Raw genomic sequence first — 56189 nt, forward strand, 5'->3', positions numbered from 1 at the left:
CCCGCACGACCTGGTGCGCGACTCCGGCGGGCGCGACCTTGCGCAGTGCGTCGGCGATCGGATCGCCCTTCGGCTGAGCGATCAGGTAGGACGGCGTGCGCTGCAGCATCGTCACGTGGCTCGCGGTGCCGGCCATCGCGGGGACGACCGTCACGGCCGTGGCGCCGCTGCCGATCACGACGACCTTCTTCCCCGAGTAGTCGAGGTCCTCGGGCCAGAACTGCGGGTGCACGACGGTGCCGCCGAAATCCTCGATCCCGGCGAAGCCCGGGTCGTACGGCTGGTCGTAGTCGTAGTAGCCGGTGCACGCGACCACGAAGCGCGCGGTCCACTCCTCGGGGCCGTCGGGCCCGGTCGTGTGGACGGTCCAGCGGGCGTCGGTGGACGACCAGTCGGCCGACTCCACGAGGCGACCGAAGTGGATGCGCCGGTCGATGCCGGCCTCGCGTGCGGTGTCCTCGAGATAGCTGCGGATCTGCTCGCCGTCGACGATCGCGTCCTTCCCGCGCCACGGCCGGAACGGGTACGAGAGCGTGAAGAAGTCCGAGTCCGAGCGCACGCCCGGGTATCGGAACAGGTCCCACGTGCCGCCGATGCGCTCGCGGCGCTCGACGATCGCGTAGGTGAGTCCGGGATTGGCCTGCTGGATGCGGTAGGCCATGTTGATGCCGGAGAGCCCGGCTCCGACGATGAGGACGTCGACGTTCTGCGCAGTCATGCCACGATTGTGACGCGCGACACGTGGGCGACGTGCCACGACGCGAGAATCAGGGCGAGCTCAGCCGATCGTGACGGTGCGCCGGGCCAGCACGCGTGCCGATCCACGGCTGTGCGGGGCGTCGAGGGCGACGACCACGACCGTGGCCTTGCCGGGGCGCAGTCGGGGCACCGTGAACCGGTGCGAGAACGCGTAGCGGCTGGGATTCCTGGCGGTGACGACGACCGTGCGCCGCCCCTGCGTGACCTTGATCCGGATGCGCGTGCCGATGGCGGGCCGATCGGTGTCTGCGGCCCGACCCGTGACCGTGACGGAGCGACGCGTCGCGGTGACCGACGAGACGACGCCCACGGGGCTCCCGCCGGCGCGGGTGAAGCGCAGGAAGGCGCGGGGCTGGGAGGCGCCCGAGTAGCGCACGGTGCGGAACGTCCCGTGGGACGTCACCTCGGAGACGAGGACGGAGGAGTGGTCCTTGGCGACGCTCTCGACGATCGCGAGGTGACCGCTCGTGCCGCCGACGCCGGCGGGCGCCTGACCCCACCACGCGACGTCGCCGGCGACCGGCTGCGACGTCTGCACGGCCGTGCCGGCCGCGAGGGTCTCGCGACGCCAACCGCTCGCGGTCGAGGTGACGAGGATCGGGGTGACGGCACGGCCCGACGTCGTCAGCCGGTGCGCCGCGTAGTGCCGATTGGTGCGGACGGGAGCGCCCCAGATCCTCCGGGTGACCTTGCCGTAGCCATACGTCCTGGCGCCGGAGGCACGGCACGCCGCGAGACCGCTGCAGCGCACGAGGGCACCGGAGGCGACCCGGCCGTGGCTCGTGCCGCGCGACCGGATCGCGGTGGTCATGTCGGACGCCCGCATGGCCCACGTCGCGAGGGTCTTCGCGCCGGCGGCGGTCGGATGCACTCCGTCGAAGGTGTGCGCGGCGGTGAGCGAGGGGAGCGGGATCCACGTGAACCCGTGTGCGCGCGCGAGGTCCTCGTAGGTGGCCGTGACGGCGATGTTGCCGGTGCCGTTGGTCGAGCCCCACGGAGTCATCACGTAGACGTTCGACGGGTCGACACCTTGCAGGTCGGTGGCGCGGGCCAGGTCCTCGAAGTAGGCGGTCGCGATGCTGCGGCGCTCGGCGGCACTCACGGCGATGCGCTGGTGGCTCTCGCACTTCCAGATGTCGTTGCGGCCCACTTCCAGGAGGATCACGTCCGGGTCGTTGGCGGCGATCGCACCGAGGCGCTGGCCGAACGTGGTGCCGGTGCACGTTGCGGCGCCGGTCCTGCCACGTGCGACGAGTCCGCTGCCGGCCTCGGCGCTGACCATGACGTCGGCCGGGTCAACGCCGGCGGACTGCGCCACCCAGGCCCACCAGGCCTTCGCGCGGCCGTCCGTGCCGGTGGCGTTGTAGCGCGATCCCGACGAGATCGAGTCGCCGAACACCAGGACGCGGGGGTCACCGGAGTCAGGGGCGTCGGGGTCGGGGGTCACGACGTCGCCGTCGTTCGCGGCCCGGCTCGCGGCCGACACGGTCGCCCGGATCGTCCCGTCGGGGCCCGTCTGGACCGCCTCGGCACCCGGTGCCACACACAAGGAGACCGCTGCCAGGGCGGCAGCGGTCCACAGCAGCACGGGGCGGGGCACGGGAGGATTCTACGGGAATCTCCAGTCCCACCAGTCACAACCGCCTGAAAAGCTGCCCGTAGAGTGCGCGCGTGAGCATCCTGCCCCCTGACCTGGTCCGCATCGCCGACGCCGTCCGCGGGTTCCTGCCCGACGACGAGGCGGCCGCCCTGCGCGAAGCCGCCGCCACCCACGCGTCGGCAGGTGGGGTGCTCGTCGAGATCGGCACGTACTGCGGCAAGTCGACAGTCCACCTCGGCCACGTGGCGCGCGAGGCCGGGGCGACGCTCGTGACGGTCGACCACCATCGGGGCTCCGAGGAGCACCAGGTCGGGTGGGAGTACCACGACGCCTCGCTCGTCGACCCGGAGACGGGAGCCTTCGACACACTGCCGGTCTTCCGTCGGGCGATGTGGGAGGCCGGGCTCGAGGACGTCGTCGTCCCGATCGTCGGCCGGTCGGGGACGGTCTCGGCGTTCTGGGGCACGCCCGTGGACCTCGTCTTCGTCGACGGCGGCCACACCGAGGAGGCAGCGCAGACCGACTACGCCGGCTGGGCACCGCACGTCCGACCCGGTGGCGCCCTCGTGATCCACGACGTCTTCCCCGACCCGAACGACGGCGGACAGGCCCCGTTCCACATCTATGAACGCGCCCTCGCCGACGGCTTCGTCGAGGTCGCCCACACCGGCAGCCTGCGCGTGCTCGAACGCCCCTGACCCGGTTCAGCCCAGCGGTGGCGCCAGCGGCGGCGGCACCCGGCGCGGGCGCGCCGCCTCGAACGCGGCCGCGAACGCGAGGAGCCGGTTGTCGTCCCAGCCGCGGCCGGCGAAGGTCAGGCCCGCGGGCATCCGGGTGTCGGCCATGAGGCCCATCGTCACGGTGACGGTCGGGATGCCCAGGTGCCGGATGGCGAGGTTCCCGTTAGCGACCCACGTGCCGTTGCGCCACGCGAGGTCGGCCGAGGCGGGGTTCACGTCGGCGTCCGCCGGTGCCACGTCGGCCATCGTCGGGAACGTCACGGCATCCAGCCCCAGGTCGTCCATCCAGTCCTCGAGCAGTTCGTGTCGGGCCCGTTCGAGCCCGCGCAGGCCGGCCTCGATCCCGGCGACCTCCCACCAGCGCGGCACGCCCGCCCGGGCGTACTCGACGTACTGCGCGAGGTCGATCGCGTCGTCGGTGTAGCGCGGCGGCAGGTACGGCGAGTCGTAGCGGTCCGGCAGGGCGCCGGCCGGGTGCGGGAAGATCCGCGATCCGTCGACGTCGACCAGTCGTCGCAGGTGCGGGTCGTCGTTCGCGGCGAGGAAGTCGTCCCATGCCCCGACCGCGAGGTCCCACAGTTCGGCGTCGAGGAACTCCTGCGGCACCCAGCCGAGCTCGACCAGCGCCCCGGCCTCGTAGCGCTGCACCGCCGGGAAGTCGGTCTCGACGATCTCGGCCCCGAGGGCCCGCAGGTCGTCGGCCGCCGCCTGCCACAGGTCGATCACGCTGGGCCGGGTCGCCACGGGGAACGGTCCGCGGTCGTCGCCGACGTACATCCGCGGCACCCCGATGCGGGTACCGCTCAGCACCTCGGGGTCGCGCAGGTCGGCGTAGTGCTCGGGCCGGATGGCGGGACCCGGTATCGGCACCCACTCCTGCATCCGCCACAGGTCGCCCCGCCGGTCGGTGTCGGGCGCGACCAGCACGTCGAGCACCTCCAGCAGGTCGGCCACGCTGCGGGTGTGCGGAACGACGACGTCCATCGTCGGTACGAGCGGCCAGTTGCCACGCACCGAGATCACCCCGCGCGAGGGCGTGTACGCGACGAGGCCGTTGTGGCTCGCCGGGGCGCGACCGCTGGACCAGGTCTCCTCGCCGAGGCCGAAGGCGCACAGGCTCGCCGCGACCGCCGTGCCGGAGCCGTTCGACGAGCCGGACCCGAACGCCGAGGTGAGGTGGTCGCGCGAGTACGGGCTCTCGGCCCGGCCGTGCAGGCCGCGCTGCATGCCGCCGTTCGCCATCGGGGGCATCGTCGTGCGGCCGAGCAGGATCGCTCCCGCCGCGCGCAGGCGCTCGACGCTGAACGCGTCGCGGGTGGCGACGAGGTCTGCGAAGGCGGGTGAGCCGCAGGCGGCCGGCAGTCCGCGGGTCAGGAAGCTGTCCTTGACGGTGTACGCGATCCCGTCGAGCGGGCCGCGCGTCGCGCCGCGAGCCCGGCGCGCGTCGCTCTCGCGGGCCTCGTCGAGCGCGTCGGGCGCCAGGACCGGGACGGCGTTCAGGTCGGGGTACGCCGCGATGCGTGCGAGGTGCGCCTCCACGAGCTCGACGGCGGTCGTCCGGCCGTCCGCCAGCGCCGCGCGCTGGTCGCCGATCGAGGCCTCCGCCACCTCGAAGCGACTCATGGTCGGGCGGCGCTCATGGGGTGACCCGTGGCTGCTGCTGCGTGATGCAGTGGATGCCGCCACCGCGCGTGAGGATCGGTCGGGCGTCGACCGTGACGACCTCGCGGCCATAGGCCTCGGCGAGGATCGCGGCGGCCCGCCGGTCGGTCACCGGATCGTCGTACCCGCACGCGACGACCCCGCCGTTGACCACGAGGTGGTTGGCGTAGTTCCAGTCGACGAAGCCCTCGTCGTCGGTCAGGGTCGTGGGCGCGGGCAGCTCGATCACCTCGAGCGTCCGACCGGCCGCGTCGACCGCCGACTCGAGGACGCTCCGGACCTGCCGGCACACCGCGTGGTCGGGGTGGTTCGCCGCGTCCTGCCAGTGCAGGAGGACGACACCGGGCTCTGCGAACGCGGCCACCATGTCGACATGGCCGCGGGTGCCGCCGGGCTGGTAGTCGCGGGTCAGCCCGCGGGGCAGCCAGATCGCTGTCGTGGCGCCGATCGTGCGGGCCAGCTCGCGCTCGACTTGGGCCTTCGTCGCCCACGGGTTGCGGCCGGGGTCGAGCTGCAACGTCTCGGTCAGCAGCACCGTGCCCTCGCCGTCGACGTGGATCGCGCCGCCCTCGTTCACGAGCATCGAGCCGATCACCTCGGCGCCGGCCGCCGTACCCACGACCGTGCCGATCTCGCGGTCGCGGGTCCACGTCGACCACGGCGTCGCGCCCCAGCCGTTGAACACCCAGTCGACCGCGCCGAGGCGCTCGCCGTCGGTCACGAACGTCGGGCCGATGTCGCGCATCCAGAAGTCGTCGAGTGGGGCCTCGAGGACCTCGATCTCGGCGGAGAGCCGGCGCCGCGCCTCGGGCAGTGCGGCCGGGTCGACGACCATCGTGACCGGCGCGAAGCCGAGCACCGCGTGGGCCACCGCGGTCCAGGCGTCGTAGGCCTCGGCCGCCGACTCCGCATCGTCGCCCAGGGTCTGTCCCGGACGGGGGAAGGCCATCCAGACCCGCTCCTGCGGGGCCGTCTCGGCCGGCATGCGCCATGTCATGGCTCGATCCTCTCAAGTGACGTGCGACACGCGTAATGTCCACCGTTAGACAAAAGACCCTCTCGGAGCGATAGCCTCGCCTCAGTTGGTCGAACCGGCAAGGGGGCGGGATCGATGAGTCTGGCCGATGCACTGTCTGAGGACGCCGTCGCCGTGGAGGTCGCCGCGGCCGACTGGCGCGCGGCGATCGAGCGCGCGGGCGAGCTGCTCACGCGCACCGACGTCACCACCGACGAGTACACGCGGGAGATGATCGCGGCCGTCGAGAAGCTGGGTCCCTACATGGTGCTCGCACCCGGCATCGCGCTCGCGCACTCGCGACCCTCCCCGGCCGTCCTCAAGCCCGGCATCAGCTGGGTCCAGCTCGCCGAGCCCGTCGAGTTCGGGCACGCCAAGAACGATCCGGTGTGGCTCGTGGTCGGGCTCGCCGCGAAGGACCACGACGGCCACATCGCCCTGATGGCCTCGCTCGCCGGGGTCCTCGCCGATGCCGATCTGCTCGCCTCGCTGCGCGGGGCGGGGTCCCCGGCCGCGGTGCTCGACATCCTCTCCTCCCATTGAAAGGTCACTCCATGATCAAGATCGTCGCTGTCTGCGGGATGGGCATCGGAACCTCCGTCCTGCTGAAGATGAACGCCGAGAAGGTGCTGCGCCAGCTCGGTGTCGATGCCGATGTCGAAGCCGCCGACATTGGGGTCGCCCGTGGTGCGGCCCGCTCCGCCGACGTCGTGCTGACGTCGGCCGAACTCGTGGACGAGATCGGTGACGTGCCCGCGAAGGTCGTCGTCATCGACAACTTCATGAGCCTGCCCGAGATCACCGAGAAGCTCACCCCGCTCGTTTCCTGACGCGCGACCACCGGCAAGGAGAAAAGTCATGGACTGGTTCGTCGACATACTCGACTTCATCGGGCAAGAGATCCTCAACGTGCCCGCCTACCTCATCGGCATCATCACGGCCATCGGCCTGATCGCCCTCAAGCGCAACGCCGGCCAGGTCATCGGCGGTGGCCTCAAGGCGACGATGGGCTTCCTGATCCTCGGCGCCGGCGCGGGGGTCGTCGTCGCGGCGCTGACCCCGCTCGGCGACCTGATCCTCGAGGTCACGGGTGCCCAGGGCGTGATCCCGACGAACGAGGTCATCACCGCGATCGCCTCGGAGAAGTACGGAGCCCGCAGCGCCTACGTCCTCGTGCTCGGCTTCATCGTGATGCTCGCGCTCGCCCGCTTCACGCCGCTGCGCTACATCTTCCTGACCGGTCACCACATGGTGTTCATGTCGCTCATGCTCACCGTCGTGCTCTCGGTCGGGCTCGGCACGGGCGGCTCGTGGCTCACCGTGGTGCTCGGCGCGATCCTGCTCGGCGTGATCATGGTCGTGATGCCGGCGTTCGCGCATCCGTGGATGAAGAAGATCACCGGCGACGACACGATCGCGATCGGTCACTTCGGCACCCTGGGCTACATCGCCGCCGGCGCATCGGGCCAGGCGTTCGGCAAGAAGAGCAAGTCGACCGAGGAGATCGACTTCCCGCAGAACCTGCGCTTCCTGCGTGACTCGATGGTCGCCACGGCGATGTCGATGGTGCTCATCTACATGGTGTTCGCGGTGTGGGGCCTGATCGTGGAGCCCGCCAAGACGAAGGAGCTGCTCGGCGCCGCCGACATCGGCTCGGTCATCATGGCGGCCTTCGGCCAGGCGCTGCAGTTCGGCGTCGGCGTCGCGATCATCCTCTACGGCGTGCGCACCGTGCTGGGCGAGCTGGTCCCGGCCTTCCAGGGCATCTCGGAGAAGGTCGTGCCCGACGCCAAGCCCGCGCTCGACATCCCGATCGTGTTCCCGTACGGCGCCAACGCCGTGCTGATCGGCTTCATCTCGTCGTTCGTCGGCGGCCTGGCGATGCTGAGCCTGCTGGCGCTGTGGCTGCACCCCGCGTTCGGCCTGGCGCTGATCCTGCCCGGCATGGTGCCGCACTTCTTCACTGGTGGTGGCGCAGGCGTGTTCGGCAACGCGACCGGAGGCCGCATCGGTGCCGTCGTCGGCGGCTTCGTGAACGGTGTCGTCATCACGATCCTGCCGGCGCTGCTGCTGCAGGTGCTCGGCGAGTTCGGCTTCTCGAACTCGACGTTCGGCGATGCCGACTTCGGCTGGTTCGGCACCCTGATCGGCGTGAGCCTGCTGGGTCCGTCGGCACTCGGGATCTTCCTGGTCCTGCTGATCGCGGTCGTGCTCGTCGTGGCCGCCTCGATCTGGCAGGTGCGCGTCGTCGACACGGGCTGGATCCCCGGCGGCCCCCGCGAGGAGTACCTCGCCGCGGAGGCCGAGGCCGAGAAGGCGGCCGGCAACTCGCCGTGACCCACTGTGGCCGCTGGCAGTGACGTTCGAGGGGTGGATTCGCCGGAATCGCCCCTCGAACGTCACTCCCAGCGGGGCCGAACTTTTTCAGAGTTGAGCGGAATGGACTCAACTTTGGCCGCGTTGAATCTGGCATGGACCTGAACCACCTCACCACGCGAAGCCAACAGGCCCTCGCTGCCGCGATGCAGCAGGCCGCTGCCGCCGGCAACCCCACCGTGGAGCCGGCACACCTCCTCACCGCGCTGCTCACGCAGGAGGGCGGCACCGCCGCACCGCTGCTGACGGCGGCCGGCGCCGATCCGCAGGCCGTCCTGACCGGCCTCGCCTCCGAGATCGCCGCCCTGCCCAGTGCCAGCGGCGCGACGGTCGGCAACCCCTCTCTCGCACGCGCCACCCACGAGGCGCTGCAGCGCGCGATCGACCTCGCGACCGAGCTCGGCGACGAGTTCGTGTCGAGCGAGCACCTCGTCGTCGGCGTCGCCACCGTCGCCGGACCGGCCCAGCGCGTCCTGCAGGCGCAGGGCGCGTCCCCGGACACCCTCACGGCCGCCTTCGAGGCCGTCCGCGGCACCGCCCGCGTGACCAGCCAGGACGCCGAGGACCAGTACCAGGCGCTCGAGAAGTACGGCATCGACCTCACGCAGCTGGCCCGCGAGGGCAAGCTCGATCCCGTCATCGGCCGCGACGCCGAGATCCGTCGGGTCGTGCAGGTGCTGAGCCGCCGCACCAAGAACAACCCCGTGCTCATCGGCGAGCCCGGCGTCGGCAAGACCGCCGTCGTCGAGGGCCTCGCCCAGCGCATCATCGACGGTGACGTCCCCGAGTCGCTGCGCGGCCGCCGCCTGGTCAGCCTCGATCTCGGCGCGATGGTCGCCGGGGCGAAGTACCGCGGCGAGTTCGAGGAGCGGCTCAAGGCCGTCCTCGCGGAGATCAAGGAGAGCGCCGGCCAGATCGTCACGTTCATCGACGAGCTGCACACCGTCGTCGGGGCGGGCGCGACCGGCGACTCCGCGATGGACGCGGGCAACATGCTCAAGCCGATGCTGGCCCGCGGCGAGCTGCGGATGATCGGCGCCACGACGCTCGACGAGTACCGCGAGTCGATCGAGAAGGACGCCGCCCTCGAGCGCCGCTTCCAGCAGGTCTACGTGGGCGAGCCCAGTGTCGAGGACACGATCGCGATCCTGCGTGGCCTCAAGGAGAAGTACGAGGCCCACCACAAGGTCGAGATCGCCGACTCCGCGCTCGTCGCGGCCGCGACCCTCTCGCACCGCTACATCCCCGGCCGTCAGCTGCCCGACAAGGCGATCGACCTCATCGACGAGGCCTCCAGCCGCCTGCGCATGGAGATCGACTCCAGCCCCGTCGAGATCGACGTGCTCCGCCGGTCCGTCGACCGGCTCCGGATGGAGGAGCTGCACCTCGAGAACGAGAAGGACGAGGCGAGCCAGGAGCGGCTGGCCAAGCTGCGCCAGGAGATGGCCGACAAGCAGGAGTCGCTGCGCGCCCTCGAGCAGCGGTGGGAGGCCGAGAAGCTCAGCCTCAACGCCGTCGGCGAGATCAAGGAGCGCATCGACGAGGCCCGCATCGCCGCCGAGCGTGCCCAGCGCGAGGGCGACATGGCCACCGCGAGTCGCCTCCTCTACGGCGACATCCCCGCGATGGAGCAGCAGCTGGAGGACGCGCAGGCCGCCGAGGCCAGTGCCGCCACCGGCGACCGCATGGTGCACGAGGAGGTCGGCACGGACGACGTCGCCGAGGTCGTGGCCTCGTGGACCGGCATCCCGACCGGCCGCCTGCTCGAGGGCGAGACCGAGAAGCTCCTGCACATGGAGGACGAGCTCGGCCGTCGCCTGATCGGCCAGCGCGAGGCCGTGCCCGCGGTGTCCGATGCCGTGCGCCGCGCCCGCGCGGGCATCTCCGATCCCGACCGGCCCACCGGCTCGTTCCTGTTCCTCGGACCGACCGGCGTCGGCAAGACCGAGCTGGCCAAGTCGCTCGCGGACTTCCTGTTCGACGACGAGCGCGCGATCGTGCGCATCGACATGAGCGAGTACGCCGAGAAGCACTCCGTCGCACGCCTCGTCGGTGCCCCTCCGGGCTACGTCGGCTACGACGAGGGCGGTCAGCTGACCGAGGCCGTGCGGCGCCGCCCGTACTCGGTCGTGCTGCTCGACGAGGTCGAGAAGGCCCATCCCGAGGTCTTCGACATCCTGCTGCAGGTGCTCGACGACGGTCGGCTCACCGACGGGCAGGGCCGCACGGTCGACTTCCGCAACGTCATCCTGATCCTCACGTCGAACCTCGGCTCGGCGTTCCTGGTCGACCCGGCGCTGGCCGAGCAGGAGAAGCGCGACCGGGTCATGGACGTCGTCCGGATGGCGTTCAAGCCGGAGTTCCTGAACCGGCTCGACGAGGTCGTCATGTTCGACGCCCTCGGGGTCGAGGACCTGACCCGCATCGTCGACCTGCAGCTCGGCTCGCTGGGCCGGCGGCTCGAGGCGCGGCGGATCTCGATCGAGGTCACCGACGCCGCGAAGGAGTGGCTGGCGCTCACCGGGTTCGACCCGGCCTACGGCGCCCGCCCGCTGCGCCGCCTCGTCCAGCAGGCGATCGGCGACCGCCTCGCCCGGGAGCTGCTCTCCGGCGAGGTCCGCGACGGCGACACCGTCCTCGTCGACCGCGAGCCCGACGCCGACGAGCTGACGGTCCGCCGGGCCTGACGGTTTACCACGGTCCCACGGTTCGTTGGTTCCTCCCTCGGCAAACTCACCGAGGGAGGAACCAAGGTGCCCCGGGGTGACGTAGGGAAACCGAGGGACCGTGGTAAACCGACGGCCCCACCTCAGGGCGGGTCTGGTTGGATCGGACACATGTCCGAGACAGCCCCCAGGCCGCGGTCGGTGACGCTGGGCTGCGTGTACGGCGGCCTCGGCGGAGTGCTGACGGCTGTGGTCCTCGCCCAGACGCTCTCGGGCTGGGGCTCCCTCGAGATGCAGGACGCGTTGCGGTCCTCTTTCGAGCAGTTGGGGGCGTCGGTCGACCTCGACACGATCCTGCCGGTGCTGCGCTGGGTCGTCATGGCGATGCTCGTCGGCGCGATCGCCGCAGCCGTGTTCGCGGTGTACGCGGCGCGCGGGCACCAGGCGTCGCGGATCGGGCTGAGCGTGCTGACCGCGCTGGCGGCCGTCACGTTCATGTTCGCGGGCCTCACGGGCGTGCTTCCGGCGGTGCTGGCGGCCCTCGTCCTCTACCTGCTGTGGAACGCCCCGGCGCGGCACTGGTTCGCGATCGTCAACGGCCGGACGCCGCTGTCGCTCGGCGCGGCCCCCTCGGTCGGCGCGCCCACGCCGCCGCCCGCCAACGTCGCCCCGCTGGGCTCGCAGCCGCCGCCCTACGACCCAGCCCAGCACGGCGGACTCCCTGCGTCGCCGGTCGCCCCGGGCCGCCCCCGCTCACTGAGGCTCGCCCTCGGGATCGCCGGCCTCGGATCGCTGTTCGGCGCCGGGGTGTCGGGTCTGCTGCTGCTCGCGGTCGTGCTCCTGCGCGACCAGGTCGTGGCGCAGTACGCCGACTCCGAGCTGCTGAGCAAGGAGCTCGACTCCGCGGGCATGACCGCCGAGCAGCTCGTCACCCTCGGCACCTGGATCTTCGCGGTGTGGTTCGTCGTGTCGCTGTGCGGGATCGTGGCGACGATGCTGGCCGCCACGGGTCACCGGTCGGGCTGGTGGGCCCTGCTGGCCGCCAGCGTCCTGACGGCGGCCGTCGCGGCGCTGGGCCTGCCGATCGGCGCGGTCTGGATCGTCGGGGCGATCATCGTCGTCGTGCAGTTGTCCCGCGTGGAGACGAAGGCGTGGTTCCGCCGGGCATGATGCTGCTCACACCCCCCGGTCGCCCGTGTGGCTTGGGGGAAATCGCTCGTTAGGGTGGACATATGGCCGTCGTCCCGAGTTCCAGTCGTCCGCACGTCGTCGTCGTCGGAGGTGGCTTCGGGGGACTCGCGGTGGTGCGCAAGCTCAAGCGCGCGAACGTCGACATCACCCTGATCGACCGCCACACGTACAACACCTTCCAGCCGCTGCTCTACCAGGTCGCGACCGCCAGCCTGAACCCCGGCGACATCACGTGGTTCCTGCGCGCGATCCGCTCGAAGCAGGACAACGTGCGCTTCCTCAAGGGCACCGTCATCGAGATGGACCACACCGAGAAGACGGTCCTGCTCGACGGCAACATCACGGTCACGTACGACTACCTCGTGCTCGCCAACGGCGTCACGGCGAACTTCTTCGGCATCCCCGGCGCCGCCGAGAACGCGATGCCGCTGTACCGCCGCTCGCAGGCGCTCGCGCTGCGCGACCTGCTGTTCGCGAACCTCGAGGACGCCGCGATCAACGGGCAGGACCGCGAGCTGCGCGTCGTCGTGGTCGGCGGCGGTGCGACCGGTGTCGAGACGGCCGGCGCGCTCGCCGAGATGCGCAATCTCGACATGCCCACGACCTATCCCGAGCTGGACCGCAACCGCATCTACATCACCCTCGTCGAGATGGGTGAGGTCGTGCTGGCGCCGTTCCACCCGAAGCTGCGCGAGTACGCCGAGAAGGAGCTGCTCAAGCGCGAGGTCGACCTGAGGCTCCGCACCGCGGTCAAGGAGGTCCGGTCCGACGGCGTCCTCATCGAGCACGACGGCACGCAGGAGTTCCTGCCCGCGGGCATCGTCGTGTGGGCGTCCGGCGTGACGGCGCACGACGTCGTGAAGAGCTGGGGCGTGCCGCAGGGCCGCGGCGGTCGCATCGAGGTCGACGAGCACCAGGAGGTGCGCGGCCTGCCGAACGTGTTCGCGATCGGCGACGTCTCGGTCAACCCCGATTCGCCGCTGCCGCAGCTGGGCCAGCCGGCGATCCAGGGCGGCAAGCACGTCGCCAAGGTCATCAAGGCGCGCGAGACGGGCTCGAAGGAGCCCAAGCCGTTCAAGTACTTCGACAAGGGCACGATGGCCACGATCGGTCGCGCGTCGGCGATCGCGCAGGTCCGTGGTCTGCCGCGGCTCAAGGGCTTCGTCGCGTGGTTCATCTGGGTGACCGTCCACGTCGCCCTGCTGCTGGGCAACCGGAACCGGTTCGCGACGATGACCAACCTGTCGCTGAAGTACTTCTCGTGGCACACCCACAACGCGATCGTCGGCGAGACGCCGTACGTCATCGCGCACGAGCCGCTCGTGCTCGGCGCGGGCACCGACTCGGAGCAGCCGGCCAAGAAGTCGGCGCGCAAGGCCGCGAAGAAGGCCGCGGCGGCGGAGTCGAAGAAGACCGCCGTGCGGAAGGCCGCCACGCAGGAGGCGCGCGCCAAGGCGTCGGCCAAGGTCACGTCGGAGTACGACGAGTCCTGATCAGCCCAGCAGGGCCGCGAGCTCCGCGCGGGCCGTCAGCAATGACGGCCCGTACCAGGTGAGCGCCCGGCCGCTGCACAGCGCGGTCGGTACGCGCTCGAATGCCTCCGGTCCGTCGTCGGGCGTGAAGACGTAGGGCTCGTCGGGCAGGACGACGAGGTCGAGTTCCGACGTGTCCAGCCGATCCAGGTCGATGTGCGGGTAGCGGTCGTCGGCCTGCGCGAACGCGTGCACGAGACCGAGCCGGCCGAGCAGGTCGCCGGTGAACGTGTCGCGGCCGACCACCATCCACGGGTCGCGCCAGATCGCTACGGCGACGCGCCTGCGGGCCGGCGGAGGCGGTGCGGCCCAGACCTCCTGCGCCTCGACGAGCCAGTCCGGGACGCCCCACGCGAGGGCCTCGGCGAACAGTCGGCGCATCGACGCGAGGGCCCCATCGACCGTCTCGATGTCGGTGACCCACACGGGCACGCCGGCCTGCCGCAGTCGCGCGACGTCGAGCTCGCGGTTCTCCTCCTTGTTCGCCACGACGAGGTCGGGAGCCAGCGCCGTGATGGCCGCACGGTCGGGATTCTTGGTGCCGCGCACGCGTGCCACGTCGAGGTCGGCCGGGTGCGTGCACCAGTCGGTCGCGCCGACGAGAGCCGCGGGCCGGGTCGCGGCGATCGCCTCCGTGAGCGACGGGACGAGCGAGACCACCCGGCGGGCGGGGGCGGGAACGGCCACGTCGAAGCCGAGGTCATCGTGCATCGAGGGCCAGCCTAAGGTGAGCAGCATGACTGAGTGGACCGCCGCCGGCGACTGGACCGACATCCGTTACGAGACCACGGAGGACGGGATCGCCAAGATCACGATCTGTCGCCCCGAGGTCCACAACGCCTTCCGGCCGCAGACGATCCGGGAGATCTCGCGAGCGCTGACGTGGGCCCGTGACGACGAGTCGGTCGGCGTCATCGTGCTCACCGGCGAGGGCGACAAGGCGTTCTGCTCCGGCGGTGACCAGCGGGTGCGCGGCGACTCCGGGTACAAGTCCGACGAGGGCGCCACGGGCCGCTTCGACGTCACGGACCTGCACGTGCAGATGCGCCGCACCCCCAAGCCGATCATCGCCATGGTCGCCGGCTGGGCGATCGGGGGCGGCCACGTGCTGCACCTCGTGTGCGACCTGACGATCGCCGCCGACAACGCCCGCTTCGGCCAGGTCGGACCCAAGGTCGGCTCGTTCGACGGCGGCTACGGCTCGAGCATCCTGTCGGACCTCGTCGGGCCCAAGAAGGCCAAGGAGATCTGGATGCTGTGCCGTCAGTACGACGCGCCGGAGGCGATGCGGATGGGCCTGGTCAACACGGTCGTCCCGCTCGCCGACCTCGAGGCCGAGACGCTGAAGTGGTGCCGCGAGATCCTCGCCCTCTCGCCGTGGGCGGTGCGGTTGTCCAAGCTCAGCTTCCACGCGCACGAGGACGGCTACGCCGGCATCCAGCAGCTCGCCCACGACGCCAACCTGCTCTTCTACGGCCAGGCCGAGGCCCACGAGGGCCGCGACGCCTACAAGCAGAAGCGCACCCCGGACTTCAGCAGCTTCCCGCGCCGGCCCTGACCTCTCGGCGGTGCCTCACGTCCGCACGTGGTGGCGGCCGAGGGGCAGGATCATGGGGCGGCCGCTCGTGGGGTCCTGCACGACGCGGGCGTCGAGGCCGAAGACGATCTTGACCGTCTCCTCGGTCAGCACCTCCTCGGCGGTGCCCTGCGCGTGGATCTGACCGTGGTGCACGGCCACGAGGTGGTCCGCGTAGCGCGCGGCGAGGTTGAGGTCGTGCAGCACCATCGCCACCGTCGTGCCGCGGTCGCGGTTCAGGTCGGTCAGCAGGTCCAGCACCTCGACCTGGTGGCACACGTCGAGGAACGTCGTGGGCTCGTCGAGCAGCAGCACCTCGGTCTGCTGGGCGAGCGCGAGCGCGATCCAGACGCGCTGACGCTGGCCACCGGAGAGCTCGTCGACGACCCGGCCGGCGAGATCCAGCACGCCGGTCGCCTCGAGGGCCGACGCGATGATCGCGTCCTCGTTGGCCGTCCACCGGCTGAAGGCGCGACGGTGCGGATGACGACCCTGGGCGACCAGCTCGGCCACCGTGATGCCCTCGGGCGCGATCGGCGTCTGGGGGAGCAGGCCGAGCGTGCGCGCGACCTGCTTCGTCGAGACGGCGTGGATGTCCTTGCCGTCGAGCAGGACCCGACCGGACTCTGGGGACAGCAGGCGGGCCATCCCGCGCAGCATTGTGGACTTGCCGCACGCGTTCGCGCCGACGATCGCGGTGATGACGCCGGTGGGCAGCTCGAGGTCGAGCTCGTCGACGATCGTGCGGTCCCCGTACCCGAGGGTGAGCGACTGGGTGGACAGGGTGGCGGTCACAGGGAACCTCCCGTGCGGTTCGAACGGATCAGCAGGTAGACGAGGAACGGCGCGCCGAGGGCTCCGGTGACGACGCCGACGGGGTAGCGGTTCTCGAAGAGGAACTGCCCCGCGAGGTCCGAGGCCAGCACGATCGCCGCGCCGACGAGGGCCGAGGGCACGACGAGCGCGCCCCGCGGACCGACGAGGCGGGTCGCGATCGGCCCCGCCATGAACGAGACGAACGCGATCGGGCCGGTCGCGGCGGTCGCGAACGCGGCCAGGCCCACGGCCGAGACCACGAGCAGGCGGCGGCTCCGCTCGACGGGCACGCCGAGTCCGGCGGCCGCGTCGTCGCCCAGCCGCAGCAGGCTCAGGTCGCGGCCCAGGGCGGCCACGACGGGCGTGAGCAGCGCGAAGGCGAGCGCGAGCAGGGCCACGTCGTCCCACGAGGCGAGGTTCAGGCTGCCGGTCAGCCAGCGCATGGCCGCGGCGAGGTCCCACTGGTTCGCCCCGACGAGCAGGTACCACGTGACGCTGTTGAGCATCGCCGCGACGCCGATGCCGATCAGGATCAGTCGCGTCCCGACGACGGCGCCCCGGGCCGCGAGGAGGTAGATCGCGAACGCCGTGCCGACGCCGGCGACGACGGCGGCCAGCGACACGACCAGCCCGGAGGCGCCGACGACGAGGATGAGGAACAGCGCCGCGACGTTGGCGCCGTTCGTGATCCCGATGATGTCGGGGCTCGCCAACGGATTGCGCAGCATCGTCTGGAACGTCACGCCGGCCATGCCGAACGCGGCACCGGCCAGGACGGCCAGGACAGCGCGTGGAAGCCGCAGCTCGCCGACCGTGAAGCTGGCGCCGGGGACCTGCTGACCGGCGATGACGCGCACGACGTCGCCGAACGAATAGGGATGCTCGCCGTACATGAGCGCGAACAGGAACAGGCCCGCGAGCAGGACGGTCAGCCCGGCGACGACGAGGGCGACGCGGCGACCCGCGCGGTCGCGGGCGCGCCGCACGAGGGCGACGCCGTCGGCGGTCATGGGGGCCTGGGAGTCGGTGACGGTCATCGGCTCGCTCCCGTCTTCGTGAGCACGACCCAGATGAACACGGGCGCGCCGATCAGGGCGGTGATGATGCCGACCTCGATCTCCTCGGGTCGGGCGATGACCCGCCCGACGACGTCGGCGAGCGTCAGCAGGGCCGCTCCGGCGAACGCCGAGACGGGCAGCAGCCAGCGATGGTCCGCCCCGATCACGATGCGGACGAGGTGCGGGATGACGAGGCCGACGAAGCCGATCGGTCCCGCGAGCGCCGTGGCGGCGCCGGCGAGGATGATGCCGGCGGCCGTGCCGACGAGCCGTACGCGCACGACCGGCACGCCGAGCCCGGCGGCGGCTTCGTCGCCGAGCCCGAGCAGGTTGAGCGACCTCGCGGTCGCGATGCACAGCACCGTCCCGAGGGCGAGGAAGGGCAGGACGGTGAGGGTGTCCGCGTTCTCGGCGCGGCCGACGCCGCCCACGGACCAGAACCGGAAGACGTTCATGACGTCCGTGCGCGGCAGCAGGATCGCGCTCGTCAGCGAGCTCAGCGCGGCCGTCGTGATGGCTCCGGCGAGCGCCAGCTTGAGCGGGGTCGGACCACCGCGGCCGAGGGACCCGACGGTGTAGACGAAGACCGCCGAGAGGGTCGCGCCGGCCAGCGAGAACCAGATGTAGCCCTGCATCGAGTGGATCGCGAAGAACGCGATGCCGATCACGACCATGAGGGACGCGCCGGAGTTGATGCCCAGGATGTAGGGGTCGGCGAGCGGGTTGCGGGTGACGCCCTGCAGCATGACTCCGGCCATCGCGAGCGAGGCCCCGACGAGCAGCGCCAGGATCGTGCGCGGCACGCGGCTGCGCACGGCCGCCGAGGCGACGTCCTCGCCGCCGACCGTGACGGCGTGCCACACGTCGGGCAGGCTCACGACCCGCGAGCCGAACGCGACGGACGCGCACGCGGCCACGAGGGCGGCCGCGATGGCCACCGCCAGCCACCACCGGGGACGCCGCGCGGTCGCGGAGCCCCCGGAGGTGGTCTGTACGACGGTCTGGGTCACTGCACCTTCGCCGCCGCATCGCCGAGCAGCTTCGTGTACTCCGGCAGCATCCACGGGATCGACAGGGCCGACGGCGAGACGGCGCCCGCGAGCGGGGAGTTGTCCTCGAGCAGGGCGACCGAGCCACGCTCGATCGCCGGGATCTTGCCGATCAGGGAGTCGGCCTGGGCCTTCTTGAGGGCCGCGTCGTCGCCGTAGCCGACGAACACGTCGGCGTCGTCGAGGGTGTCGGCCTTCTCGGCGCTCACCTCGATGAAGAACGACTCGGCGCCCTGCGACGCCTTCTCGACCGAAGGCGGCGTCGCGAAGCCGAGATCGTTGAGGAACGCCGCGCGGGTGTCCTGCGACGTGTAGAAGCCGACCTTCGACAGGTCCGAGGGGTCGATCCAGCTCATGACGGCCGTGGTGCCCTTGATCTGCGGGTACTTGGCGGCCTCCTCGGCGATCTGCGCGTCGAGGTCGGCGACCAAGGCCTCGGCCTCGTCGGACTTGCCGAGGGCCTTGCCGGTGATCGTCAGCGCGTCACGCCACGGAGTGGTCCACGCGGTGCCCTTGGGGTACGCGACGGTCGGCGCGATCTTGCTGAGCGTCGTGTACTCCTCCTCGGTGACGCCCGAGACGGGCGCGAGGATCAGGTCGGGCTCGGTGGCCGCGATCGCGTCGAAGTCGATGCCGTCGGTCTCGTCGAACAGGGCCGGGGTCTCGGCGCCGAGCTCGTCGATCTTGTCCTTGACGTACACGGCGATGCCGTCGGAGTCGTCGTCGCCATACGTGATCTTGGGCATGCCGACCGGCACGACACCGAGCGCGAGCGCGTTGTCCTGGTTGGACCATGCGACGGTCGCGACCCGCTCGGGCTGCTTCTCAATCGTCGTCTCGCCCCACTGGTGCTCGATCGTGACCGGGAAGGCGTCTCCCGAGGCGGCCGGGTCCGAGCCGGAGTCGGTGTCGTCGGAGGAGCCACAGGCGGTGAGACCGAACGCGAGGGTCGCGGCGGCGAGGATTCGTGCGAGACGCAACGGAATGCCTTTCGTACGCAGGGGTAGGTAAGCCTAGGCTAACCGCCCGGTGCCGGGACTGTCATCCGGGGGTACGTCACACCGGCGACTTCCGGTGGCGTGGCGCCCGGCCCGCGCACCCCGGATCGCCGCGCCCGCGCCGGTACGGTGGGGTCCATGCCCGGACTGGACTTCGACCCACTCGAGCGCGCCGGCGAGCTGTGGGAGGAGCGGATCGGCGACGCGACCTCGATGCGTCTGGCGACCTCGATCATGCGGGTCCACCAGATCCTCAGCGCGCGGCTCGACGGCACGCTCAAGCCCTTCGGCATCACGTTCGCCCGCTTCGAGGTGCTGCGCCTGCTGTCGTTCAGCACGGCGGGCCATCTGCCGTTGTCGAAGATCGGTGAGCGGCTCATGGTCCATCCGACGTCCGTCACCAACCTCATCGACCGGCTCGTCGCCGACGGTCTCGTCGACCGCAAGGTGGACGAGAGCGACCGCCGCCGCGCCCTGGCCTCCCTCACGCCCGAGGGCGAGGTCGTGCTGGAGCAGGCCACCGCGGCGCTGACCGGCATCGAGTTCGGACTGACGGCCCTGCCGCCGGACCAGCAGCGCTCGATCCACGAGCTGCTCACGGTCCTGCGCCGCGACGACTGGGCCGACTCGACCTCCTGAGACGACGAAGCGCCGGCCCGCCCGAAGGCGGACCGGCGCTCTCGCGCGAGGTGCGTCAGATCTTGCGCGACGCGCCCGTCGCGTAGGTCACGATCGTGCTCGAGCCGGGGTGGACGAGCCGGTACTTGAACTTCTTCTTCTGCTTGAACACGATCTTGCCGTTGCCGGACGCGTTGACCTTGATGTTCTTGAAGTTGCGCCACTTGCCCTTGTAGTGACGCTGGAGCTTGATCTTGCGCAGCGACTTCTTCGAGCCGTTCGCCTCGTAGGTGCGCCAGCCCTTCGCCTTGATCGTCAGCTTCTTGCCGCTCTTGACGAGCGAGCCGTAGCCGTAGTCGATCCCGCGCTTGACCGGGACGACGTTGCTGGCGGCCAGCGGCGTGTCGGTGAAGGCGTAGTCCGCGTCGTAGGCCTCGACGTGGACGTCCCGCAGCTGGACCGTGCCGTAACCGGCGGACCGGGGCCAGGAGACGCTGCTCGACGGGTACTTGTACGACGCGATGTACTGGTCGGCGGCGGCGAGGCGGCCGTTGACGTAGACGTCGCCCTTGACGAACCAGCTGGAGCCGGCCGACGCGGCGACGCTCGCCTGGGTCTGGGCGTACACGTAGGTGCTGCTCGTGATCGTCCCGCCGGACGTGAGGCGGGCGGAGCCCGAGGTCACGACGGCCGGGGTCACGGCGGCCGAGGCGACCGTGCCGGAGGTGGCGGAGCGGCTCAGCGTCGACGACTCGTCCGCGTGGGCGGCGATCGGCGTGGCGAGCGAGATGGTGAGGGCGGCGGCGGCAGCGAGCGCGGCCGAGGACAGGCGTCGGTTCATGATCTCCCCGAGTAGATGTGGCAGCAGTAGAGCACGAGCAGTCTGACACGGCGACTACCGTTTTCCGGCGTGCGTGACCCGGTTTCGGACACCATCCCCCCGTTTCCGGGGGTGGGTCACCCCAGCAGGGCGGCGTCCAGCGTCTCGGCGGGCACGCCGAGCCCCTCGACGAGGGTCAGCGCGTGCGGGCGCAACCGGTCCAGGAGGGCGTTGATCTCGCGCGAGACGGCCTTGGCGCGGTCGTCGGAGAGGCGGTTGTGCTCCATGAACCACGCCTTGTCCCGCTCGATCACGGTGAGCGCGTACAGCGAGCACACGTCGCGCAGCAGGTCGGCGGCCTGCTCGTCCTCGCAGCGGGCGATGCCGGCCGTGAACGCCTCGAGCACGACGCGGTCGATGTGCGCCTGACCGATCTTGAGGACGTGGTCCTGCGCCGCGTTGAAGACCGCGAACGCCTTCGCCCGGTCCTTCCCGGCCCGGCGCAGCCGGCGGGCGGCGGTCTCGATGACGTGCTGCTCGCGGTCCTCGAAGAGGTTGAGCTGGGTGCCGCGGTGCAGCAGGTCGTGCTCGTCGGCGTCGCCGGAGCGCGCGTCGATGAGGCGCTGGATCAGCTGGGCGGCGGCGGTGCGCTCCTTGACCGTGTCCGCGACCGTGCCCGCGGCGAACCGCACCATGGCCACGGGGTCGAGACCCTGCACGTCCTTCGCGTACGACGTCAGCAGCTCCTTCGCGACGAGCTGCAGCAGGACGACGTTGTCGCCCTCGAACGTCGTGAACACGTCGCTGTCGGCCTTGAGCGTCGTGAGCCGGTTCTCCGCGAGGTAGCCGGCACCGCCGCACGCCTCGCGGCACTCCTGGATCGACCGCGTCGCGAACGCCGTCTGGATCGCCTTGAGGCCGGCGGCGCGGCCCTCCAGCTCCCGCTGGGCGTGCGGCTCGGGCTCGGACTCGGTCTGCAGGCGGTCCATGCGGGCGACGAGCTGGTTCTGGGCGAACCGATATGCGTACGCCTCGGCGAGCAGGGGGAGCAGCCGGCGCTGGTGCACGCGGTAGTCCAGGAGCACCGTCTCCTCGCCCGGCGCGCCCTCGAACTGACGTCGCTCGAGCGCGTATCTCGTGGCGATGCTGAGCGCGACCTCGGCCGCGGCGCGGGCCGACCCGCCGACGCTGACCCGGCCGCGGATCAACGTGCCGAGCATCGTGAAGAACCGGGCGTTGCCGCTCTCGATGGGCGAGGTGTAGGTGCCGTCCTCGGCGACGTTGCCGTACCGGTTCAGCAGGTTCGCGCGCGGGATCCGGACCTCGTCGAACATGATCCGGCCGTTGTCGACACCGCCGAGGCCGCCCTTGTACCCGCAGTCGCTCGTGGTGACGCCCGGCAGGTCGGCCCCGTCCTCGTCGCGGATCGGGACGACGAAGCAGTGCACGCCGTGGTCCTCGCCGAGCGTGACCAGGCGCGCGAACACGGCGGCGACGCGGGCGTGCTGCGCGGCGCCCCCGATGTAGTCCTTGCGGGACGACGGCGTGGGGGAGTGGACGACGAACTCGAGCGTGGCCGGGTCGTACGTGGCCGTGGTCTCGAGGCTCTGGACGTCGCTGCCGTGGCCCGTCTCGGTCATCGCGAAGCAGCCGAGCAGGTCCAGGGAGATGAGCGGAGGAATGTAGGCCTCGTGGTGTCGCTGCGTGCCGAGGTTCTCGATCGCACCGCCGAAGAGCCCCCACTGGACTCCGGCCTTCACCATGAGCGAGAGGTCGAACTGGGCCAGCATCTCGATCCCCGTGACGGCCATGCCGGGATCGCCCGTGCCGCCGTTCTCGGTGCGGAAGCCGGCGGCCGGGATGCCGGTCGGCACGAGCCCGCGCATCTGCCCGAGCACCCGGTCGCGCGCCTCGTCGAGGGACAGCGAGTGGTCGTACGCCAGGTCCATCGTGGCGAGCTCGGCCCGGCTCTGCTCCCGCACGTGCCGCCACTTGCCGTCGATCGCCCGCCGCACTTCGTCACCGAGAGTCATGGCGGCCACGCTACTGGCGCGGGCCCGCCACAGGGGGACGGATCTTGATGCGTTGCGGTGGCCCTGGTCACCGCAATGCCGAAGGATCCGTCCTCGCCGCGTGGCCGCGGGTCGGTCGTTGTTACAGTTCACGTGCTCACAACTCAACAAATTCCCGCAGTGTCAGGGGAAGCCGGTGCGAATCCGGCGCTGACCCGCAACCGTGATCCCCTTCGGGGGCAGCCGGAAGACCTGCCTGACGGGACCGACCACGCGCTGTCGAGGAACACAGCGGGACGGACTCCGGCCCACCGGCGTTCCACCTCCCGCCTTTGCAGCGGGAAGGACCCCCCATGAAGTTGCGCACCCGTGCGCTGACCGCCACCACTCTCGGTGCGGTCGCCCTCTCGACGGCCGTCGCCGTCAGCCCCGCCGCCACGGCGGCGCCCAACACCTACAGCTACTCGGCCGCCCGGTGGCTCGAGGACCAGCTGGTCGACGACGTCATCGTCTACCCGGACTGGTCGACCGGCCTGCCGGCCCCCGACTACGGCACGAGCCTCGACGTGGTCTTCACGCTGGCGGATCTCGGCACGAAGGAGCCGCTGCAGGGGCGCATGGTCGACGCCGTCGTCGCCCACGGCGACGACTTCCTGACGACGCCGGGACGCAAGGCGAAGCTCGCCCTCGCCGTGGACCTCACGGGCGGCGACCCGCACGCGGTGGACGGCCGCGACCTGATCGGCGACGTCGAGACCGCGACCGACGCCACGAGCGGGATCACCACGGGGGCCGAGGGCGGCCTCAACCACGTCTACGTCACGCGCGCCCTCGTCGATGCCGACAGCGCCAAGGCGAACGCCTCCATCACGTCGCTGCTGGGACAGCAGTGCGCCGACGGCTCGTTCCGGGACTACACGGGAAGCTGCCCGGCGATCATCGACGTCGACACGACCGCCGCCGCGCTGCGGGCCCTCGTCGAGGCGGACGAGGCCGGTCACGCGAACCTGCAGGACGACGTCGACGCCGCCACCGGGGCACTGCTCGCGGCGCAGCAGGCGGACGGCTCGTTCGGCTCCGAGTGGGGCTCGAACTCCAACTCCACCGGGCTCGCGGCGAGCGCGCTGGCGCTCGTCGGCCAGCAGGGCGCAGCAGGTTCGGCCGCTGCCTGGCTGCTCGCGCACCAGGTCACCGAGTCGGTCGCGGACGGGTCCGCCCACCTCGCGACCCAGGCCGGTGCGATCGCGTACGACGACTACGGCCTGTCCTCCGCGAAGTCCTCGGGGATCGGCTCGACCGACCTCGGCTCGTGGATCCTCGCGACGAGCCAGGCGGCCGCGGGCCTGCAGGCGCTGTTGCCGGCCGGCTCGGTGACCGTGAAGCAGCCCGCGACCTTCACGACCGCGGGCGGCACCGTCAGGGCGACCGCGACCGGACTCGCCGCGGGTGAGAAGTACACGGCGCGGATCTCCGGCGGGACGAGTGTGAGCGGCACGGTCCCGGCGGGCGGAACCGTCTCCGTCGCGCTGAAGGCGCCCGCGGGAACGGCCACCCGGACCGTCACCGTGACCGGCTCGCGGAGCAACCGCGCCGGCTCGACCACGGCGACCGTCCTGGCCGCGAAGTCCGTCGGGGTCAAGCTCGCCGCCGCCAAGGTCAAGCGCACCAAGGTCCAGACGGTCAAGGTCTCCGGCCTCGCCGCGAGGGAGCCCGTGCGTATCTTCGTGCGCGGCTCGCTCGTGAAGTCGGGCGTGGCCTCGCCCGGCGGCACCTACACGTACCGCTTCAAGGTCGGCACGAAGCTCGGCAAGGCCAAGGTCGTCGTGAAGGGCGCCTTCGCCAACCGCACCGGCACGAAGACCTTCACGGTGGTGAAGTGACCCTTCGCATGAGTCGCCTGCTGGCGGCGGCCCTCCTCGGGGTCGCCGCCGGCGGCGTGGGCATCGCGGCCCCGGCGGAGGCGGCCGCGTGCTCCGGGGGCACCGGGGTGACGGTCGTCGTCAACGCGTCGGTCGGCTGTGACGCCGATGGCGGCGGTGTCGCCGCGAACAACTTCGTCGACGCCGGGCACGCGCTGACCTATGCCGCGCTCGCGAGCGGGTTCGTGTGTCGGATCGACGGCTCACCGGCCTCGGATCCGTGCACGGAGACGCCACCGGCCGACGCCTACTGGGGCCTGTTCTGGTCGGACGGCACCTCCGGCCGCTGGTCGTACTCGAGCCGAGGCGTGACCTCGCTCAAGGTGCCCAAGGGCGGCTGGGTCGCCTTCGTGTTCCAGACCTCCAGTTCGCGGACGTGGCCCACGATGACGCCGCGCACCGCGACGCCCACGTCGGCGGCACCGACCGGCGGCTCGGGCGGCTCCGGCGGCTCCGGCACCTCCGGCGGCAGCGCGAAGGGCTCGTCCGGCACCACGAAGGGGAAGCCCGCCGCCGCGGGCACCACCGCGACCACCGCTCCGACCTCCGGCGCCACCACGGTGCCGAGCACCACGCCCACGACCCCGACCACGGCCACCCCGTCGACCGGGGCGCCGACCGCGACCGGCTCCGAGGCGGCGAGCGCCGCGGACGGCGCCGCGCAGACGGCCGACGCGACCCCCGCCTCGGCCGAGGAGTCGACCTCGAACGTGGGGATCGTGCTCGTGGCAGGCTTGGTGCTGGCCGTCCTGGCGGCCGCGGGAGGCGTCGTCTGGCGGCGCCGGCGAGGAGCCTGAACCTTCCATGCAGCAGATGCGTAGCGACGTCCACCCGAATCGGGGCCAGCCCTCCGGTTCGGGGTGGATTCCGCTACACATCTCGGGCAGGGAGGCCCGCGAGCTGCATCCCGGAGCGTGGTGGCTCTGGGGACTCGGGTTGGCTGCGGGGGCCTCGTTCACGCTCAACCCCGTCCTGCTCGTCCTGACGATCGCGATCGCAGCGCTCGTGGTCGCGGCCTGTCGCGGGGACGCGCCCTGGGCCCTGTCGTTCCGCTACTACCTGTACTTCGGCGCGCTCGTCGTCGTGACCCGCGTCGTCTTCCGGATCCTGCTCGGCGGCGGCGCCGTCCCCGGTGACGCGATCCTGTTCCCGCTGCCGGAGATCCCGCTGCCCGAGGTCGCGCGCGGCGTCCAGCTGCTCGGCGACGTCACGGTCAACGAGGTCCTGCTGGGGCTGTACGACGGGCTGAGACTCGCCACCCTCATCATCTGCATCGGTGCGGTGAACTCGCTCGCGAACCCGAAGCGCCTGCTCGCCTCCGTGCCGCCCGCCCTGTACGAGGTCGGCGCGGCGCTCGTCGTCGCCGTGTCGGTGTTCCCCCAACTCGCCGAGAGCGTCCGCCGTGTCAACCGCGCCCGCAAGCTGCGCGGCGACGCGAGCCGGGGCACCGGCGCGATGCACCGCATCGTGATCCCCGTCCTCGAGGACGCGCTCGACCGGTCGATGACCCTCGCGGCCGGGATGGACGCCCGGGGCTACGGCCGCACCGGATCGGCCCTGCCGCGCGAGCGGTTCACGACGGGTGCGCTCATGCTGCTCGGCCTGTTCGGGCTGAGCGTCGGCTCGTACGGCTACCTCGACGGCACGGCGCCCGGGGTGCTCTCGTGGCCCATGCTGGTCGCCGGGCTCGTGTTCGCGGCGCTGGCGCTGCGCTCGGCCGGACGCCGGGTCCACCGCACCCGCTACCGGCCCACGCCCTGGCGGGTGGCCGAGTACGTCGTCGCCGGCTCGGGCATCGCCGTGGCGGTCGGCCTCAAGGTGCTGTCGGGCGAGCAGCCGCTCGTGCTCTATCCCGTGGTCCCGGGCTGGCCCGAGGTCAGCATCGCGACCCTCGTGGTCGTGGCGATCGGCATCGTGCCGGTGTTCGCCGCGCCCGCGCCGCCGTCGGCCCACGAGCCCGCGGGAGGTGCGCCGTGATCCGGCTCGAGGACGTGACGTTCTGGTACGACGGCGCCGAGCAGCCCACGCTCTCGCACGTCGACCTCGAGTGCGACGAGGGCGAGCTCGTGCTCGTCGCCGGACGCACCGGCTCGGGCAAGTCCACCCTGCTGGGGATGCTCAACGGCCTCGTCCCGCACTTCACGGGCGGCACGCTCGCGGGTGACGTGGTCCTCGACGGCGCCTCGATCCTGGGTCGACCGCCTCGCGACCTCGCCCACCTCGTCGGCTACGTCGCGCAGGACCCGCTGTCGGGCTTCGTCACCGACACGGTGGAGGAGGAGCTCGCGTACGGCATGGAGCAGCTGGGCCTCGACCCGCAGACGATGCGCCGGCGCGTCGAGGAGACCCTCGACCTGCTCGGCATCGCCGACCTGCGCCGCCGGTCCGTGCGCTCGCTCTCGGGCGGTCAGCAGCAGCGGGTCGCGATCGGCGCCGTGCTCACGATGCACCCGCGCGTGCTCGTGCTCGACGAGCCGACCTCGGCGCTGGACCCCACGGCGGCCGAGGACGTGCTCGCCACGATCGCCCGACTCGTCGACGACCTCGCGCTCACCGTCGTGCTGGCCGAGCACCGCATGGAGCGCGTCGTCCCGTTCACCGACCAGCTCGTCGTGGTCGAGGGCGGTCGGGTGCGCAGTGGCGCCCCCGCGGCACTGCTCGTCGACGCTCCCGTGGCGCCGCCCCTCGTGCAACTGGGTCGGCTCGCCGGCTGGTCGCCGCTGCCGCTCTCGGTGCGCGAGGCGCGGCGCCGGGCCAAGGAGCTGACTCCGCGCCTGGCCGCGCCGCCCGAGCGGGGGCGGACGCGACCGCCCGCCGCCCTGCGGGCCGAAGGCGTCACGGTCCGCTACGGATCCTTCACGGCGGTCGCCGGCGTCGATCTCGTCGTGGGGGCCGGCGAGGTCGTGGCCCTCATGGGGCGCAACGGCTCGGGCAAGTCGTCGCTGCTGTGGGCCGTGCAGGGCACGGGCGACCGCACGTCGGGGGTCGTCGACGTCGACGGAGTCGATCCGGGCGACGTGCGCCCGGCCGAGGCGCGCATGCTCGTGGGCCTCGTGCCGCAGACCGCGGCCGACCTGCTCTACCTCGAGACGGTCGCCCGCGAGTGCGCGGCCGCCGACGACCAGGCCGGCGCCGACCGCGGCACGTGCCGCGGACTGCTCGACCGCCTCGCACCGGGCATCCCCGACGACCGGCACCCGCGCGACCTGTCCGAGGGGCAGCGGCTCGCGCTCGTGCTGGCCGTCGTGCTCACGGCCCAGCCGCTCGTCGTCGCACTCGACGAGCCGACCCGAGGCCTGGACTACCCGGGCAAGGCGGCACTCGCGCAGATCCTGCGCGACCTCGCCGCCGACGGTCGCGGGATCGTCGTGTCGAGTCACGACGTCGAGTTCGTCGCCGGCATCGCCGACACGGTCGTCGTGATGGCCGAGGGCGAGGTCGTCTCGTCGGGCCCGGCCGCGACGGTCCTGGCCGAGTCGCCCGCCTTCGCGCCGCAGGTAGCCAAGGTGCTTGGCGCGCAGTGGCTCACGGTCGACGAGGTCGCCGCCGCCCTGCCGCGCGAGGTCGTCCGGTGAGCGCGGTCGGACCCTCGGTCGCCGTCCCGCTGACCCGGCGATCGGTGCTCGTCCTCGCGGGGGCCTCCGTCGCCGGCCTCGTGATGTTCCTGTGGCCGCTCATCCTCACCCCGGCGGGCGACCAGACGCGCGTCGACCAGCCCTTCATCTTCATGGCGCTCATGCCCGTCATCGTGCTGGTCGTCGTCGCCGAGCTCTCCGAGGGCGGACTCGACTCGAAGGCGCTGGCGATGCTGGGCGTCCTCAGCGCGATCAACGCCGCCGTCCGGCCGCTCGGGGCGGGCGTCGCGGGCATCGAGCTGGTCTTCTTCCTGCTGATCCTCGGCGGGCGTGTGTTCGGTGCCGGCTTCGGCTTCGTCCTGGGCTGCACGAGCCTGTTCGCCTCGGCCCTCCTGACGTCGGGTGTCGGCCCGTGGCTGCCGTTCCAGATGCTGTGCTGCGCGTGGATCGGCATGGGCGCCGGCCTGCTGCCGCGTCGCGTCACGGGCCGGGCCGAGATCGCGATGCTCGTCGTCTACGGCGTCGCCGTCTCGTACGCGTACGGGCTGCTGATGAACCTGTCGTCGTGGCCGTTCACGCTCGGCATCGCCGTCCCCGGCGCCGCCGACTCGCTCGCGATGGTGCCGGGCGATGCCGTCCTGGACAACTTGCACCGGTTCTTCGTCTTCACCCTGCTCACGTCCACGTGGGGCTGGGACACCGGCCGCGCGATCACGAACGCCATCCTCATCGTCGTGCTCGGCCCGGCCGTCCTGGCCACCCTGCGTCGCGCCGCCCGGCGTGCCCGCTACCTCCCGAAGGAGTCCGCATGAACAGCCTGATCGCCCGCCTCGTCGGCGCGACCCTCCTCGCGGCCGGCGTCATCGCCGTGCCGGCGGCGGCCACCGCGCACGAGACCTGCGAGACGGCGCAGGACGTGCCGATCGTGGTCGAGTTCGGCAGCCTCGAGGGTGACGACGAGGTGCTGTGCGCGACGCACGCCGCGGACACCACGGCGCTCGAGGCGATGCACGAGGCGGGCCTGGAGACGGACATGACCTCCGCCGCGATGCCGATGGTGTGCCGCATCGACGGTCAGCCGACGGCGGAGCAGGAGACGTGCGGGGACCCGATGAGCGGCGCCGGCTACTGGGCCTTCCTCGTCGCCAAGGAGGGCCAGGACTGGGGCTATGCGTCCACCGGCCTGGGCGAGTACCAGCTCGAGGACGGTGACTTCGTCGCCCTCGTCTACCACCTGCTCGCCGACGGCGAGGACGTCCCGGTCGCGCACGACGCGAACGCCGAGACGCGTGCCGCCGCGGTCGTCCCCGCCGCCGAGGAGACGTCCCACGCCGACCACGAGGACGCGGAGGACTCCGAGGACTCTGGACTGCCGATCGGCCTCATCGTCGCCGTCCTGGCCGCCGCCGCGGTCGCCGGCGCCGCGTTCGTCGTCGCCCGCCGCCGCACCTGAGCGGCGCTAGGCTTCGACCGTGAGGACCCTCATCACCGGTGGTGTCCGTTCGGGCAAGTCGTTCCAGGCCGAGTCGCTCGTCGTCGCGTCACCGGACGTCACGTACGTCGCACCGGGACCGGAACCGGACCCCGACTTCGATCCCGACTGGGCCGCGCGGGTCCGGACCCACCGTGAGCGCCGCCCCGCCCACTGGCACACCGTCGAGACGGCCGATCTCGAGCGGGCGATCGCGATGGCGGACGGCACGGTGATCGTCGACTGCCTCGGCACGTGGGTCACGTCATTGATCAGCGAGCTCGACGGATGGGACAAGACGCTCGACGACTGGGAGCCGGAGTTCTGGAGCCGTGTCGAGCTGGCCATCGGGGCCATGTCGGCGCACGTCGCCGATGTCGTCCTGGTGACCAACGAGGTCGGCTGGGGCGTCGTCCCGGAGCACCGCTCCGGCCGGCTCTTCCGCGACCTGCTCGGCCGGGTCAACCAGCGGTTCGCCGACGAGTGCGACCAGGTCCTGCTCGTCGTCGCCGGTCGCGTGCTGAAGCTCTGAGCCTCAGGCGGCGGTGGCCAGGCCGAGCAGCAGGACCGCGAGACACACCTCGACGCAGGCGCCGACGGCGTCGCCGATGATCCCGCCGAGCCGGCGGACGACGTGGCGCACCAGCAGCGCGAGCACGAGCAGTGCCGTGAGCCCGGCGAGGACTCCCGGAACGCCTGTCGAGCCGAGCGTGAGGGACAGCCCGGCGAGTGCCGCCCCGGTCACGAGCCACGCCACGGCGACGGCGGGGATCGGCACGCTGCCCGCGAACGTCGCGCCCATCCCGTCCGCGCGGGCGGCCGGCACGCCGCGGCACAGGCCGACGGTGGCCCCGGCACGCGCGAGGCACCACGCGGCGCCGACAGCCACGGGTCCCCAGGCGGCACCCGAGAGCGCCCCCGCCGCACTGCACTGCAGCAGTACGACAAGCACGAGCGCGGCCGCGCCGGCCGGACCCACGTCGCCCGTTCGGGCGATCGCCAGCGACCGCTCGCGGTCGTAGGAGGCGGCCAGCGCGTCGACCGTGTCCGCGAGGCCGTCGAGGTGGAACGCGCGGGTGCCGAGCACGCCGAGACCGATCGCCAGGGCGCCGGTCGCGAGCGACGGCAGCGCCAGTTCGCGCCCCGCCCACGCGGCGCACGCGACGAGGACTCCGACCGGCACGACGGCGAGCGGCGCGAGGGACACGGCCAGCCCCGCGGTGGGCCGGTCGACCGTGCGCGGCGCCGGGACAGGCACGGCACTGAACGTGCCCACGGAAAGCCGCACCGCGTCGACGACCCGGATCACGGCTTCCGCCGTCCTTCCGCGCTCCGGGGCGACCTCACAGCACCTCGTCGAGCCGCGCGATCTGGGCGAGCAGCAGGGCGGCCGAGCGCACGAGCGGCACGGCCGCGACGGCACCCGAGCCCTCGCCCAGTCGCAGGTCGAGGTCGAGCAGCGGCTTGAGGCCGAGCTTGTCGAGCGCGCGCCACTGAGCCTGCTCGGTCGACCGGTGGCCGGCCGCGAGCCACGGGGCGACGCCCGGGGTCATCCGCTCGGCCACCACGGCGGCGGCGGCGGAGATCAAGCCGTCGAGCAGCACGGGGACGCCCGCCTGCGCGGCCGCGACGATGAATCCGGTCTGCGCGGCGAGGTCGGGGCTGCCGAGGGCCGTGAGCCGGTCGACGGGGTCGACGACACGCGAACCGGCGCGGGCGAGGGCCGTCGCGATCACCGCGGTCTTGGCGTCGAGCGCGTCGTCGTCGATCCCCGTGCCCCGGCCGACGACGTCCTCCGCGGCAAGACCGAGCGACGCCGCGATCAGGGCCGCTGCCGTCGTCGTGTTGCCGATGCCCATGTCGCCGCCGATCAGCAGGTCGGCTCCCGCCGCGATCTCCTCGGCGGCGATCCGGGCGCCGGCGTCGAGGGCCCGGCTGGTCTCCTCGGCGGTCATCGCGTCCTGCAGGTGGATCGGCTCGGAGCCGCGGTTGACCTTGAACGCACTGACCTCGGGACCGAGGTCGGGGAAGTCGGCGTCGACCGAGATGTCGGCCACCCGCAGGTGCACGTCGTGCTGCCGCGCCAGGACGGACACGCCCGCGACACCGGACGAGAAGGCGCGCACCATCGCCGGCGTCACGGCCGCCGGATAGGCCGAGACGCCGTGCCCCGCGACGCCGTGGTCGCCGGCGAACACGACGGCGCGCACGTTGACCGGCGGAGCGGGGAGCACCTCGTCCCGGGTCGATGCCCACCACACCGCCAGGTCGCCGAGCCGGCCGAGGGCACCGGCGGGGATCGCGAGGGCGGACAGTCGTTCGCGGGCCGCGTCACGCGCGGTGGTCGAGGGTGGGGTGATCATGCCGCCATTCTCGCGGCCAGGTCGACGACCCGGGACTCGAGGGTGAGCAGTCGCGCCGTGGCCTCACGGTCGAGGCCGGCGGCGACGACGCGGTCCGTGGCGTCCTCCACCTGCTGGCGGGCCGCGCGCCCGGTGTCGGTCGCGGCGCCGTCGGTCGTGAGCCAGCCGCGGGTCGCGAGCCGCTCGATCGCCGCCTGCCACTCGTCGGTCGTCCAGCCCCGCAGCTCGCGCTGGTTGTCGAACTTCGCCCAGCCGGTCGCCACCGCGAACGCGTTCGCCTCGGCCCCGTCGAGGCCGGCGGCCGTGAGCACCGCCAGGTGGCAGTCGCCCCGGTACTCGCGCAGCGCCGTGACGGACTGCCACAGGTCGACGACGGGGTCGTCGTGTGCCGGCAGCGCCGCATGCGCCGCTCCCAGCGGCTTGCCCGCCCAGTCGACGCCCTCCAGCACGGCGCGCACGGGCCCGGCCAGGGCGGTCGCCTCGGTCGCCGCCGGGGTCAGGACGTCGCGGGCGAGGCCGTACCGGGCCTCGAGCACAGCGTCGCGATCGGCCAACCGCCACGCGTCCGGCAGGGCCCGATGGACCCAGCGTGGGGCGAAGCCGTGGAACGTCGCGATGACGAGCTCGGCCGGTGGGGTGCCGAGGGCCGCGGACCGGCTCGCGAAGTACCCCATCCAGTACCCCTTGAGGCCGACGGCGGCGTAGCGTGCCGTCACGTCGGGGACGAAGTAGACGCCCGTGTGCACGGTCTCGACGGCCTTCCAGAGCTCGCGTGAAGTCATGGCCCGAGCGTAGTGAGCCCCGCGATTCCCGCCGAAGCCGTGACGAATCCACGATTTCGGATACCATCGGTATGCGAAAGCTGGAGGAAACCACCGTGTCAGAGCCCAAGGTCACGCGCGCCGAGCGTCAACAGCAGACTCGCGAACGCCTCATCGAGGTCGCGGGCCAGATGTTCATGGACGTCGGCTACTCCGGCACGTCACTGGACAAGGTCGCCGTCGAGGCGGGCTTCTCCAAGGGCGCGGTCTACTCCAACTTCGCCGGCAAGGAGGAGCTCTGCCTCGCGGTGCTCGACGCGATCCACGCGGAGAAGATCCGCCGCGTGCTCGAGGTCTTCTCCGAGGACACGCCGATCGAGTCGCGGCTCAAGATGTTCGTCGAGTGGTCGCGGTCGGGCCTGGGCGATCCGCAGTGGACGACGCTCGAGGTCGAGTTCGCCGCCGTCGCGCGCCAGAACCCGTGGGTCGCGACCGAGCTCGTGAAGCGCCACCGCGAGATCCACCGCCTGATCGCCCAGCTGATCGACTCGACGGTCGACCAGGCCGGACTCGAGACGACCCTGCCGGTCGAGCAGGTCGCCACGGCGATGCTCGCGCTCGGCGTGGGTCTGGGCGGCATGAAGGCGCTCGACCCCAAGATCGAGATGGACGTGTTCGGCGACCTGCTGGCCGCCGTCGTCAGGCCGAAGCGGACCGACGACCAGTGAGCCCCTCGCTCTCAGCCCGCTGAGGATCAGTGCTCGCCGAAGCGCCCGATGCTCGCGGCGATCTCGGCCTCGGCCGCCTCGCGACCGACCCAGCTGGTGTTGTCCTCGACGTACTTGCCCGGCTCGAGGTCCTTGTAGTGCAGGAAGAAGTGCTGGATCTCGTCGCGCGTGAACTGCGGGATGTCGGCCAGGTCCTGGATGTGGTCGAAGCGCGGGTCGTTCGGGACCACGAGGACCTTGTCGTCGCCGCCGGCGTCGTCGGTCATCGTGAACATCGCGACGGCCCGGCACTCGATGAGGCAGCCGGGGAACGTCGGCGAGGGCAGCAGCACGAGCGCGTCGAGCGGGTCGCCGTCCAGTCCGAGGGTGCCCTCGATGTACCCGTAGTCGGTCGGGTAGGCCATCGAGGTGAACAGAAACCGGTCGAGACGCACGCGGTGCGTCTCGTGGTCGACTTCGTACTTGTTGCGGTCTCCCTTGGGGATCTCCACGGTGACGTCGAAAAACACGGTTCCTCCGGACTGTTGCACTTCGGCTCTCTATAGTCTGACGCACGTGACGGCCAGGGCTGCCCGCAGGGGGGACCGAGTGCATGCGGCGTGGGTGCTGCCGCTGCTCGTCGTCGTCACCCTCGCCGCCATCGTCCTGCTGTACGTGCGCGGCGACCTGAATCCGGTGCTGTGCGAAGGTGCGTGCGCTGCCGAGTTCGTGACGCCGCCGGAGGGTCTCGTCACGGCGACCCCCGTTCCCGACGACCCCGCCTCGGTCGGCGAGGGCGCGATCGACGCGGCCCAGCTCGCGAAGGCCGTCGCCGGATCGATGGACTCGAGCTCGCTCGGCGGCCATGCGGGGCTCGTGGCACTCGACGCGCGCGACGGCTCGGTCCTCGTCGAGGACGCCTCGGGGGCGTTCGTGCCGGCGTCGACCACAAAGCTCCTGACCGCGTTCGCGGCACTGACCGAGCGGGGTCCCGATGCGAGGTTCACGACGAGCGTCGTGCGGGAGGGCAACCGGGTGGTGCTCGTCGGCGGCGGCGATCCGTACCTGACCGAGCGACCCGTGAAGGGTTCTTCGGTCGAGCGGGCCGACCTCGCCACGCTCGCGGCGACGACGGCGAAGCGGGTCGGTTCCGGTCCCGTGGAGGTCGGCTACGACGACTCGCTGTTCACGGGACCGTCGGTCAGCCCGGGCTGGGAGTCGACGTACGTCAGCGGCGGCGTGGTCGCCCCGGTGAGTGCGCTGTGGATCGATCGCGGCCGCGTCGGTCAGGGTCGCTCGGCCGATCCGTCCGGCGATGCCGCCCGGGCGTTCGCGGCGCTGCTGCGCGCCCGGGGTGTGCAGGTCACGGGCGACCCGAGGCACGTCGTGGCCGCCGCCGGAGCGACGGCCGTCGCGAGCGTCCGCAGCGCTCGGCTCGCCCGCATCGTCGAGGCCTTCCTCGGCTCGTCCGACAACGAGGTCGCCGAGGTGCTGCTGCGCCAGGCGGCGATCGGCGCCGGCCGACCCGCCTCGTTCGACGGCGGCACGAAGACCGTCAAGCAGGACCTGACGGCGGCCGGTGTCGATGCCGCGGGTCTCGTCCTGCAGGACGGCAGCGGCCTCTCGCGCGGGAACCGGATCAGCCCGACGACGCTCGCGCAGACGCTCGTCGAGGCGAGCGGTGCGCCGCCCCTCGGCTCGCTCGTCAGCGGCCTGCCGGTCGGCGGCTTCAGCGGGACGCTCCAGGACCGCTACGCGATGCTCGGCGACGCACGGGGTCTGGTCCGCGCGAAGACCGGCACGCTCACCGGCGTCCACACCCTCGCGGGCATCGGCACCCTCGCGGGCGGTCGGCCCGTCGCGTTCGCCGTGATGGCCGACGACACGGAGTCGGTGAACCCGTTCGTGACCCAGGCCGCGCTCGACCGCGTCGCCGCCGACCTCGTCGGTTGCGCCTGCGGCTGAAGGGCCGGTCCGGCGCTGGCCCCTCCCGTAGGTTGGACGCCATGATCGACTGGAACGTCGCCCGCGGCACGGTCCGACGGCTCGTGCGTCCCGGGCCCGACCTGACGGACGCGGAGGTCTCCGAGGTCGTCGCCGAGCTGCGCGAGGCCTCGCGCGACGCCGAGGCGCCGGTGCGCGAGTTCACGGGGCTCGTGCCCGCGCACCCGACTCCGGTCCTCGTTGTCGACCGACCGCGGTGGGCGGACGCGAACCTCGCCTCGTTCCAGATGATCCTGCGGCCACTCGACGCGAAGCTGGAGGCCGCGGGGAAGATGCCGACCGGTCTGCCGCTCGCCGTGGGCAGCCGGGTCAGCGGTGCCGAGCTCGGTGCCGTCGTGTCGTTCCTCGCCGGCAAGGTGCTGGGCCAGTTCGACCCGTTCGCCGAGGGCGACTCCGGTCCCGGCCGACTGCTGCTCGTCGCGCCCAACATCGTCCAGGTCGAGCGCGACCTCGAGGTCGACCCGTCCGACTTCCGCCGCTGGGTGTGCCTGCACGAGGAGACCCATCGCGCCCAGTTCACGGCCGTGCCGTGGATGCGCGACCACCTGCTCGGCCAGGTCGGTGCGCTCATGGACGCCACCGACATCGGCGGGAACGCCGTCGGCGAGGCCCTGGCGGAGGCGTTGCCCGAGCTCGTGCGGATCGTGCGTGGCGAGTCCGAGAAGTCGCTGTCGGACCTGTTCCAGAACGAGCGCCAGCGCGAGGTCGTCGACGGACTCACCGGCATGATGTCGCTGCTCGAGGGCCATGCCGACGTCGTGATGGACGACGTCGGTCCCGAGATCGTCCCGTCCGTCGCGCAGATCCGTCGCAAGTTCACGGCCCGCCGCGGCTCGGGCTCGGCACTGTCGAAGGTGCTCCGCCGGTTGCTCGGGTTCGAGGCGAAGATGCGCCAGTACAGCCAGGGCGCCGCGTTCGTGCGTCAGGTCACCGACCAGGTCGGCAAGGACGGCTTCGACGCGGTCTGGGCGCAGGCCGAGAACCTGCCCTCCAAGGCCGAGATCACCGACCCCAAGTCGTGGGTCGCCCGCGTCCACGGGTGACGCCATGGAGCCCGGGAGGCCGCGCATGAGCCGTCTCGACCCGCTCGTCGCCCGCGCGCGCCACCTCGTGCGACCGCACCTCGGGGACGGTGCCGTCGTGGCGGTGTCGGGCGGGGCCGACTCGCTCGCCCTCGCGGCGTGCGTCGCCTTCTTCGTCCGTCGCGGTGACGCCCGCGCCCGCGCGGTCGTGATCGACCACGGCCTGCAGGACGGCTCGCACGACGTGGCCGCCCGGGCCGCCGCGCAGTGCGAGGAGCTGGGGCTGCCCGCCCGGGTCCACCCCGTCGAGGTCGTCGACGTCGGCACGGGCCCCGAGGACGCCGCGCGGGTCGCGCGGTACCGAGCGCTGCACGAGGAGGCCGGACCGGCGCCGATCCTGCTCGCGCACACCCTCGACGACCAGGCCGAGACCGTGCTGCTCGGACTCGGCCGCGGGTCGGGACCGCGGGCGATCCAGGGGATGCGTCCCGCGAACGACCGGTTGCGCCGGCCGTTCCTCACGCTGCGCCGGGCCGAGACCGAACGGATCTGCACCCTGCACGACCTCGACTGGTGGGACGACCCGCACAACGTCGACCCCGGGTTCCGGCGCGTCCGCGTGCGCCACGAGCTGCTGCCCCTGCTCGAGGACGTGCTCGGCGGGGGCGTGGCCGAGGCCCTCGCCCGCACCGCCGACCTCGTCCGCGCGGACGCCGACGCGCTCGACCACGTCGCCGCCGGGGCCGTCCCGCACTCCGGTGAGATCGACGACGTGTGGACGTTCGCCGACCTCGACGCAGCCGTCCGTTCGCGGGTCTGGCGGCGCCTCGCGATCGGCGCGGGCGCGGTCGCCGGTGAGCTCACGTTCGCGCACACGCGCGCCCTCGACGGACTGCTGTCGGCGCCCGGTGGGTCCCGGATCGAGTTGCCCGGCGGTGTCAGCGCGGTCCGAGACGGGGATCGCGTGCGATTCGTGACAACGCCTGTGGCACGCTGACACCGTGGACATCGCGCGCGTCGAGGCCGATCTCGACCTCACCGAGACCCTCTTCACCGAGGAGCAGATCCAGACCCGGCTCGCCGAGCTGGCCCGTCGGATCGAGGTGGACTACGAGGGTCGCGACCTGCTCCTGGTCGGCGTCCTCAAGGGCGCCATCATGGTCATGGCCGACCTCTCGCGGGCGCTCGACCGCCACGTCGAGATCGACTGGATGGCGATCTCGTCGTACGCCGGCACGAAGTCGTCGGGCGTCGTGCGGATCCTCAAGGACCTCGACACCGACCTCGCCGGCCGCCACGTGCTCGTCGTCGAGGACATCATCGACACCGGCCTGACGCTCTCGTGGCTCATCGCGAACCTGCGGTCCCGCGGACCGGCCTCCGTCGAGATCGCGACGCTGCTGCGCAAGCCCGAGGCGCTCGAGATGCCCGTCGACGTCAAGTACGTCGGATTCGACATCCCCAACGCCTTCGTCGTCGGCTACGGTCTGGACTTCAGTGAGAAGTACCGGAACTTGCGCAGCATCGGCACACTGGCAACACACATGTACTCCTGAACAACGGGACGGGAACCCCACCTGAATGAGCGTCGAGACCGCATGAACCTCAAGAACCTGTTCAAGGGACCGTGGCTGTGGATCATCCTGATCGCCGCGGTGGTCATCGGCGTGCTGTCGTTCTCCGGCTCGGCCGACGGGTACAAAGAGGTCAAGACCGCCACGATGGTCGGCTACTTCGACGACGCGAAGATCAAGGAGGTCACCTTCGTCGAGGGTGACCAGGAGATCCGCGCGACGCTCAAGGGCGATGACGAGAAGAAGGTCAAGGCCACGTGGCTCGGTGACCAGAGCAACACCCTCGTCACGCAGGCTCAGGACCTCTTCGACGCCAAGAAGATGGACTCGTACAACGTCAAGGTGCCGCCGGCGAACACGCTGTGGTCGGTGCTGCTGAGCTTCCTGCCGTTCCTGATCTTCATCGGCATCTTCCTGTGGCTCATGAACTCGATGCAGGGCGGCGGCGGCCGGGTCATGCAGTTCGCCAAGTCCAAGGCGAAGCTCATGAACAAGGACACGCCGCAGACCACGTTCGCCGACGTCGCCGGCTGCGACGAGGCGATCGAGGAGCTCGGCGAGATCAAGGAGTTCCTGCAGGAGCCCGCCAAGTTCCAGGCCGTCGGCGCCAAGATCCCCAAGGGCGTGCTGCTGTACGGGCCGCCCGGCACCGGCAAGACGCTGCTCGCCCGCGCCGTCGCCGGCGAGGCCGGCGTGCCGTTCTACTCGATCTCCGGCTCGGACTTCGTCGAGATGTTCGTGGGCGTCGGCGCGAGCCGCGTCCGCGACCTGTTCGAGCAAGCCAAGGAGAACGCCCCGGCGATCGTCTTCATCGACGAGATCGACGCCGTCGGCCGGCACCGCGGCACCGGCATGGGCGGCGGTCACGACGAGCGCGAGCAGACCCTCAACCAGCTGCTCGTCGAGATGGACGGCTTCGACGTGCGCGGCGGCGTCATCCTGATCGCGGCCACCAACCGGCCGGACGTGCTCGACCCGGCGCTGCTGCGTCCCGGTCGCTTCGACCGCCAGATCGCCGTCGAGGCGCCCGACCTGGCCGGTCGCACCCAGATCCTCAAGGTGCACGCGCGCGGCAAGCCGATCGCCCCGGGCGTCGACCTCGAGGCCGTCGCGCGGCGCACCCCGGGCTTCAGCGGCGCCGACCTGGCCAACGTGCTCAACGAGGCCGCGCTGCTCACCGCCCGCAGCAGTGCCACGACGATCGACGACGCGGCACTCGATGAGGCGATCGACCGCGTCATCTCGGGCCCGCAGAAGCGCACGCGCCTCATGAACGAGCACGAGCGGCTCGTCACGGCCTACCACGAGGGCGGCCACGCGCTCGTCGCCGCGGCGCTGCCGCAGAGCGATCCCGTGCACAAGATCACGATCCTGCCGCGCGGTCGCGCGCTCGGCTACACGATGGTGCTGCCCGACGAGGACAAGTACAGCCAGACCCGGGCCGAGCTGCTCGACAAGCTGGCCTACATGCTCGGTGGCCGCGCTGCCGAGGAGCTCGTCTTCCACAACCCGACCACGGGTGCGGGCAACGACATCGAGAAGGCCACGAGCCTGGCCCGCGCGATGGTCACGCAGTACGGCATGAGCGAGCGGATCGGCGCCGTGCGGTTCGGCGAGGACAACAGCCAGCCGTTCCTCGGCCGCGACTTCGGGCACACGCGCAACTACTCCGAGGAGGTTGCCGCGACGATCGACGAGGAGATCTCGACGCTCATCGCGAAGGCCCACCAGGAGGCGTTCGACATCCTCGTCGAGAACCGCGACGTGCTCGACTCGCTCGTCGTCGAGCTCATGGAGAAGGAGACGCTCGACAAGGCCCAGGTCGCCCGGATCTTCGAGCCGCTGCGTCGCCGCGACCTGCGTCCGGCGTGGACCGGGTCGGACTCGCGCACGCCGTCCGAGCTGCCGCCCGTCGTGGTGCCGCACCGCAACGGCGCGAGCGCCGGTGCCGGGGCCACCGAGGAGGGCATCGTCGTCGCGCCCGACTCCGGGCCCGATGCGCCGCCCACCGACCAGCCCCAGCCGGGCGAGTCGCCGACCGTCTGAGAGGTCCGCCTTGACCGTCGACCAGCCCCGTGCCGAGGCCGCCGTCCGTGAACTGCTCGCGGCGATCGGCGAGGACCCCACGCGCGACGGTCTGCAGGAGACACCCGCGCGCGTCGCCCGCGCGTACGCCGAGCTGCTCGGCGGCTACGACCAGGACGCTCGCGAGGTCCTCTCGGCCGTGTTCGAGGTCGGCCACCGCGAGCTCGTCCTGGTGAAGGACATCGAGCTGTGGAGCCTGTGCGAGCACCACATGGTGCCGTTCTTCGGCGTCGCGCACATCGGCTACATCCCCAGTGAGCACGGTCATGTGACGGGCCTGTCGAAGCTGGCGCGGCTCGTGGACGTGTTCGCGCGCCGGCTGCAGGTGCAGGAGCGGCTGACGACCCAGATCGCGGAGGCCCTCGTCGAGGTGCTCGAGCCCCAGGGCGTCATCGTCGTCGTCGAGGCCGAACACCTGTGCATGACGATGCGCGGCGTCCAGAAGGCCGGCGCGCGCACGATCACGAGCGCGGTCCGCGGCCAGCTGCTCGACCCGGCGACGCGGGCCGAGGCCATGAACCTCATCGCCGGCTGACCCGATGGTGCCGCTCCGGACGCCCGGCCTGCCGCAGGACCGCTGCGTCGTGATGGGCGTCGTCAACGTCACGCCCGACTCGTTCTCCGACGGCGGGCGCTGGTTCGATCCCGGCCAGGCGGCCGAGCACGGCCTCGAGCTCGTGCGTCACGGCGCCGACCTCGTCGACGTCGGCGGGGAGTCCACGCGCCCCGGCGCGCTGCCGGTCGACCGCGACGAGGAGCTGCGCCGGGTCGTTCCCGTCGTCCGCCGACTCGCCCAGGCCGGCGTCGTCGTCTCGGTAGACACGATGTGGGCACGCACGGCGGAGCAGGCCCTCGAGGCCGGTGCCGCGATCGTCAACGACGTCTCCGGCGGCCGGGCCGACCCTGCGATGGTGCCGCTCGTGGCGCGTGCCGACGTCCCGTTCGTCGTGATGCACTGGCGCGCGCACTCGGCACGGATGCAGCAGCACACCGAGTACGACGACGTCGTCGAGGACGTCCTCGACGAGCTGACCGCGCAGCGCGACGCCGTGCTCGCGGCGGGCCTCGATCCGGCTCGGGTCGTGCTGGATCCGGGCCTGGGCTTCAGCAAGACCGGGGACCAGAACTGGACCCTGCTCGCGCATCTCGACCGCTTCGTCGGTCTCGGCCACCCGCTGCTGGTCGCGGCCAGTCGCAAGGGCTTCCTGGGGTCCCTGCTGGCCGACGGCGTGGGACCGCGGCCGGTCGACGACCGCGAGGCGGCGACCGCGGCCCTCACGACGCTCGCAGCGACCGCGGGGGCCTGGGGCGTGCGCGTGCACCACCCCGCACCCAGCGCCGATGCGATCCGGGTCGTCTCTCGACTGCGACGGGAGGTCGTCGATGGCTGACGTGCTGGCGGTCCACCGGGCCTTCTACGACGCAGTCGAGAGCGGCGACGCCGACCTCATGGCGTCGCTGTGGGTCGACGACGTGGCCACCGCGTGCGTCCACCCCGGCGCGAAGCCGCTGTACGGCACGGGACCGATCCTGCGCTCGTGGACGGTGCTCATGGCCGGTGTCGGCTACATCCAGTTCTTCCTGACCGACGTCGAGGTCACGCTGCTGCCGGCGAACGATCCGCAGACCGCGATCGTCGTGTGCACCGAGAACATCCTGTCCGACGCCGGCTCGGTCGAGTCCTTCAGCGGCGGCACGGCCGTCTGCACGAGCATCCTGGTCAAGCACGGCGGCAGTTGGCGATTCTGGGCGCGACACGCGTCCCCGATCATGGAGGCGCAGGACTGATGAGCGTGCACGACGGCGACCGGATCGAGCTCAAGGGCCTGTCCGCGATCGGGTACCACGGCGTCTTCGAGCACGAGCGCCGCGAGGGCCAGACCTTCGTCGTCGACATCGTGCTCTCGGTCGACCTCGAACCGGCCGCGGCAAGCGACGACCTGACCCGTACCGTTCACTACGGCGAACTGGCCGAACAGGTCCACGCCGTCATCACGGGGGACCCCGTCGATCTCATCGAGACCTTGGCCCTCCGTATAGTGAACGTGTGTCTGGGTCATGAGCCCGTCCGCTGGGTCAGCGTGACGGTGCACAAGCCCGAGGCGCCAATCGAAGTGGCGTTTTCGGACGTCGCCGTGACGATGGAGCGGAGGAAGCAGTGACCGAATCACCCACGCCCTACGAGCTCGACGCGGACACGATGACCGGGGGGATGCGACCGATTCGACAGGCAGTGCTGTCGATCGGGTCGAACCTCGGCGATCGTGCCGGCCGACTGCAGGGAGCCGTGTCGGCCCTCGAGGACACCCCCGAGGTCACGGTGGTTGCTGTCTCATCGGTCTACGAGACCGAGCCGCTGGAGACGCCCGCGGGTTCCGACCAGTTCCTGAACGCCGTGATCCTCATCGACACGACGCTCACGGTGCACACGCTGCTCGACCGGGCGATGGCGATCGAGGACGCGTTCGAGCGCGAGCGCAGCGTCCCGGGCGCGCCCCGGACCCTCGACGTCGACGTGATCGTCGTGGGCGACCGGATCGCCGATGACGACACGCTGACCCTGCCCCATCCGCGCGCCCACGAGCGCGGCTTCGTGCTGGTCCCGTGGCTCGAGATCGATCCCGAGGGCGAGATCCCCGGGCACGGTTTTGTCGCGGACCTGATCTCCGGCGTGGACACGTCCGGAGTCGTCAAGCGCGAGGACATCGAGATCATCCTGTGACCCACTGATGAGGCGCGCCCGCCGCACATCACCGTTCTTCGTCGCGGTCATCGTGGCGACGGGACTCGTGGTCGGTCGACTCCTGCCGCCGCTCACGGTGCGGCTCGACGGGGTCTCGCCGCCGGTCCCCGGCTGGGGTGCGGCGGTCGTGCTGTTCTCCGGGGCCCTCGCCGTCGGCGCGCTCGCGTGGGGCACGTGGCGCAGCCTCCACCGCGACAAGCGCATCATCGCCACGGACCACGCGATCCGGCTGCTGGCCCTCGCGAAGGCCTCGATCACGGTCGGCGGCGTCTTCGCGGGCGGCTACGCGGGTTACGCGCTGGCGTACCTCGGCTCGACCACCGACCTGGGCCACGACCGCTTCTGGCGCTCGCTCGCCGCGTCCGGAGCAGCCGTCGCGCTGCTGGCGGCCGGCCTCCTGCTCGAGTGGGCGTGCAAACTGCCGTCCGACGGCGAGGACGAGAAGAAGACCTCCGCCGACACCGGCCCCTCCCCGGCCTGACCCTCGTGAGCGGTGAGTGGCGTACCTGTGGCGTTGCTCAGCGGTTCGTAGGTCACCGCTCGTGCGGGTGGGCGGTGAGTGGCGTACCTGTGGCGTTGCTCAGCGGTTCGTAGGTCACCGCTCGTGCGGGTGGGCGGTGAGTGGCGTACCTGTGGCGTCGCTTAGCGGTTCGTAGGTCACCGCTCGTGCGGGTGGGCGGTGAGTGGCGTACCTGTGGCGGCGTTCAGGGGTTCGTAGGTCACCGCTCGCGCGTGTGGGCGGTGAGTGGCGTACCTGTGGTGGCGTTCGGGGGTTCGTAGGTCACCGCCCGTGCGGGTGGGCGGTGAGTGGCGTACCCGTGGCAGCGATCAGAGGTACGTAAGTCACCGCCCCCACAGCCAGCCCGCCCCGCCCAACGCGGGGCGCGTCAGCGCCGGAACCAGCGACGCGGAGGCAGCTCCTGCTGCCACGTCGCGTTGTGCCACGTCAGCAGCAACCGCTCCCGCCCGCCGCGGGGGAAGGGCCGCGCGCGCACGGTCCACTCCGCGCCGTCGCGGGTCACGGCGTCGGTCAGATCGGTCGGCGCGTCGTCGCCGTCGTGCCAGCCCTGCCATCGGAGGACCACCTCGTCGGGGTCGCCGTCGCCGTCGACGCGCACCCGGGCGACCCGGCCGGAGATCCGTGCCGAGACCTCGCCGAGGTGAACGCGCGAGGCCTTGCGGGCCAGCGACTCGGCGCCGACCTGCGCCCACGCGCCGAGGAACGAGTCGTAGCCGTGGGCGACCGCGCCGGCCCGCGCGGGCGCCCGCATCGCCTCGAGGCGGGGACGGTCGGCCAGCAGGTCGAGCGTCGCCTCGGCCAGCGCGGCCGCATCGCCGGCCGGGACGAGGACGCCGTCGACGCCGGAGTCGATCTGCTCGGCCGGGCCGTACGGGACGTCGAACGCGAGCACGGGACACTCGCGCATCCGGGCCTCGATGACGAACAGGCCGAAGCCCTCGAACCGACTCGTGAGCCAGGCCAGGTCGGCACTCCACAGCTGGTCGGCCGCCTGCGGATCATGGCCGTGGAAGACGACGCGATCGGCGACGCCGCGGGCATCGGCGAGTGCGCGCAGGGCGTCCTCATCGTCGCCGTCGCCGTAGATCTCCAGGGTCGCGGTCGCGTGTCGCGGCGCCAGCAGCGCGAAGGCCTCGATCGCGCGGTCGAGCTGCTTCTGCGGATGCAGGCGCGCGATCACGACGATCCGCCCGGGGACCCGCTCGGGGCGTGGTTCGGGCGGTGCGACGGGCTCGGCGGGGTTGGTCACGACGTGGAACTGGTCGAGGTCGCCGAAGCGCAGCCGCAGGTCGCGCCGCTGACGCTCGGTCAAGGTGTTCAGGGCGTCCAGCCGGTCCACGTGCGCCAGCGAGTCGGCGTAGGACGGCTCGATCGGCGAGTCCCAGCGCCGCCGGCCACGCACGTGCGGGTTGTGCACCTGGTGCATGAGCACGATCCGCGGGTCGTCGAGCAGGCCGAGCTCCTCGGCGACGAAGCGGCTGTCGCTGACCAGGAACACGGGACCGTCGGCGGGCACGACCAGCCGGGTCCACCAGCGCCACAGGTCGCCGAGTCCGTCGCCGGCCAGCACCGTCCTGCCGTCCCGGTCGAGCACGCGGGTCGGACCGCTCATCTCGTCGGCGGGCGTGATCGCGTAGGTCGAACCGTCGCGGCGCAGGTACTCCCAGGCGACCTCGGTGCCGTCCTCGTCGAGCAGCCGTCGCCGCCACGCGTACCCGGCGTCGACGTCGTCAGCCGAGGACGCAGCCTCGCGCAAGATTCCGGGGTCGGGGGCGGCCGCCAGCGCGGAGAGGTCGCGGTCGCGGAGGTCCTCGTGCAGGTTGAGCAGTCGGGACTCCGGCAGCAGCAGGCCCTCGGCGCGCAGGCCCTCACGGATCGGCTCGTACGACGGGACGGGGTTGTAGGTCAGGATCGGGAAGTCGAGGCCGGCGGCGAGGAACAGGCGGTGCCGCAGCAGGACCATGCGGGTCTGCCCGCCAGCACCCAGCCGGACGTTGCCCACGACCGAGAACCAGGCTCGCGCGGGGAACCGGGGGTCCGGCTCGCCCGGTGCAGCAGCGGTTCCCGACACGCGGCGAGCGTATAGCATCGACGCCGTCCGGGACGTACGGAGAAGGTGCGGGTGGCATGGGCAGGTGGCAGTCGCTGACGCGGCGTGTGCTGGGTCTGACGACCGGCCCCGCCGAGCCGCTCGACGTGCTCTCCCGGGACCTGCCGAAACTGGTCCGGCAGTTGCCGAAGGACCTCGACGGCAGCATCGAGGCCGAGTTGACGGCACGCCTGCCGGGGCTCCTCGCCGAGGTCGACCGCGCCGAGCTCACGCGCCGGGTCCCGTCGTGGGCCAAGGTCGCCTTCCACCACCTCGAGCACGGTGACGCCGACGCCCTCCACGCCGCGATCAACCGGGGCCTGCTCGACGTCCGGCAGCACGACGCGTCGGTCCATGACGGCGAGCCCGTCGTGCACCTGCCGGGCTGGGACGACGCGACGATCCCGCGCACGGCGTTCGTGCTCGCCGACTCCGAGACGCGGTTCGCCGGGGAGATCGTGCGGGCCCGGGTCGTCGACGACCGGTTCGAGGCCGTCGTGCGGGCGGGATTCGCCCACATCGACAGCGCCGAGCGGCCGGAGCTCACGGTCCGCACCGCCGGGGTGACCACGACGTACTCCGGCGAGACCTCGGGGCACCGCGGTGGCGAGGCCTCGTGGCGCGAGACGTACGACCACAGCACGTGGCACCTCGAGGTGTCGCTCGCCCGGCTCGGCCCCGAGCAGGCGATCGAGGTCGAGCTCGAGGTCGCCCTCGCGGGGCGCACGGCCCGAGGCCGGATCGATCTCGTCGCCCCACCGGACCCGCCGGGCCCGGCCGTCGATCGGATCTCCCTCGAACGCGGCACGATCGTCGTCGAGGGCCGTGGCCTGCAGCGGGCTCCGACGCTCGAGTCGGCCGCGGTGTCGCTCACGGCCACGGAGTTCACGCACCTCGGCTCGCGCTTCCGGGCGGAGTTCCCCGCCACCGCCGACCGCTGGGGGAGAGGGCCGTTGCCGCTGCCGACCGGCGAGTACGTCGTCGTCGCGGCGGACGAGCCGCTCCCGCTGGCCGCCGAGCTCGCGGAGTGGCCCACCGACGTCGACGACGGACCCCTCGTCGGACACACGACCGACGTCGGACTGCGGCTGATCAAGCCGCGACGCCAGGACGAGAACACGATGTGGGGCCAGCGGGCCCTGCGCGCCGCGTACGCCGAGGCGCAGACGGCCGCCAACCAGGAGGCCGCGCTGTTCCAGTGCTACTGGGCCGAGGTCGCCACCGACAGCCAGGCCGCGATCCACCGCGTGCTGCGCCGTCGGCGGCCCGACCTGCGGCTCTACTGGGGAGTCGTCGACCACTCGGTCGCCCTGCCCGAGGGCGCGACGGCGATCGTGGCCGGGACACGCGAGTGGTACGCCGCGCTCGGCAGCGTCCGCTACCTCGTCAAGAACACCGAGGTCGGCGCGTACACGCGGCTGCGGCCCGGACAGGTCTACCTGCAGACCTTCCACGGCCAGCCGTTCAAGCAGATGGGCCGCGCCGACTTCGCCCGCCGGATGGCCCCCTGGCGAGCCGAGTACGAGGCCACCGAGCGCCGTTCGGCGTTCTGGGACGTGATCGGCCTGCCGTACCCCGAGGCGGCGGAGTTCTACCGCGAGGCGTACGGCTGGGACGGACCGGCGTTCGACAACGGACTGCCGCGCACCGACGGACTGCTCGCCGAGGATGCGGAGCAGGTGCGTGCGGCGACGCGCCGGCTGCTGGGGATCCGTGACGACCAGGTCGCGGTCCTGCACGCGACGACGTGGCGCGACGACCTCTCGCAGGGCGGCAACACGTCGCAGGACCCCGGCCTGCTCGACGTCCGCGCCCTCGCTCGAGCCCTCGGCGACCGCTTCGTCCTGCTGCAGCGCAGTCACCACTCCGTCGCCCGGTCCGAGCAGCGTCATGGCAGTGGCGGCGGGGTCATCGACGTCACCGACCACCCCGAGATCAACGACCTCGTGCTGGCGTCCGACGCGGCCGTCCTCGACTACTCGTCGCTGCGGTTCGACTACGCGATCACGGGCAAGCCGATGGTGTTCTTCGTGCCCGACCTCGACCGCTACTCCGGCGAGGTGCGCGGGTTCCTGTTCGACTTCGCCGAGTCGGCACCCGGTCCGCTCGTGGAGGACGCGCGCGCCCTGCCGGACCTCCTGCGCGACACGGCGTGGACGGTCGACCACGCCGACGCCTACGCCGCGTTCAACGAGCGCTTCAACCGCTTCCACGACGGTCACGCCGCCGAGCGCGTCGTCGACGGCCTGCTCGGGTGGGATGCATGAGCCTGTTCCGACGCCGGCAGGCCCCCGCGCCGGAGTTGAGCATCGTCGTGCCGGTGTACGACGTCGAGCAGTACCTCGCCGCGTGCCTGGACTCGGTGCTGGCCGTCGAGGAGACGGACATCGAGGTGATCGTCGTCGACGACGGCTCCACCGACGGCAGCGCCGCGATCGCCCGCCAGTACGCCCGGCGCGACCCGCGCGTGCGGCTGGTGACCCGTCCCAACGGCGGTCTCAGCGCGGCGCGCAACACCGGGATCGCCGAGGCGCGAGCGCCGTACCTGACGTTCGTCGACTCCGATGACGTCGTCGCGGCCGACGGGCTCGAGCTCGCCGTCCTGTCGCTGGAGCGCAGCGGCGCGGACTACGCGCTGCTGCCGTACCGGCAGTTCCGTGGCGATGCTCGCTACGACGCCGTGCCGCCCTGGGTGGCCGAATTTTACGGCTACGACGTCACGACCGTCACCGCGCACGATCACCCCGAGGTGCTGGCGCAGGCGACCGCATGGTCGAAGGTCTACCGTCGCTCGTTCTGGGACGGCGCAGGGCTCAGCTTCCGCGAGGGCGTGCTCTACGAGGACCAGGAGGTCACGGCACGGGCCTTCGCCGCCGCCGACTGGATCGACCTGGTTCCCGTGCCCACCTATGGCTGGCGGGTCCGCCCGGGCTCGATCACGCGCGAGGCCACCGAGCGCTCGATCGGCGCCTTCTTCGACGCGATCTCACTGGCCCTCGAAGCGCTCACGGCGGTGCCGGGCGCACGTCCCGCGCGCGCCTCGCAGGTGCTGTCGAACGATGTTCCGCGCTACCTGCGTGCCCTGACGAAGGTCGATGACGAGGGGTACAGCGAGCGGCTCCTCGCCGGCGCCGCCACCTTGCTGGACGAGCCCGGTCTCGACCTGACGCAGGCGCCCGCCGAGGCCCGCGTGATCTACGCGCTCCTGCGTGCCGGTCGTCGTGCGGACGTCCCGGTGTTCGTCGCAGAGGGCGGATTCGACCTCGCCTCGCTGCGCTCCGACGAGATCGACGGCCAGCCCGCGCTCGTGTTCCCGTTCTCCGGCGAGGTGCCTGACGAGGCTCGGATCCTGTCGGTGCGCCAGACCCCGGCGGACGTTCGCGTGGTCCGTGCCCGCGAGACCGGCGACGGTGTCGAGCTCTCGGTACTGGCGTACCTGCGCCACGTCGACGGCCCGCCGGCGGAGGCCCGGGCGTTCTGGATCGTCGACGGCGTGCGCGCTGCGGAACTGTCCGTCGAGCCCGCCCCCGAGTTCCTCGGCCACCGCATGCGCACCACGCGCGAGGGCAACGAGCAGGCGACGTGGCGGGTGACCGGCCCGGCCGCGAAGCCGGTCGTCACTGCTCTCGAGGTCGAGATCGTGCATGCCGGCCGGACCGCCTCGGCCCTGGTGCCGGTGCCCGACCTGCCCGCCGACGCTCGTGGGCGCGACGTCGCCACCGAGGTCTCCGACCGGGGCGTGCTGGTCGCCGACGCGTGGATCCCGCTGCCGGAGGCCGAGGGCGACCACGTCGTCGCGACTGGGGTGTCGGCGGACCTGGCCGGACGCCTGCCGATCGACCTCGACCACGGCTGGCTTGGCCCCGAGGACGGACGCCTCGTCTGGCATCGCCTGCCCGACGTTCCCCGCGAACAGCTCGCCGTGTGGTGGCAGCGCGACCACGGTCCCGCCGGAACGGTGCGCCAGGTCCCACCGACGCCCTAGGCGGCTCAGCGCGAGAGCAGGCGCAGCAGGTAGTCGCCGTAGCCGCTCTTGACCAGCGGGCGGGCCAGCTGCTCCAGCTGGTCGTCCGTGAGCCAGCCCTGGCGCCACGCGATCTCCTCGGGGCACGAGACCTTGAGGCCCTGTCGCTTCTCGATCGTGCGGACGAACGCGCCGGCATCGGCGAGGTCGTCGAACGTGCCGGTGTCGAGCCATGCCGTGCCGCGGGGGAGCACCTCGACCTGCAGCGTGCCCTCGTCGAGGTACGTCCGGTTGAGGTCGGTGATCTCCAGCTCGCCGCGGGCCGACGGGGTCAGCGCCGCGGCACGCTCGACGACCGAGTTGTCGTAGAAGTACAGGCCGGGGACGGCGTAGTTGCTCCGCGGCTCGGCCGGCTTCTCCTCGAGCGAGATCGCCCGGCCGTCGGCGTCGAACTCGACGACGCCGTACGCCGTCGGGTCGGCCACCTGGTAGCCGAACACGGCCGCGCCGACCGTGTGGTCGAAGCGGTGCAGTCCCGTGCCCAGGCCCGCGCCGTAGAAGATGTTGTCGCCCAGCACGAGCGCGGATCCCTCGTCGCCGATGTGGTCCGCACCGATGATGAACGCCTGCGCCAGGCCGTCGGGGGAGGGCTGCTGCGCGTACGTCAGGTTGATGCCGAACCGGGACCCGTCGCCGAGCAGGCGCGAGAACGGCTCTGCGTCGTGCGGTGTCGTGATGACCAGGATGTCGCGGATTCCCGTCGCCATGAGCGTCGACAGGGGGTAGTAGATCATCGGCTTGTCGTAGACCGGGACCAGCTGCTTGCTGACGCCCAGCGTGATGGGGTGCAGTCGCGAGCCGGTCCCACCGGCGAGAATGATGCCGCGCATGGGCAGCACCCTACTGCCGGGAGCCGGGCGGGCCGCGAGTCCGCCCCGGTACGCTCGGCCCCATGCGTCGACTGCTCGTGACCGGCGGTGCCGGGTTCATCGGCTCCAACTTCGTCCACCACGTCGTGGAGCACACCGGCGACCGGGTCACGGTCCTGGACAAGCTCACCTACGCGGGCAGCCGCGAGTCGCTCGCCGGGCTACCGGCCGATCGCGTCTCGCTCGTCGTGGGCGACGTGGCCGACGGCGAGCTCGTGGGCGACCTCGTGCCGGAGCACGACGTCGTGGTCCACTTCGCCGCCGAGTCGCACAACGACAACTCGCTCGTGGGCCCGCGACCGTTCCTCGACACGAACATCATCGGGACGTACACGCTGCTCGAGGCCGTGCGCGCCCACGACGTGCGCTACCACCACATCTCCACCGACGAGGTCTACGGCGACCTCGAGCTCGACGACCCGCAGCGGTTCACCGAGTCGACGCCGTACAACCCGTCGAGCCCCTACTCGTCGACGAAGGCCGGCTCCGACCTGCTGGTCCGGGCCTGGGTGCGGTCGTTCGGGGTGCGCGCGACGATCTCGAACTGCTCGAACAACTACGGTCCCTGGCAGCACATCGAGAAGTTCATCCCGCGTCAGATCACGGGCCTCATCGACGGGATTCGGCCGCGGCTGTACGGCGAGGGCCTCAACGTGCGCGACTGGATCCACGTCGACGACCACAACTCTGCCGTCCTGGCGATCCTCGACCAGGGCCGGATCGGCGAGACGTACCTGATCGGCGCGGACGGTGAGAAGTCCAACCGCGAGGTCGTCGAGGCGCTGCTGGCGCAGTTCGGACGCGACGCCGACGACTTCGAGCACGTCACCGACCGCGCCGGCCACGACCTGCGGTACGCGATCGACTCGACCAAGCTGCGCACCGAACTGGGCTGGACGCCGCGCTACGCCGACTTCGCGTCGGGGCTCGAGGCGACCGTGCAGTGGTACCGCGACCACGAGGACTGGTGGCGCCCCGCGAAGGCGGCCACCGAGGCGAAGTACGCGGCGCAGGGCCAGTGAGAGGCAGGCAGTGAGCATGCAGATCGAGACCACGCCGATCCCGGGCCTGCTCGTCGTCCGCCTCGACGTCCACGGCGACAACCGCGGGTGGTTCAAGGAGAACTGGCAGCGATCGGCGATGCGTGCGGCCGGCCTGCCCGACTTCGGTCCGGTGCAGCAGAACATCTCGTTCAACGGCACGGCGGGCACGATCCGCGGCATCCACGCCGAGCCGTGGGACAAGTACGTCTCGGTCGCGGCCGGCCGGGCCTTCGGCGCGTGGGTCGACCTGCGCGAGGGCGAGGCGTTCGGAGCCAGGTTCTGGGTCGAGCTGGATCCCGCGACGGCCGTGTTCGTGCCCCGCGGCGTCGCGAACTCCTTCCAGGTGCTCGAGGACGCCACCGCGTACTCGTACCTCGTCAACGACCACTACCGTCCGGACGCGGTCTACACGAACGTCAACCTGCTCGACCCGGCGCTCGCGATCCCGTGGCCCCTGCCGGTCGCCGAGATGTCCGAGAAGGACAAGGGCCACCCGCTGCTCGCCGACGTCACGCCGATGGCTCCCCGCCGCACGGTCGTGATCGGGGCCGGCGGCCAGTTGGGCCGGGCGCTGCAGGAGGTCCTGCCCGACGCCGACTTCGTCGACTTCCCCGAGGTCGACCTGTCCCGGCCCGAGACCCTCGACACGATCGACTGGAACGGCGTCGGCACGATCGTCAACGCCGCGGCGTACACGAACGTCGACGGCGCCGAGACCCCCGAGGGCCGCACGCTGTGCTGGGCCATCAACGTCACGGGCGTCGCACGGTTGGCCCAGATCGCGATCGAGCGGAACCTGACGTTCGTCAACGTCTCGAGCGACTACGTGTTCGACGGCACCCGCGAGGTCCACGAGGTCGACGAGCCCGTCTCGCCGCTGGGCGTCTACGGCCAGACGAAGGCGGCGACGGAGGCCGTCACGTCGGTCGTGCCGAGAAACTACCTCGTGCGCACCAGCTGGGTCGTGGGCGACGGCGCGAACTTCGTCGAGACGATGCGCCGGCTGGCCCGCGACGGGATCTCGCCGAAGGTCGTCGACGACCAGTTCGGCCGGCTGACCCCGGCCTCCGTGCTGGCCGAGGGCATCGTCGACCTGCTGCGATCCGGCGCGCCGTACGGCGTCCACCACGTCACCGGTCGTGGCCCGGTCGAGTCGTGGGCCGACATCGCACGCCGCGTCTTCGCCGAGGAGGGCCGCGATCCCGCCGACGTCACCGGCGTCAGCACCGAGGAGTACGCGGCCGGCAAGCTCACCTCGCCGCGCCCGCGCCACTCCGCGCTGCGGCTCCCGGACTGACGGGGCCGTCCGGTGGCCCGCACCCTGACCCCGCTCGACCCCGCCGAGTTCGCCGCGATCTGCGCCCGGATCGACGCGGGGGAGGCCGACCGCAGCGATCTCCGGGCCGCGACGAAGCATCTGCTGGCGCTGCTGCAGCGCAAGGCTCCCGGGCACAGCGTCGAGGTGCGGATCCCGCCGTTCGCCGCGATCCAGTGCATCCCCGGCGCGAGCCACACGCGCGGCACCCCGCCGGCGGTCGTCGAGACCGATGCCGAGACGTGGATCGCCCTGGGCCGTGGCCGGCTGGCCTGGACCGACGCCTCGGTCCGCGCGAGCGGTGAGCGATCCGACCTCTCGCCGCTGCTCCCGCTCGTCTAGGGTCGGCGCATGCGTGCACGACTGCTCCTCGTCCTGGCCCTCGCCCTGCCGATCCTGACGGCGTGTGGCGGAGACGACTCCGACGCCGATTCCGCCGCCGACGCGCAGGGCACGTGCGCGTACGCGAAGGAGGGGACGGCCGCGAAGGAGGTCGACCTGCCGCCGTCCGAGCCGGTGTCGGAGACCTCCCTCACGATCGTGACCAACCGGGGCGACATCGGACTCACGCTCACGCCCGACTCCGCTCCGTGCACCGTGAACTCGTTCGTCTCGCTCGCCCGGCAGGGCTACTTCGACGACACGAAGTGCCACCGGCTCGTCCCGGGCTTCGTGCTGCAGTGCGGCGATCCGTCGGCGACGGGCACGGGCGGACCGGGCTACTCGTTCGCCGACGAGCTCACCGGGGACGAGACCTATCCGTCGGGCACGCTCGCGATGGCGAACTCCGGACCGGACACCAACGGATCGCAGTTCTTCATCGTCCTCGACGACGCCCAGCTGCCGCCCGACTACACGGTCTTCGGCACGGTCGACGACGCCGGACTCGCGGTCGCGCGCGAGATCGAGGCCGAGGGCAACGGTCCCGACGGGGTCGCCCCCGCCAAGGACGTCGTGATCGAGGCGGTGTCCTGACCCGCGGCCCCGGGGCCGGCGGTCAGACCTGCCGGGCCGAGTCCGACCAGTAGGGCTTGCGCAGGTCGCGCTTGAGGATCTTGCCCGAGGGGTTGCGCGGCAGCGTCTCGATCACGTCGATCGTGCGCGGCACCTTGTAGTGCGCGAGCTGCTCGCGAGCCCACGCGATGATCTCGGCCTCGGTCGCCTCGGCGCCGGGCTTGAGTGCGACAACGGCCTTGACCGACTCGCCCCACAGGTCGTCCGGGACGCCGATGACGGCGACCTCGAGGAGCGCGGGGTGCATCGACAGCACGCGCTCGACCTCGGGGGAGTACACGTTCTCGCCGCCCGTGATGATCATGTCCTTGATCCGGTCCTCGACGTAGACGTAGCCGTCCTGGTCGATCCGGCCGATGTCCCCCGTGCGGACCCAGCCGTCGCCGGCCTGGATCTCGGCGGTCGCCTCCGGCTTGCCGTGGTAGCCGGGCGTCGCCTGCTCGGTACGGAACCACAGCTCACCGGGCTCGCCGGTCGCGACGTCCTGCAGTGTCGCGGGGTCGACGACGCGCGCCTCGACGCCCGGGATCGGCTTGCCGGCCGACAGGAGCCGGTGCGGGTTCTCGAGGTCGCGGTGCTCGTCGTCGTGCAGCATCGTGACGACGCCGCAGAACTCCGTCAGCCCGTACACCTGGTAGAACGCGGTGTCGGGCCAGTGCTGCTGGGCGCCCCGCAGGATCGCGGTCGGCATGGGGGCGGCGCCGTAGGAGAAGCCGCGCAGCCCGCTGAACAGCCGCATCGCGTCGTCGCCGGCCTGCAGCAGCATCGCCACGACGGCCGGCACGAGGAACGCGTGCGTGACGCCGCCCATCATGGCGCCCGCCAGCGCTCCCGGCTCGATGTCGCGGATGATGTGGCCCGGCACGCGGTTCTTGGGGCCGAACATCGCGTACGACGTCCCACCGACGTGGAACATCGGCATCGCGATCAGCATCTTGGCGCCGTCGCCGTACGCGATGCCCTCGTCGGCGTGCTCGGTGTGGGTCACGAGGTTGTGCTGCGTCAGCTGCACGCCCTTGGGCCGACCCGTCGTGCCCGAGCTGTACATGATGACGACGACGTCGTCGGGGGTGACCTCGTCGGCGCGCTCGACGGGCTCGCCGGCGGCCTGCCACGCCTCGAACTCGTCCGCCTCGCCACCGACGACGATGATCCGCTCGACCGTCGTGAGCTTCTCGCGGATCACGTCGACCTGCTCCAGCAGCTCGTGTCCGACGAACAGGATCTTCGCCCCCGAGTCATTGATCGTGTAGTCCAGCTCGTCGCCGGCCAACCGCCAGTTGACGATCGCCGTGGCCGCGCCGAGCAGGCTCGCGCCGAGCACGACCTGAAGGATCGCCGGGTTGTTCTTGTCCACGAACGCGACGGCGTCGCCGCGCCCGATGCCGTCCGCGCGCAGCGCGCCGCCGGTCCGGCCGATCGCGTCCCAGGCCTGGCCCCACGTCCACTCGCGGCCCTCGTACTGCCAGCAGAGGCCGTCGGGCTCGTCCTGCGCGGCAGCGCGGGAGTAGTCGGCGATGAACGCGGCTGAGGTCATGGGGGCTCCCGGGTCCTGGGCGTGTGATCCGGCTCACACGGTAGTACGGGGGCGGGCCGCAGCGGAAGACTTACCGTCAGATTTGACGGTTTGTGTGGCATCGGCGATTCAGCGCGGTGGTCCGCGGGCCACCGTGCGGCCGGTAGACTGGCGCTCGTGCCTCGCGGAGACGGTCGCCTGACCCACGACATCGACCCTCAGGACGTCGGACCGCAGGACGCCTGCGGCGTGTTCGGCGTCTGGGCGCCCGGCGAGGAGGTCGCCAAGCTCACCTACTTCGGCCTCTATGCGCTCCAGCACCGCGGCCAGGAGTCGGCCGGCATCGCCGTCAGCAACGGCCGCCAGATCCTCGTCTACAAGGACATGGGCCTGGTCTCGCAGGTCTTCGACGAGGCGACGCTCGAGTCCCTCGTCGGCGAGATCGCGATCGGCCACGCGCGCTACTCCACGACCGGCGCCAGCGTCTGGCAGAACGCCCAGCCGACCTTCCGCCCCACGGCGCAGGGCTCGGTCGCCCTCGGCCACAACGGCAACCTCACGAACACCCACGAGCTGATCCAGCTGCTCCGCACGCGCACCGAGGGTGAGGGCAAGGCGGGCAAGGGCGAGACGGCCACGTCGGACACCGCCGTCATGGCCTCGCTGCTCGCCTCCTACCCCGACCGCACCGTCGAGGACGCGGCGCTCGAGGTTTTGCCGCGCATGCGCGGTGCCTTCAGCCTCGTCTTCATGGACGAGACGACGCTCTACGGTGCGCGCGATCCGCAGGGCATCCGCCCGCTCGTGCTCGGCCGCCTCGAGCGCGGCTGGGTCATCGCGAGCGAGACCGCCGCCCTCGACATCGTCGGCGCCTCCTACATCCGCGAGATCGAGCCGGGCGAGTTCGTCGCGATCGACGAGAACGGCCTGCGCAGCACCCGCTTCGCCGAGGCCGCGCCGAAGGGCTGCATCTTCGAGTACGTCTACCTGGCCCGGCCCGACACCACGATCGCCGAGCAGCGCGTCTTCACGGTGCGCGAGGAGATCGGCCGCAAGCTCGCGCGGACGGCTCCCGTCGAGGCCGACC

53 protein-coding genes and 1 riboswitch (2 of these 54 running past the window's edge) are annotated in these 56189 nt (G+C 71.8%); of the genes, 35 read left to right on the forward strand and 18 right to left on the reverse strand.

The features are described from left to right. Together ACT26F_RS15165 and ACT26F_RS15170 are read right to left on the reverse strand one after the other, a co-directional pair. A protein-coding gene (locus ACT26F_RS15165) for a flavin-containing monooxygenase (protein ID WP_471671380.1) crosses the window boundary here: on the reverse strand, positions 1-718 show its start. 749 nt of this gene lie to the left of the window's left edge; only the first 718 of its 1467 coding nucleotides appear in the window; its start codon is at positions 716-718; the stop codon falls past the left edge of the window. Positions 719-778: 60 nt separating this feature from the next. Beyond that, entirely contained in the window at positions 779-2359 is a 1581-nt protein-coding gene (locus ACT26F_RS15170; protein WP_471671381.1) for a GDSL-type esterase/lipase family protein, read from the reverse strand. 71 nt (positions 2360-2430) lie between these two features. Between ACT26F_RS15170 and ACT26F_RS15175 the strand changes: the two genes are divergently transcribed. After that, positions 2431-3057 carry a class I SAM-dependent methyltransferase gene (locus tag ACT26F_RS15175; RefSeq protein WP_471671382.1) on the forward strand — a complete coding sequence of 209 codons (627 nt, stop codon included), beginning with the start codon at positions 2431-2433 and terminating at the stop codon, positions 3055-3057. 6 nt (positions 3058-3063) lie between these two features. Here the strand turns inward: ACT26F_RS15175 and ACT26F_RS15180 are convergent, their stop codons facing one another. Together ACT26F_RS15180 and ACT26F_RS15185 are read right to left on the reverse strand one after the other, a co-directional pair. Beyond that, positions 3064-4722, reverse strand: coding sequence for an amidase (locus tag ACT26F_RS15180; protein WP_471671383.1), 1659 nt, complete (start codon positions 4720-4722; stop codon positions 3064-3066). A 13-nt stretch (positions 4723-4735) separates the two neighbouring features. Further along, positions 4736-5758, reverse strand: a complete 1023-nt coding sequence (locus ACT26F_RS15185) for an agmatine deiminase family protein (RefSeq protein ID WP_471671384.1) — start codon at positions 5756-5758, stop codon at positions 4736-4738. 114 nt (positions 5759-5872) lie between these two features. Between ACT26F_RS15185 and ACT26F_RS15190 the strand changes: the two genes are divergently transcribed. The 6 genes from ACT26F_RS15190 (at position 5873) to ACT26F_RS15215 (ending at position 13502) form a co-directional block, all read left to right on the forward strand. Continuing rightward, entirely contained in the window at positions 5873-6319 is a 447-nt protein-coding gene (locus tag ACT26F_RS15190; protein WP_471671385.1) for a PTS sugar transporter subunit IIA, read from the forward strand. 11 nt (positions 6320-6330) lie between these two features. Then, the gene (locus ACT26F_RS15195) at positions 6331-6606 is read left to right on the forward strand and encodes a PTS sugar transporter subunit IIB (RefSeq protein ID WP_471671386.1); all 276 of its coding nucleotides are present in this window, start codon (positions 6331-6333) and stop codon (positions 6604-6606) included. 28 nt (positions 6607-6634) lie between these two features. Next, positions 6635-8113, forward strand: coding sequence for a PTS ascorbate transporter subunit IIC (locus ACT26F_RS15200; protein WP_471671387.1), 1479 nt, complete (start codon positions 6635-6637; stop codon positions 8111-8113). A 134-nt stretch (positions 8114-8247) separates the two neighbouring features. Beyond that, on the forward strand, positions 8248-10839 hold the full coding sequence (gene clpB / locus ACT26F_RS15205) for an ATP-dependent chaperone ClpB (RefSeq protein ID WP_471671388.1): 2592 nt from the start codon (positions 8248-8250) through the stop codon (positions 10837-10839). 150 nt (positions 10840-10989) lie between these two features. Further along, the gene (locus tag ACT26F_RS15210; protein ID WP_471671389.1) at positions 10990-11988 is read left to right on the forward strand and encodes a hypothetical protein; all 999 of its coding nucleotides are present in this window, start codon (positions 10990-10992) and stop codon (positions 11986-11988) included. Positions 11989-12050: 62 nt separating this feature from the next. Further along, a complete protein-coding gene (locus ACT26F_RS15215; protein ID WP_471671390.1) occupies positions 12051-13502 on the forward strand; it encodes an NAD(P)/FAD-dependent oxidoreductase in 1452 nt (483 codons plus the stop codon). Here ACT26F_RS15215 and ACT26F_RS15220 read toward each other — a convergent pair whose 3' ends face one another. Further along, complete coding sequence (locus tag ACT26F_RS15220; RefSeq protein WP_471671391.1) at positions 13503-14252, reverse strand: helical backbone metal receptor; 750 nt, start codon at positions 14250-14252, stop codon at positions 13503-13505. A 25-nt stretch (positions 14253-14277) separates the two neighbouring features. Here ACT26F_RS15220 and menB point away from each other — a divergent pair, with 25 nt between their 5' ends. Further along, a complete protein-coding gene (gene menB / locus ACT26F_RS15225) occupies positions 14278-15099 on the forward strand; it encodes a 1,4-dihydroxy-2-naphthoyl-CoA synthase (protein WP_471671392.1) in 822 nt (273 codons plus the stop codon). 15 nt (positions 15100-15114) lie between these two features. On the opposite strand, the gene ACT26F_RS15230 is transcribed toward menB, so the two are convergent. Genes ACT26F_RS15230 through ACT26F_RS15245 form a run of 4 tightly spaced genes read right to left on the reverse strand, consistent with a single transcriptional unit; the run spans position 15115 to position 19020 of the window. Then, positions 15115-15912 (reverse strand): ABC transporter ATP-binding protein, encoded by a 798-nt coding sequence (locus ACT26F_RS15230; RefSeq protein WP_471671393.1) that lies wholly within the window; start codon positions 15910-15912, stop codon positions 15115-15117. Next, positions 15909-16970 (reverse strand): FecCD family ABC transporter permease, encoded by a 1062-nt coding sequence (locus tag ACT26F_RS15235; RefSeq protein WP_471671394.1) that lies wholly within the window; start codon positions 16968-16970, stop codon positions 15909-15911. The genes ACT26F_RS15230 and ACT26F_RS15235 overlap by 4 nt, the downstream gene beginning before the upstream one ends. Beyond that, complete coding sequence (locus tag ACT26F_RS15240) at positions 16967-18001, reverse strand: FecCD family ABC transporter permease (protein ID WP_471671395.1); 1035 nt, start codon at positions 17999-18001, stop codon at positions 16967-16969. Before ACT26F_RS15240 ends, ACT26F_RS15235 begins: the two co-directional genes overlap by 4 nt. Continuing rightward, positions 17998-19020 carry an iron-siderophore ABC transporter substrate-binding protein gene (locus tag ACT26F_RS15245; RefSeq protein ID WP_471671396.1) on the reverse strand — a complete coding sequence of 341 codons (1023 nt, stop codon included), beginning with the start codon at positions 19018-19020 and terminating at the stop codon, positions 17998-18000. Before ACT26F_RS15245 ends, ACT26F_RS15240 begins: the two co-directional genes overlap by 4 nt. 156 nt (positions 19021-19176) lie before the next feature. Here ACT26F_RS15245 and ACT26F_RS15250 point away from each other — a divergent pair, with 156 nt between their 5' ends. Further along, complete coding sequence (locus ACT26F_RS15250) at positions 19177-19677, forward strand: MarR family winged helix-turn-helix transcriptional regulator (RefSeq protein WP_471671397.1); 501 nt, start codon at positions 19177-19179, stop codon at positions 19675-19677. 55 nt (positions 19678-19732) lie between these two features. On the opposite strand, the gene ACT26F_RS15255 is transcribed toward ACT26F_RS15250, so the two are convergent. After that, entirely contained in the window at positions 19733-20497 is a 765-nt protein-coding gene (locus ACT26F_RS15255) for a hypothetical protein (RefSeq protein WP_471671398.1), read from the reverse strand. A gap of 116 nt (positions 20498-20613) precedes the next feature. Beyond that, positions 20614-22509, reverse strand: a complete 1896-nt coding sequence (locus tag ACT26F_RS15260; protein WP_471671399.1) for an acyl-CoA dehydrogenase family protein — start codon at positions 22507-22509, stop codon at positions 20614-20616. Positions 22510-22627: 118 nt separating this feature from the next. Beyond that, positions 22628-22762, forward strand: a riboswitch (cobalamin riboswitch). Positions 22763-22841: 79 nt separating this feature from the next. On the opposite strand from ACT26F_RS15260, the gene ACT26F_RS15265 reads away from it, so the two are divergent. From ACT26F_RS15265 to cobU, 7 genes are read left to right on the forward strand one after another with little or no spacing between them, the layout of a single operon-like run. Next, positions 22842-24368, forward strand: a complete 1527-nt coding sequence (locus ACT26F_RS15265; protein ID WP_471671400.1) for a prenyltransferase/squalene oxidase repeat-containing protein — start codon at positions 22842-22844, stop codon at positions 24366-24368. Positions 24369-24376: 8 nt separating this feature from the next. Continuing rightward, entirely contained in the window at positions 24377-25204 is an 828-nt protein-coding gene (locus ACT26F_RS15270; protein WP_471671401.1) for a hypothetical protein, read from the forward strand. Positions 25205-25220: 16 nt separating this feature from the next. Then, positions 25221-26384, forward strand: a complete 1164-nt coding sequence (locus ACT26F_RS15275) for a CbiQ family ECF transporter T component (RefSeq protein ID WP_471671402.1) — start codon at positions 25221-25223, stop codon at positions 26382-26384. Beyond that, positions 26381-27982 (forward strand): ABC transporter ATP-binding protein, encoded by a 1602-nt coding sequence (locus ACT26F_RS15280; protein ID WP_471671403.1) that lies wholly within the window; start codon positions 26381-26383, stop codon positions 27980-27982. Before ACT26F_RS15275 ends, ACT26F_RS15280 begins: the two co-directional genes overlap by 4 nt. Next, positions 27979-28794, forward strand: coding sequence for an ECF transporter S component (locus ACT26F_RS15285; protein ID WP_471671404.1), 816 nt, complete (start codon positions 27979-27981; stop codon positions 28792-28794). The genes ACT26F_RS15280 and ACT26F_RS15285 overlap by 4 nt, the downstream gene beginning before the upstream one ends. Further along, the gene (locus ACT26F_RS15290) at positions 28791-29435 is read left to right on the forward strand and encodes a hypothetical protein (RefSeq protein WP_471671405.1); all 645 of its coding nucleotides are present in this window, start codon (positions 28791-28793) and stop codon (positions 29433-29435) included. The genes ACT26F_RS15285 and ACT26F_RS15290 overlap by 4 nt, the downstream gene beginning before the upstream one ends. Positions 29436-29454: 19 nt before the next feature. Then, on the forward strand, positions 29455-29985 hold the full coding sequence (gene cobU / locus ACT26F_RS15295; protein WP_471671406.1) for a bifunctional adenosylcobinamide kinase/adenosylcobinamide-phosphate guanylyltransferase: 531 nt from the start codon (positions 29455-29457) through the stop codon (positions 29983-29985). 3 nt (positions 29986-29988) lie between these two features. Here cobU and ACT26F_RS15300 read toward each other — a convergent pair whose 3' ends face one another. Genes ACT26F_RS15300 through ACT26F_RS15310 form a run of 3 tightly spaced genes read right to left on the reverse strand, consistent with a single transcriptional unit; the run spans position 29989 to position 32598 of the window. After that, complete coding sequence (locus ACT26F_RS15300; RefSeq protein ID WP_471671407.1) at positions 29989-30762, reverse strand: adenosylcobinamide-GDP ribazoletransferase; 774 nt, start codon at positions 30760-30762, stop codon at positions 29989-29991. 34 nt (positions 30763-30796) lie between these two features. Further along, positions 30797-31816 (reverse strand): nicotinate-nucleotide--dimethylbenzimidazole phosphoribosyltransferase, encoded by a 1020-nt coding sequence (cobT, locus tag ACT26F_RS15305; protein ID WP_471671408.1) that lies wholly within the window; start codon positions 31814-31816, stop codon positions 30797-30799. Continuing rightward, a complete protein-coding gene (locus tag ACT26F_RS15310; RefSeq protein WP_471671409.1) occupies positions 31813-32598 on the reverse strand; it encodes an SCO6745 family protein in 786 nt (261 codons plus the stop codon). The genes cobT and ACT26F_RS15310 overlap by 4 nt, the downstream gene beginning before the upstream one ends. 95 nt (positions 32599-32693) lie before the next feature. On the opposite strand from ACT26F_RS15310, the gene ACT26F_RS15315 reads away from it, so the two are divergent. Beyond that, entirely contained in the window at positions 32694-33305 is a 612-nt protein-coding gene (locus tag ACT26F_RS15315; RefSeq protein ID WP_471671410.1) for a TetR/AcrR family transcriptional regulator, read from the forward strand. 26 nt (positions 33306-33331) lie between these two features. Here ACT26F_RS15315 and ACT26F_RS15320 read toward each other — a convergent pair whose 3' ends face one another. After that, positions 33332-33814, reverse strand: a complete 483-nt coding sequence (locus tag ACT26F_RS15320) for an inorganic diphosphatase (protein WP_471671411.1) — start codon at positions 33812-33814, stop codon at positions 33332-33334. Between the two features lie 79 nt (positions 33815-33893). Between ACT26F_RS15320 and dacB the strand changes: the two genes are divergently transcribed. The 11 genes from dacB to ACT26F_RS15375 are packed head-to-tail and all read left to right on the forward strand — an operon-like array spanning position 33894 to position 43193. Beyond that, on the forward strand, positions 33894-35249 hold the full coding sequence (dacB, locus tag ACT26F_RS15325; protein ID WP_471671412.1) for a D-alanyl-D-alanine carboxypeptidase/D-alanyl-D-alanine endopeptidase: 1356 nt from the start codon (positions 33894-33896) through the stop codon (positions 35247-35249). A 41-nt stretch (positions 35250-35290) separates the two neighbouring features. Next, entirely contained in the window at positions 35291-36331 is a 1041-nt protein-coding gene (locus tag ACT26F_RS15330) for a zinc-dependent metalloprotease (protein WP_471671413.1), read from the forward strand. A 25-nt stretch (positions 36332-36356) separates the two neighbouring features. Beyond that, the gene (gene tilS, locus ACT26F_RS15335) at positions 36357-37307 is read left to right on the forward strand and encodes a tRNA lysidine(34) synthetase TilS (protein ID WP_471671414.1); all 951 of its coding nucleotides are present in this window, start codon (positions 36357-36359) and stop codon (positions 37305-37307) included. A 4-nt stretch (positions 37308-37311) separates the two neighbouring features. Next, entirely contained in the window at positions 37312-37866 is a 555-nt protein-coding gene (hpt, locus tag ACT26F_RS15340; protein WP_471671415.1) for a hypoxanthine phosphoribosyltransferase, read from the forward strand. Between the two features lie 42 nt (positions 37867-37908). Next, the gene (gene ftsH, locus ACT26F_RS15345) at positions 37909-39930 is read left to right on the forward strand and encodes an ATP-dependent zinc metalloprotease FtsH (protein WP_471671416.1); all 2022 of its coding nucleotides are present in this window, start codon (positions 37909-37911) and stop codon (positions 39928-39930) included. 10 nt (positions 39931-39940) lie between these two features. Continuing rightward, positions 39941-40504 (forward strand): GTP cyclohydrolase I FolE, encoded by a 564-nt coding sequence (folE, locus tag ACT26F_RS15350; RefSeq protein ID WP_471671417.1) that lies wholly within the window; start codon positions 39941-39943, stop codon positions 40502-40504. Positions 40505-40508: 4 nt separating this feature from the next. Then, positions 40509-41360, forward strand: a complete 852-nt coding sequence (folP, locus tag ACT26F_RS15355; protein ID WP_471671418.1) for a dihydropteroate synthase — start codon at positions 40509-40511, stop codon at positions 41358-41360. Then, positions 41353-41757 carry a nuclear transport factor 2 family protein gene (locus ACT26F_RS15360; RefSeq protein ID WP_471671419.1) on the forward strand — a complete coding sequence of 135 codons (405 nt, stop codon included), beginning with the start codon at positions 41353-41355 and terminating at the stop codon, positions 41755-41757. Before folP ends, ACT26F_RS15360 begins: the two co-directional genes overlap by 8 nt. After that, on the forward strand, positions 41757-42131 hold the full coding sequence (gene folB / locus ACT26F_RS15365; protein ID WP_471671420.1) for a dihydroneopterin aldolase: 375 nt from the start codon (positions 41757-41759) through the stop codon (positions 42129-42131). Before ACT26F_RS15360 ends, folB begins: the two co-directional genes overlap by 1 nt. Further along, complete coding sequence (folK, locus tag ACT26F_RS15370; protein WP_471671421.1) at positions 42128-42691, forward strand: 2-amino-4-hydroxy-6-hydroxymethyldihydropteridine diphosphokinase; 564 nt, start codon at positions 42128-42130, stop codon at positions 42689-42691. The genes folB and folK overlap by 4 nt, the downstream gene beginning before the upstream one ends. 7 nt (positions 42692-42698) lie before the next feature. Further along, a complete protein-coding gene (locus ACT26F_RS15375; protein WP_471671422.1) occupies positions 42699-43193 on the forward strand; it encodes a DUF3180 domain-containing protein in 495 nt (164 codons plus the stop codon). 406 nt (positions 43194-43599) lie between these two features. On the opposite strand, the gene ACT26F_RS15380 is transcribed toward ACT26F_RS15375, so the two are convergent. Beyond that, entirely contained in the window at positions 43600-45303 is a 1704-nt protein-coding gene (locus ACT26F_RS15380; RefSeq protein ID WP_471671423.1) for a glycosyltransferase, read from the reverse strand. Between the two features lie 56 nt (positions 45304-45359). Between ACT26F_RS15380 and ACT26F_RS15385 the strand changes: the two genes are divergently transcribed. Further along, a complete protein-coding gene (locus ACT26F_RS15385; RefSeq protein ID WP_471671424.1) occupies positions 45360-47588 on the forward strand; it encodes a CDP-glycerol glycerophosphotransferase family protein in 2229 nt (742 codons plus the stop codon). Continuing rightward, a complete protein-coding gene (locus tag ACT26F_RS15390) occupies positions 47585-49306 on the forward strand; it encodes a glycosyltransferase family 2 protein (RefSeq protein ID WP_471671425.1) in 1722 nt (573 codons plus the stop codon). The genes ACT26F_RS15385 and ACT26F_RS15390 overlap by 4 nt, the downstream gene beginning before the upstream one ends. A gap of 5 nt (positions 49307-49311) precedes the next feature. Here ACT26F_RS15390 and rfbA read toward each other — a convergent pair whose 3' ends face one another. Continuing rightward, complete coding sequence (gene rfbA, locus ACT26F_RS15395) at positions 49312-50175, reverse strand: glucose-1-phosphate thymidylyltransferase RfbA (protein WP_471671426.1); 864 nt, start codon at positions 50173-50175, stop codon at positions 49312-49314. 62 nt (positions 50176-50237) lie between these two features. On the opposite strand from rfbA, the gene rfbB reads away from it, so the two are divergent. The 4 genes from rfbB to ACT26F_RS15415 are packed head-to-tail and all read left to right on the forward strand — an operon-like array spanning position 50238 to position 53547. Beyond that, a complete protein-coding gene (gene rfbB / locus ACT26F_RS15400) occupies positions 50238-51236 on the forward strand; it encodes a dTDP-glucose 4,6-dehydratase (protein WP_471671427.1) in 999 nt (332 codons plus the stop codon). A 16-nt stretch (positions 51237-51252) separates the two neighbouring features. Next, positions 51253-52554 carry a sugar nucleotide-binding protein gene (locus ACT26F_RS15405; protein ID WP_471671428.1) on the forward strand — a complete coding sequence of 434 codons (1302 nt, stop codon included), beginning with the start codon at positions 51253-51255 and terminating at the stop codon, positions 52552-52554. A gap of 12 nt (positions 52555-52566) precedes the next feature. Continuing rightward, positions 52567-52914: a sterol carrier family protein gene (locus ACT26F_RS15410; RefSeq protein ID WP_471671429.1), complete on the forward strand. Its 348-nt coding sequence runs from the start codon at positions 52567-52569 to the stop codon at positions 52912-52914. 9 nt (positions 52915-52923) lie between these two features. After that, positions 52924-53547 carry a peptidylprolyl isomerase gene (locus tag ACT26F_RS15415; protein ID WP_471671430.1) on the forward strand — a complete coding sequence of 208 codons (624 nt, stop codon included), beginning with the start codon at positions 52924-52926 and terminating at the stop codon, positions 53545-53547. 22 nt (positions 53548-53569) lie between these two features. On the opposite strand, the gene ACT26F_RS15420 is transcribed toward ACT26F_RS15415, so the two are convergent. Then, positions 53570-55123: an AMP-binding protein gene (locus ACT26F_RS15420; protein WP_471671431.1), complete on the reverse strand. Its 1554-nt coding sequence runs from the start codon at positions 55121-55123 to the stop codon at positions 53570-53572. Between the two features lie 156 nt (positions 55124-55279). Here ACT26F_RS15420 and purF point away from each other — a divergent pair, with 156 nt between their 5' ends. Further along, positions 55280-56189, forward strand: partial view of an amidophosphoribosyltransferase gene (gene purF, locus ACT26F_RS15425; RefSeq protein WP_471671432.1) — the 5' portion only. Its footprint extends 587 nt past the window's final position; 910 of the gene's 1497 nt are visible here — the first part of the coding sequence; it begins with the start codon at positions 55280-55282; its stop codon lies beyond the right edge, outside the window.

The sequence above is a fragment of the Aeromicrobium sp. SP1 genome, assembly GCF_055663785.1.

Excerpts from the sequence above, each read along its gene's own strand:
- ACT26F_RS15200 (WP_471671387.1), top strand. The coding sequence starts at position 6,635 with ATGGACTGGTTCGTCGACATACTCGACTTCATCGGGCAAGAGATCCTC.
- ACT26F_RS15310 (WP_471671409.1), bottom strand. The coding sequence starts at position 32,598 with ATGACTTCACGCGAGCTCTGGAAGGCCGTCGAGACCGTGCACACGGGC.
- clpB (WP_471671388.1), top strand. The coding sequence starts at position 8,248 with ATGGACCTGAACCACCTCACCACGCGAAGCCAACAGGCCCTCGCTGCC.
- ACT26F_RS15420 (WP_471671431.1), bottom strand. The coding sequence starts at position 55,123 with ATGACCTCAGCCGCGTTCATCGCCGACTACTCCCGCGCTGCCGCGCAG.
- folP (WP_471671418.1), top strand. The coding sequence starts at position 40,509 with ATGGTGCCGCTCCGGACGCCCGGCCTGCCGCAGGACCGCTGCGTCGTG.
- ACT26F_RS15360 (WP_471671419.1), top strand. The coding sequence starts at position 41,353 with ATGGCTGACGTGCTGGCGGTCCACCGGGCCTTCTACGACGCAGTCGAG.
- ftsH (WP_471671416.1), top strand. The coding sequence starts at position 37,909 with ATGAACCTCAAGAACCTGTTCAAGGGACCGTGGCTGTGGATCATCCTG.
- ACT26F_RS15275 (WP_471671402.1), top strand. The coding sequence starts at position 25,221 with ATGCGTAGCGACGTCCACCCGAATCGGGGCCAGCCCTCCGGTTCGGGG.
- tilS (WP_471671414.1), top strand. The coding sequence starts at position 36,357 with ATGAGCCGTCTCGACCCGCTCGTCGCCCGCGCGCGCCACCTCGTGCGA.
- ACT26F_RS15260 (WP_471671399.1), bottom strand. The coding sequence starts at position 22,509 with ATGACTCTCGGTGACGAAGTGCGGCGGGCGATCGACGGCAAGTGGCGG.
- ACT26F_RS15190 (WP_471671385.1), top strand. The coding sequence starts at position 5,873 with ATGAGTCTGGCCGATGCACTGTCTGAGGACGCCGTCGCCGTGGAGGTC.
- menB (WP_471671392.1), top strand. The coding sequence starts at position 14,278 with ATGACTGAGTGGACCGCCGCCGGCGACTGGACCGACATCCGTTACGAG.
- ACT26F_RS15210 (WP_471671389.1), top strand. The coding sequence starts at position 10,990 with ATGTCCGAGACAGCCCCCAGGCCGCGGTCGGTGACGCTGGGCTGCGTG.
- folB (WP_471671420.1), top strand. The coding sequence starts at position 41,757 with ATGAGCGTGCACGACGGCGACCGGATCGAGCTCAAGGGCCTGTCCGCG.
- ACT26F_RS15385 (WP_471671424.1), top strand. The coding sequence starts at position 45,360 with ATGGGCAGGTGGCAGTCGCTGACGCGGCGTGTGCTGGGTCTGACGACC.
- ACT26F_RS15235 (WP_471671394.1), bottom strand. The coding sequence starts at position 16,970 with ATGACCGTCACCGACTCCCAGGCCCCCATGACCGCCGACGGCGTCGCC.
- ACT26F_RS15195 (WP_471671386.1), top strand. The coding sequence starts at position 6,331 with ATGATCAAGATCGTCGCTGTCTGCGGGATGGGCATCGGAACCTCCGTC.
- ACT26F_RS15250 (WP_471671397.1), top strand. The coding sequence starts at position 19,177 with ATGCCCGGACTGGACTTCGACCCACTCGAGCGCGCCGGCGAGCTGTGG.
- ACT26F_RS15180 (WP_471671383.1), bottom strand. The coding sequence starts at position 4,722 with ATGAGTCGCTTCGAGGTGGCGGAGGCCTCGATCGGCGACCAGCGCGCG.
- ACT26F_RS15255 (WP_471671398.1), bottom strand. The coding sequence starts at position 20,497 with ATGAACCGACGCCTGTCCTCGGCCGCGCTCGCTGCCGCCGCCGCCCTC.
- ACT26F_RS15220 (WP_471671391.1), bottom strand. The coding sequence starts at position 14,252 with ATGCACGATGACCTCGGCTTCGACGTGGCCGTTCCCGCCCCCGCCCGC.
- ACT26F_RS15185 (WP_471671384.1), bottom strand. The coding sequence starts at position 5,758 with ATGACATGGCGCATGCCGGCCGAGACGGCCCCGCAGGAGCGGGTCTGG.
- ACT26F_RS15390 (WP_471671425.1), top strand. The coding sequence starts at position 47,585 with ATGAGCCTGTTCCGACGCCGGCAGGCCCCCGCGCCGGAGTTGAGCATC.
- ACT26F_RS15270 (WP_471671401.1), top strand. The coding sequence starts at position 24,377 with ATGAGTCGCCTGCTGGCGGCGGCCCTCCTCGGGGTCGCCGCCGGCGGC.
- ACT26F_RS15415 (WP_471671430.1), top strand. The coding sequence starts at position 52,924 with ATGCGTGCACGACTGCTCCTCGTCCTGGCCCTCGCCCTGCCGATCCTG.
- ACT26F_RS15405 (WP_471671428.1), top strand. The coding sequence starts at position 51,253 with ATGCAGATCGAGACCACGCCGATCCCGGGCCTGCTCGTCGTCCGCCTC.
- cobT (WP_471671408.1), bottom strand. The coding sequence starts at position 31,816 with ATGATCACCCCACCCTCGACCACCGCGCGTGACGCGGCCCGCGAACGA.
- ACT26F_RS15215 (WP_471671390.1), top strand. The coding sequence starts at position 12,051 with ATGGCCGTCGTCCCGAGTTCCAGTCGTCCGCACGTCGTCGTCGTCGGA.
- ACT26F_RS15375 (WP_471671422.1), top strand. The coding sequence starts at position 42,699 with ATGAGGCGCGCCCGCCGCACATCACCGTTCTTCGTCGCGGTCATCGTG.
- rfbB (WP_471671427.1), top strand. The coding sequence starts at position 50,238 with ATGCGTCGACTGCTCGTGACCGGCGGTGCCGGGTTCATCGGCTCCAAC.
- ACT26F_RS15290 (WP_471671405.1), top strand. The coding sequence starts at position 28,791 with ATGAACAGCCTGATCGCCCGCCTCGTCGGCGCGACCCTCCTCGCGGCC.
- ACT26F_RS15265 (WP_471671400.1), top strand. The coding sequence starts at position 22,842 with ATGAAGTTGCGCACCCGTGCGCTGACCGCCACCACTCTCGGTGCGGTC.
- ACT26F_RS15330 (WP_471671413.1), top strand. The coding sequence starts at position 35,291 with ATGATCGACTGGAACGTCGCCCGCGGCACGGTCCGACGGCTCGTGCGT.
- rfbA (WP_471671426.1), bottom strand. The coding sequence starts at position 50,175 with ATGCGCGGCATCATTCTCGCCGGTGGGACCGGCTCGCGACTGCACCCC.